Below are 57,671 nucleotides of genomic sequence, written 5' to 3'. Positions count from 1 at the left end.
TCCGCTGCATATCGCATCATCTTCCCGAAACTCTGCCCATATCGTATCATCAGATCAGGATGTCGTATTTGATACCGCATCCATTGATTTGACGTTTTATCCGGTAATTTGTGAAATGCATCTGAGCATGCGAACGGAGGCGCGCCATTCGATGAAACGTTTGTCCGACCTGAAGCCCTTTCTCGGGGACTCCATGCCTTATCTGTACGACGGCAGTTCCAACGAGGGGCTGCGCACCTGCAACGTATACGCCATCCACCTCTTTACCGACGGGCCCGGCGAAATGGAGATCGACGGCAAGCGTTATCCCATCGCGAACAAAACGCTCGTGTTCCTCCGTCCGGGGCAGCCGCACGCCTTCCATATTTCTCCGACGCACCCGCTGTCATCCTGGAATCTATATTTCGACTTATGGCCGACGGAGCAGCCTGTCTCTCTCAACCGGACGTTTTTCCGCTATCCCGAGCCTTACCAGCCCCACACTTCGACGCCGGCAGAACCATGCGAGGAGCTGGCTGCGTTTCCGAGTATCTATTCGCTGCAGTCCCATCCGATTCTGTATGACGGACTGCTGCAGATGACGAAGGTGTTCGACCAGTCTTCTTTCTACCGCCATGAAGCGCTGAACAGCCTGCTTTATGCCTGGTTCCTCAATTGGTACAACGCCCTCCATACCCGGCAGCCCAGCGATTACCGGATCGTCCGGCTGCTTGCCCAGCTCGACGCCTTCCCCGAACGCCGGGAGCCCGTAGAGACGTGGTGGAAATTCTGCGGACTGAAGCGGACGTATTTTCACGAGCTGTTCCTTCGGGAAACCGGGCTGACGCCCAAGGCGTACCAGCATAACCTGCTGATGAAGAGGGCGTCCCACCTCCTTCAGGAAAGCGACCTGAGCGTGACGGCCATCGCCGAAAAACTCGGCTATCCTTCGATCCATCCGTTCACCCGCCATTTCGGCGCCTATTACGGCGTGAGCCCGAGGCAATACCGGCTTCGGCCGTTTTCCGGGCTGTGATGCCGGACGGGGTTACCAGGATTGCCGGACGATTGCAGCAGCAGTTCGATATTGCACACTTAAATCAGCGCTCGGTATCGGGTGCAACCAAAAAAAAGACTCCCGCAAAGGAGTCTTGTCCGTACGTATCGCTATAAACGGTAAAACCGTTGCGCCGTGCCGCCCAGGATTGCCTCAACCTCCTTGGGAGTGCGTGCGGACAAGACATTGAGCGTCTCTCTCCACACCGAGGCATAATCTCCGTTCAGGTTCGCCACGGGCCAGTCGCTGCCGAACATGAGACGCTCCGCTCCGAATACCGCAAGCGCATGATCGACATAAGGCTGCCACTCTTCGGCCACTCCATGATTTGAAGCCGTATTCAAGCCGGACAGCTTCGCGAACACGCGGGGACAAGCCGCCGCTTCCGCCAATTGGCTTGCCCAGGGCTCCCAGCCCCGTTCCCGCATCGGCGGTTTGGCCAGGTGGTCGATCACCATGTTCAGCTTCGGTACCCGCTCCGCCAGCACCGGTATATGCTTCAGGTGATTCGGGAACACCGCGACGACGTCGAACGTGAGCCCGAAATCGGCCAGCACGTTCAATCCCTCCAGCACATCCGGACGAATGACCCAATCGGGATCCTTCTCCTCGTGGATCAAGTGCCGGACGCCTTTGAACTTCGGGAACTCCGCCGCGTACCGCGTAAGCAAACGCTCGGCTTCGTCCGGGCGGTCCAGCGGCACCCAGCCGACTACGCCCCCGATCCAGTCGAAGGTCGAGGCGACTTCCAGCATATACTCCGTGTCCTCGCTCGAATCCATCGCCTGCACCAGTACGGTTTGGTCGATACCCGCAGACTTAAGCAGCGGCTCTAATTCGGGAGCCTCGAATGTCCGATAGATCGGGCCATATTCGGGAACCAACCAAGGATAGCGGACCCGGTCCAGGTTCCAGAAATGCTGGTGCGCATCCACCTTCATGTCCATCGCCTCTTTTTCTCCTATCCTAGCATGGCGAAGGAACCGGGTATTTGGCATCGCGTTCAGGAAGTTGACGAATGCTCCGGTCTTATTCCTGTATTACGCACGGGCCCGGGCGATGCCCTCCCACAGCCCGTTCAAATAGACCGCGCCGAGCGCCCGGTCGTACAAGCCGTACCCCGGGCGGCCGATTTCGCCCCAGATCATGCGCCCGTGGTCGGGACGGAAGGGACCGTCAAAGCCGACCGCGTACAAGGCGGCCACGATGGCGCCCATGTCGAGCGAACCGGCAGAAGACAGGTGTGCCGTTTCCTTAAAATCCTTTTCCCCGTCGATCCGCACGTTCCGCAAATGCGCGAAATGGATCCGGCCTTGCGAGCCGAAAGTCCGCACCATCTCGGCGACGTCGTTGGCCGGATCCGCGCCGAGCGAGCCGCTGCACAAGCAGATGCCGTGGGCCGGGCTGTCGGACAAGGTGAGGAACCGCTCGAAATTGCGCGCGTTCGTCATGATCCGCGGCAGCCCGAAAATCGGCCACGGCGGATCGTCGGGATGGATCGCCATCCGCACGCCGGCTTCCTCCGCCGCGGGAATGATCCGCTCGATGAAATAGGCGAGGTTTTCCCACAGCTTCTCTTCATCGACCGACTCGTAAGCCCGGAATAGGCGGCCGATCTCGTCCTTCGAGTAGCTGGTGTCCCAACCGGGCAGTGCAAGATCACCTGAACGAGGGTTCATCCGCACGACGGATGCTTCCTCGTAGATCAAGGAAGTCGAGCCGTCCTCCCACTCGAAATCCAAGCCGGAACGGGTCCAGTCGAGGATCGGCATGAAATTGTAGCAGACGACCGGAATGCCCGCCTTACCGATATTCTTCAGCGTGCGGCAGTAGTTGTCGATATAGCGGTCACGCGTTGGCAAGCCCAGCTTGATGTCTTCGTGCACCGGCACGCTTTCGATGACGCTGAGCTTCAAGCCTTCCGCTTCCACGCGGTCGCGGAGCCCGGCGATTTTCCCGTAAGGCCATTCTTCTCCCACGGGCACGTCATAGACGGCGCTGACGATGCCGTGCATGCCGGGGATTTGCCGGATATTCTTCAGGGTTACCGGATCGTTCTCCCCGAACCAGCGGAAAGTCATGTACATGGCCGTTCCTCCTCCTAGATCGTCATGGCGCCGAAGCCGCCGTCCACCCGAAGCAGCGTCCCCGTCACGAAACCGGACGCCCGCCCGGACGCCAGAAACAAAGCCGCGCCCTGCAGCTCGGACGGCTCCCCGAACCGCTTCATCGGCGTGTGCGTCATGATCGACTGCACGCGTTCCTCCGTTAAGATCTTCCGATTCTGCTCCGCCGGGAAGAAACCCGGGATGATCGCGTTTACCCGAACGCCGGATGCGGCAAACTCCCGCGCGAGAAACTGCGTCATGCTGTTCACCGCCGCTTTCGACGCGGAGTAGGTAAATACGCGGGAAAGCGGCGGTCCCGAAGAAACGGAAGAAATATTAATGATGCTGCCGCTGCCCCGCTCCACCATGTGCCGGCCGAAAACCTGGCAGGCGAGCATGACGCTTTTGGCGTTGACGTCCATGATGGCGTCCCATTCTTCCTCCGGGATCTCGAAAAACGGGGTCGCGCTGTTGCGGCCGGGACAATTCATCAGGATGTCCACGCCGCCGCCCCATTCCGTGATTTCGGCAAGAACGCGCGCCAAGTCCTCCCGCTTCACCGCATCCGCCGCGAAAAACCGGGCGGCCCCGCCCGCGGCTTCGATCCGCCGGCAAACGGCTTCACCCGATTCCGCGTTCCGGCCGACGATCGCGACTCGGGCTCCATACGCGCCGAACGCTTCCGCCATCGCCGATCCGAGCGTCGAGTTGCCCCCGATCACGGCGGCCGTCCGCCCGGTGAGGTCGAACAGATCCAAACCGCCCTTTGCCATTACGCTTCCTCCTCTTGCAGCGCTTTCTCCGGACGGCCCAAGAACCGCCAAAAGTTGTTGCCGAACAGATCCCGGACGTCCCGGCGGATATCCGCTTCCTCCACCCGCCATCCCGTACCCGCCAGCCGTTCGTACGAGTCCGCGAGCACGCGGCCGATGATTTCCCGCGAGCGGCCCCATTTGTAGATGAGCTGGCCGAACACCCGGCAATCCGAATGCTGCGGAATGAAGCTGGTTCCCAGCAGCTCGACGCGGAACCGCGTCATTTCTTCCATCATCGATTCCACGTGCAGGAACCACCAGCAGCCGAAAATCATCAGGTTGCGGAATTTGCGGGCCAGCACCGCCAGCTCGTGCTGATTCTCCCGTGCCAGCATCGTGACGAGGAACTTTTGTTCCGGATAACGGCGGCACAACGCTTCCACCGCGCCGGTATCCGAGCGCATGCTCATGTCGCCCGCAAGCCGCAGCCCCGGATTGACGCCCCGGCGCACGCCGATCATCAAGGCGAACGGGATGCCCGCTTCGCGGCAGACCGGAATCATGACCTCGTCGATCATCCGGGAGCGGTGATCGTCGGCCGGATAGACGAAGTCTCCCGGCATGGAGACGGCCAGGTACAGCGCGTCCATCTTGCCGATCCATTCGCGCAGGAAACGGCGAACCTCCGCCTTCGTCTCCTCCGACCATTCCTCGGAAACCTGATAGCCGAGCTCGGGCAATTTCCTGGCCGCGGCCGGCCAATCGTTCAGCAGCGGATCCGTGCGGAGCGCGGCGTGAAACCGCGCGTCTTTCCGGCCTTCGCCCGCTTCCCATACCTTTCTTTCCGCATCGTCGAACGGATCGTTGGTCATCACGAGGTCGCGCACGCGGGCCGCGCCCAGCACTTGCTCCACATGCGCTCCAGCGTCCCAAGCGTCCCAGGCGGAACGATGGGTTTCCAAGTCCCGCGAGGAAGTGTCGAGTCCGAGTTCCTTCATGACCTGAAGCAAGCCGCCCGTCGCTTCGCTGATCGGCGAATGGGCGGTGAACAGCTGCTGCCAAATATGCTCCGCCTGACCGCGCTTGGACAGCGACCAGAACTGCTCATAAGGCAAATCCGACCAGCGCATCGTCTCCGCGGTCAAGTAGTGGTAAGTGAGCAGATCGTCGAGGCTATACAAATTCAACCCGCCGAACGCGGGCGCGAACAAATGCGTGTGCATGTCCGTCACCGGCGTCTCGCGAACGATGCGTTTGACGGACTCCCTCAATCTGCTCGTTCCCCCTGCCGTCGTCCCCATTTTCACGATTCCCTCCTCAGTCGGTACTTGGAATCAGCCTGCGCTGCCCTGCCGTTCCCGTATCGATTTCCGGTATTTCTCGGGCGTCACTCCGACCTGCCGTTTGAACAAGCGGCTGAAATGCGCCAGATGCTTGAATCCGGTCTGAAAGCAGACGTCCGTCACGGAACGGCCGGGATCGAGCAAGAAGATGATTTTGGCCTCGTTGATGCGCCTCTGGAAGACGTAATCGAAAATCGTCACGCCGGTTACTTCCTTGAACAAGCGGGACAAATAAAATTTGCTGACGTGAAGATCGGCTTGCAGCCGGTCCATGTCGAGATCCTCCGTATACCGCTCCTCCACGTAGGACACGACGCGCTGCACCGTCCGTTCCTTCTCGGATGGAAAGTCCGGCCTGCCCCGCATCGGTTTACCGCATAAATCGTAAATGACGTGAAGCAAATCGACGAAGACGAGCAGCATCCGGCTGTTCGCGACCGCTCCTCCTTGCCTCCGGTGGGTTTCCATGTCCGCCAGCAGCCGTTCGACCTCCGCCTTCTCCTTCGGTTCCAGCGAGATCCGGTAGTTGGATAAGGTCTGGAATGGCTGAAGGAACGGCACGCCCTGCGGCAGTTCCTGAAACGGCTTCAGCAGCGACGGCTCGAAGTGGATGACCGTACGGACGTAGGGGAACCGCGCATCCACTTTGGGGCGGTGCAGGGTCATGCCGTTCATGAGGATGAGGTCTCCCGGCTTCAAGGTGTAGATCTGGTCCCCGATCAAATAGTTGCAGACGCCTTCGTGGAAATAATAAACTTCGTACCAGGGATGCGAGTGAAAGGCTTGCTCGAGCGGCCCGTCCAACCGATAGGAGAGATCCAAATATTCCGTTTTGCCGCCCGTCATCGTGCCGTCGACCTCCCCTCTGCCGCTGCGTCCCGCGCGCCTATTTCGGATCGAGCCATTTTCTCAATGAGCCCGCGAAATTGGCGAGCATTTCTTCCGTGCCCCATTGGCCGCTGAAATCCTCGATGCCGATACAGCCCTTATACCCCACAGCGCGAAGATCGTCGATCACTTGCTTCCAATCGACTACGCCTTTCTTCAGTCCCGCCCAGACCACGCGCCATCTCGTCACGCCATCCTCCGGGTCCTCGGGCAGCTGTTCCCAAGCCGCGTTTTTGGCATGGACGTGCGCGAGGTAAGGTCCCAAAATCTCCATCCCCATCCGGTAATTCTCGTACCCTTCGTATACCATGTTGCCGGGATCGTACAAAACGCCGATATGGGCGGGATCGCACTCTTCCACCAGCCGATAGGCGGCCGACGCGGTCGGGGCGATCGTGCCGTGGTGGGTTTCGATGATTCCTTTGATCCCGTAAGCCCGGCACAGTTCCTCCGCCTGCTTCAGATAACGGCGCTGCTGCGCGAACAGCTCGGCGAACGGACGCGTGCGGTCATAGACGTGGACTCCCAGCCGGATGAAGGACGCGCCCAGGTAGCGGGCCGCCCGCAGCACCCGCTCGGTGCCGGCCATGTCCCCCGGCGTCAAATACGGCACGACCGCCGCCGACTGGATCCCGCTCCGGGCCGCGGCTTCGCGGAATACCTCCAAGTCCTTCTCTTCCCAAACCGTCGGAATGGAGCATTTGTTATTTCCCCAAAAGGATGACGGCGCGTCCTTCTGCGGCTTCGGCACGTCCTGGTAGCGCCACTCGATCCCGTCGAGTCCGGCCCGTTTGGCCGCCGCGGCCAGCTGAGCCGGCTCCAAGTCGGGCGTCGCGACCGTGAACACGGTAATTCGGATATCGGTCATTCGGTTTCCCCTCCCATGATTCGAACGGCTTGCGTTTGCGCCGACAGGCACAGTTCGGCCGCTTTGAAGATATGCTCCTGCGTCATCGCGTTCTCCGTCCGGTTCAGCACGTCGAGGATCATCTCCCCGAAAAACGGGTATCCGACCTTGCCCGCAAGCGACAGGCGCCGTTCGCCTTCTCCGTTGACCAAATACAGCTGGTCCCCTTCCGGATCCCGCGCGATGTCCACGTATTTTCGGAGTTCGATGTACCCGTCCGTGCCGAGAATGACCGTTCTACCGTCGCCCCAGGTCGACAGCCCGGCGGGCGTCAGCCAATCCACGCGAAAATAATTCGTCGCCCCGTTATCGCCCAGCAGCGTCGCATCCCCGTAATCCTCCAGCTCCGGATATTCCGGGTTGCGGTAATTGGCGACCTTACTGTGCAGCACCTTGGCGTCGCGGCAACCTGCGTAGTGGAGGAACTGCTCGATCTGATGGCTTCCGATATCGCACAGGATGCCGCCATACCGCTCCTTCTCGAAAAACCATGCCGGTCGCGACGGCGCGTTCAGCCGGTGCGGCCCGAGGCCGAGCACCTGCACGACGCGGCCGATCGCGCCGTCCTCGATCAGTTGTCCCGCATAGACGGCGCTCTCCACGTGAAGCCTCTCGCTGAAATAAACCCAATATTTGCGGCCCGTCCGCTCGCACGTCTCCTCGGCCATCTCGAGATGGGCGAATGCGGTGAACGGCGTCTTATCCGTGAAATAATCTTTGCCGTGCTCCATGACGCTTACGCCCAGCGGCCCGCGCTCGCTCGGCACCGCCGCGGCGGCCACGAGCCGGATTTCCGGGTCCTGCAGGACTTGCTCCAGAGAATCGGCCGGCGCCGCTTCCGGAAACGCCTGTAGGAAGTCCCGCACCTTCCGCGGATCGGGATCGTACACCCATTTCACGGACGCGCCCGCTTCCTTCAACCCGTTGCACATGCCGTAAATGTGGCCGTGATCCAAATGGACCGCCGCGACCGCGAACTCGCCCGGCTTCACGACCGGTCGCGGTTTGCCCTGAGGCGCGTAGTTCATTCCGTCCTGCTTGCTCATGCGCGGACCGCCCCGGAAGCTTGGATCTTCTCCTGCAGCAGGCGGTAGAACAAGTCTTCATCCAGCGGAAGCTCCGCCCATCCGTCCGTCCAAGTGGACAGGAGCATCGCGTTGGCGAGCGTCAAGCCGCGGATGCCTTCCTCGCCGGGCGCCAGCAGCGGCGACCCGGTCAGGATCGCGCGGACCCAATCGCGGGTGATGCCGATGTGCTGCTCGCCGTCGCCCGGTTCCAGCTCGATCGGGATCTCCCGTTTACCCGGCGCCGCGAAGCTCTCCTTCGCCGTCCGGTTAAACTCCGGCTCCGATACGTCCAGCTGCCAGAACCGCAGGCGGCCTTCTTCGACGACCGCTTTGCCTCGATCCCCCGTCACCTCCAAACGGTTCGTGCCCGGAGTCTCGCAGGTCGACGTAATGAAAACCGCCGTCGCCCCGTTCGCGTATTCCGCGTAGGCCGTCACTTCGTTTTCGACCTCGATGTCGCGGCGTTTGCCGAACGAGCAGAAGGCGCGGATTCGCGTCGGCATCATGCCGGCAATCCATTGCCATAGGTCCAGTTGGTGGGGCGCCTGGTTCATGAGCACGCCGCCGCCTTCCTTCGCCCACGTGGCCCGCCAGCCTCCCGAATTATAATAGTGCTGCGGCCGATACCAGTCGGTAATGATCCAGTTGAGCCGGCGGATCTCTCCGAGCTCCCCTTGCCGGATCAACTCTCTCAGCTTGCGGTACATCGGATTCGTCCGCTGGTTGTACATGATGCCGAAAATTTTGTCCGTGGCAGCCGCCGCCTCGTTCATCTCACGGACTTGCTTCGTGTAGACGCCCGCGGGTTTCTCGATCAGGACGTGCAGACCGTTGCGGAACGCTTCGATCGCCAGCGGGGGATGACTGTAGTGCGGCGTGCAAATGAGGACGCCGTCGATCAAACCTGACGACAGAAACGCCGATGCGTCGTCGAAAGCCGCAACGCCTTCGCCGCACTCGCCGGCGACCCGCTCCAGCAGCTGCCGGTCCCCGTCGCAAACCGCCGTCAGCACGGCCCCTTCTACCTCGCCCTTGCTTAAGTAACGAGCGTGTCCCGATCCCATATTGCCGAGTCCGACGATGCCGATCCGAACCTGATCCATGTGAGCGCTTCCTTTCTTGTCCGGGGCTTAGCCCTTCTTTTGCTATTCTGACCCTATTGTACACCGGGCGGAGGTTCGAAGACTTGATTTCCCCTACCGTGTTGACGATAAAATTTAACTCTCATTGCACAAAAGTTGAACACCCTCAGTCAAGAAAAGACCAAGGGTGCGCGCGTCGTTTTATTCGCTCTCCGGAAGTTTGGCTGCCAACCGTTCATAATTCAACCTCAAGAACGCCAGGGCTTGGTCCAATTCCTTCTCCGACTCGAGATAAATGGATACCCAGCCCGATTCGGGATAAATATGATGCGGCCTTGCCCGCCCCTCCTCCAATGCTTGATCCCGTTGCCTCTTCGGTAAAGTGAGGTCGACCAGAGAATCGCCATGAAGGTGCCCGATTTCCCGGCCGCGGTAAAGAAATTCGATGCCTCCGAAACGATGGGGCTGCACGGTTACGCCCGGCCATGACGACAATTGTTGCCGGATCCTTTCCTGATTTGAAACGGTCATCTGCTTACCTCTTCCTCTCTCCGTTTACTCCGCCTTCGTACGAACGTATATCGATAGATAAGCAAAATCCCGATATGGATGACGGCCAGCACGAAATAGATATTGCTGAATAATCCTCCTGCGTCGACCATGTGCAAAGGATTCCATGCCGCGCGAGCTCCTTGCGCGGCGACGATCCCGTAGACGCCGGCGGCGATACCCTGCGCGAGAAAGCCGGTCATGGAGAACAGTCCCATCCCTACTCCCACCTGTTCCTTAGGCAACGATCCCGATACGGTATTCGACATCGCGATTTGAACGAAAGACTGGCCGACATTCCCGAAAATAAGGATGAAAGAGATCCAAAGCGGAGGAACGCCCGCGAAGACGGACAACAAGGCAAAACAAGCGATGATAGAGGAAGAACCCAGGGCATACAACCGGAAATTGCCTTTCCGGTCCGCGAGTTTCCCCCCTCTCCTGCCCAGAATCGCGGCCGCTGCGGCGGCCGGAACCATGGCGAAGCCGATCATGCCCGCATTCAGCCCGTAAACCCCGGCGAAGAGAACCGGCGTCAGGATAAAAAGGGAGGTGCCGACGCCCGCGATGAGAAAAGCCAACGCCAGAGCGACGGTATATTTGGCGTTGCGGAAAATCGCCGGTTGGACGAAAGGTTCGCGTGCCGTTCGAATCCTTACGGCAAACAGGATGAACGACGCCGCGCCGGCTGCCGCGTATCCCCCGTCTCTATTCGTCACTCCGAGCAAGAGAAACGAGACGGATGCGGCAAGCAACCCCCCGCCTAACCAATCGAACGGGCGAGGAGCCCCCTTGGGCTCGAACTCCAAGTATTTGCGGAACAGCGGAATCAGCAGCAACATGCACAACGAAGGCAGGAACAGCCAGCGCCAGTTCGCGATGCTCACGATCGACGCGGAAACGACCGGAGCCAGGGCGCCTCCGAGCGCGGTCCCGACCGCCGTCATGCTCAATGCCGAGCCGCGCTTATCCGGTGCGAAGTACCGAACGGGAATGATCAAAGCCATCGCGGGCAGCGCCGCGGCGCCCGCGGACTGCAGGCATCTGCCAAGGAGAGCGGTTCCGAAGGTTTGCGAAACGAGCCCGACAAGCGAACCTGCCGCGAACAACGACAGGCCGAACGTCAGCAGGCTTTTCAATGGGAATCGGTCCGCCAGCTTCCCGTACATGACGGTACCGAACGCGTAAATCAAAGCGTAGGCCGATGACAGCCAGCTTACTTGAGCCAAGGCCAAATGAAACTCCCTGCCGATCTGGGGAAGCACTACGTTCATCATCATGGCGTTCATCGAGGAGATCATGACGGTGAACATCATTAAACGCATGAGGGCCATACCATTCGGCTTCTCTTCAAGGGGCATATTCGATCCATCCTTTCACTGTTTGAGTGCAAGTACACACTTGCATAATGTGGGTAAAAAAAGCTAGGGGGTTAAAGCCCTAGCGAACAGCTTCACGCTTTCTTGAATGAATTCTTCCAGCAAGTTTTCCTGCGCGACACCCTCGGCGTTCAAATCGCTGAAAAATGCGCCGTAGTTCATCCACATGAACGACATGGCCTGCATCTGCGGATTCGATACCGCCGCCTTGCCTTGTTCCGACATGGTGACCAGGTATTCCGTCAATAAATCCCGAAGCTGCTTCGGATGGCGCCCGGCTTCCTGATAGACAGCTTCGGGCAGGCTGCTGCTGCCTTTCCGGGCGATGTTAAGCAGCTTGCGGTTCCGGTTCATCAGCCTGTGGTAGGTTCGGCTGACCAGAAGCAGGTCCGCGTACAGATCTCCGTTCAGGGACTCGGCAAAAAGCTTCGTCATTTCTTCCGCATAGTGGTAACGGTGGAACGCGGCCTCGAGCAGCTTCTGCTTTGTGCCGAAATGGCGGAACAGCGTCACCTCGTTCACGCCGGCGGCCGCCGCGATTTCCTTGGTCGTCGTGCCGTCGTAGCCTTTCTCCGCCATGAGGTCGATCGCGGCCAGCAGGATTTTGTCGCTTGTTTTCAGATCGTCTCCCATGGCTCTTCCTTTCTTCAATGCAAGTGATCACTTACATTTGGAATTGTATACCAGATGCATCGCGGTGTCAATCACCTTAAACCCACGGTCCTAATAACTTTTTATAGGCCAGGATGGGCTTGCGGACTGCAATTCCTCCAGTCTAGCAAGCCAAGATAAGCCACCCAGCATCCGCGGACTGGAATTCCTCCAGTTCAAAGCTTCGAAACGGCAGGAATTCTCCAAGACAGCCGGAATAAACAGCACCTTTTCCAGTTCAAACACCGGAGAACCGTTAGCAGGCTGAATGGACGTGCGTTTATCCAGTTCACGTGATCGAGCCGTTTTGATTGTGACCCCGCCGTTCCTCTATAATGTGGGCAGACCGTCGCAAAGGAGATCGAGAACATGAGCCAGGATATGCCGCAGCATTTGCAGGACACGGTGACTTTGAACAACGGCGTCAAGATGCCGTGGTTCGGACTCGGAGTATTCAAAGTCCAAGAAGGCCAAGAGGTGATCGATTCCGTCAAAGCCGCTATTAAAAACGGGTACCGCAGCATCGATACCGCCGCCGTCTACCGCAATGAGGAAGGCGTGGGACAAGCCATCGCCGAGTCGATGAAGGAATACTCGGTGAAGCGCGAGGAGCTGTTCATCACCTCCAAGGTTTGGAACTCGGACCAAGGAACCCAAACGACTTTGGATGCTTTCGATCTCAGTTTGAAGAAGCTGGGTCTGGATTATCTGGACCTGTACCTCGTGCATTGGCCGGTGAAGGGTAAATACGCCGAAACGTGGAAAACGCTCGAGAAGATATATAAAACGGGGAAAGTCCGCGCCATCGGGGTGAGCAATTTCCACGTCCACCATCTGAAGGACATTCTTGCGGATGCGGAGGTCGTTCCGGCGGTCAACCAAGTGGAGTTGCATCCATACCTCTCGCAGGTGGAGCTCCGCGAATTCAACCGCAGCAAGGGCATCCAAACCGAAGCGTGGTCGCCGCTCGGCCAAGGCCTCGTGCTTCAGGATACCACGATCACTTCGATCGCCGAGAAATACGGGAAAACGCCTGCTCAAATCGTGCTGCGCTGGGACCTGCAGAGCGGAATCATCACGATTCCGAAATCGATCCGCGAACCGCGCATCGTCGAAAACGCGGCCATCTTCGATTTCGAGCTGAGCCCGGACGACATGGCGGCCATCGACGGCTTGAACAAGAACCAGCGCGTCGGCGCCGATCCGGACAATTTCAACTTTTGACCGGAAATTCCGGCTATTTAACCCGTGTAAACGCCAAAATGCGTAACGATAACCGGAATTTCCGGTCAACGTCACCGCAAAGCGCCCAAATGAGCTGAGATAACCGGAAATTCCGGTCATCTCTTAAAGAAAGGCCGCCCTCACGGCGGCCTTTCTTCGTGTTTATTCAAGCAAAACGGGACATCGCGAAAACGGCGGGAGAATTCCAGTAGGTGTCCATGACGTCCTCGAGCGTGGGCGGCCTTCCCGCCAGATGCTCCTTCGCGTAATCGTCTTGGAGCCCGTCGTTCGGACCTCCGAAGACGAGCCGATCTGATTAACCGCTAATGTTGCCGGCTGCGAGCTTGTCATGGGCCAACCGCTCCTTCGGTAAATATTTTCGCCTGAACCATCGCCGGTTGACCAAGATCGCCCGAATGGCTTCGTCCGTAATCATGGCGGCGTAGACGCCGTACACGAGCCAGCCGAACGCGATGCCGAACGTATAGGTGCCCCCGACCGCCACCGCCCACATGCTGATCATGCTCACGATCATCACGTACCGGGTATCGCCGACCGCGTTCAGCGAGTTGTTGATCGGCATGTTCGCCATTTTCAGCGGCTGTAGGATGAGATCGCACACGAGGATGCCGACGCCGATGCGGATAATGTCCGGGTTGTCCGTGAATAGAGACAGAAGCTGCTTGCCGAACGCGAACAGGACCAGCGAATTGGCGATCACGACGACTTCGCCCCAGAACAGGGCTTTGTAGGCGCTCTTGAACGCCCTCTCGTGATCTCCGGCTCCGAAGAACGCGGCCACCTGGATCTGTACCGCCATGGCGAAGGCCCACCCGGCCGTGAAACAGAACGACTCCATCGTGTTGAGATACGTCCGCGCGGCCAGCTGCTCGGTGCCCATCGTCGCGACCATGGAGTAGATCGTCACCTGGGAGACCGTCCACGATGCACTGCTGAGCGCCATCGGCAAACCTAACCGGGCGACCTCCTTCAGCAAGGGGAAGTCGAACCGCACATAATCCTGGATACGGATCGGGGCGGAGAAGGAACGCCGGTAAATCAAGTACAGCGCGATCAAAGCCAGCACCCGGCTGCTCACCGTCGAGATCGCGACGCCCGTCAAACCGAGTTTAGGGAGCCCAAGCTCTCCGAAAATGAAGCCGTAGTTGCCGGCGATATGCACGAGGTTCATGCCGATCGCGACCAGCATCGGCCCCTTCGTATTGCCCGTGCTCCGGATCACCGTACTCAGCGCCATAACCGCAGCCATCCACAACGTGCCGCCGCCCACGATGCCGATGTAGCCGGAGGCCATATCCTTCAGCTGATCCGGCGTTTGCAAGGCCGCGGCGACCCAACCGGAGCCTCCGGCCAGTACGACGCTGACCAACACGCCGAAGCCGACTGTATTCGAGAAGCACATGGCCGCGACGACCCGGGCGTCCTTCTCTTTGCCGCCGCCGAGCTTCTGCGAAATGATGATGCCGGCTCCGCCGGTCACAAGCGCGAAGAGCATGATGACTGCCTGAAAAAATTGATTGGACAGTCCCACGACCGCGACCGCGTCGTCCGAAATGCGGCTGACCATGAGCGTGTCCGCGGTTCCGATCATGAATTGAAGGAATAGCTCGATCATGATCGGCCATACCAGACGCCATAATGATAGTTTTTTGAGGTCCATGTTGCTTCCCGAATCTCCCGTCCCGATCGAATTGAGGGTAAAACAAGCCTTGAGCGACAGACCGCGAACGTTCGTAAACGCGTGTTTACGGTACAGTTTAACATGGCGCTTTCGAGACCGCAACGGTGGGGAGTAAAGAAAAACCTTTCAAAATAAAGGCAAAGCGCAAACGTCCGCACGTTTGCGCTTCAGGTCGATTCGGCAGCCGGAGCAAACTCACCCGCTAGACCGCGAACCGGTTGATCGTTCTTTTCAATTCGTTTGCCAGGGAAGCGAGCGTACCCGCTCCGGCGGCGATTTCCTGCATCGAAGCCATCTGCTCTTCGGTGGAGGCGGAGACGCTGCCGGTTTGATCGGCGGCTTGCCGGGCGATCTCCGTCATTTGTCGAACCGTCTCCGCCATGTCCGACATGTGCGATCGGATCTCCCCGATCGCGTCCGATACGCCGTCGGTCTGCTCGGAAACTTCCTGAACGGCATGGACGATTCTCCCGAACGATTGCGCCGCGGATTCGATTTTCGTCTTACCGCCGTCCACGGCCTGGAGGTTGGCGTCCATCAGCTCCTTGGCCAGTTGGATTTCACGGCGGATCTCACCGACCGTCTCCTGGATCCGCGAGCCGGAGTTGGCCGAATTCTCCGCCAAACCACGGATCTCTTCGGCGATGACCATGAATGCCTTCCCGTGCGCGCCGGCTTGAGAGGCCGCGATGCCCGCGTTCAGCGCCAAGATCCGCGTCTGGAACGAGACCCGACCGATCAGTTCCATCGTGTCGTCGATGTCGCGGGATTTTGCGTGCAGCGATTCGATGATATCCGCGGCCCGACGGACCTTGCCGTCGACGTCATGGACGTGGTCGACCGCGGCCCGAAGCGTCTCGTGGCCTTCGGCGGCCGTTCGGAGCGCGAAAGACGATACGCCGGCCATCGATTCTATGAGGCAGGAAATGTCGTCCAAGCGGCTGGACGTATCCGCCGCCTTTCCGTTCGCGGCGGACATCGCTCGCACTTGCTCGTCGCTCCCCGCCGCCACGGCCAGCACCGCTTCCGCGATTCCTTCGGCAGCCTTCGTCGTCTGCTCCGTACTTAGCGTGAGCTGTTCGGAAGTGCCTGCGACCAGTTCGGCGCTGTCGTTCATTTGCCGGATGACGGCGCCGAGCTCCCGGGTCATGCGGTTGAAATCGGCCGCCATCTCGCCGATCTCGTCCCGGGATCGGACCGCGGCGGTTTGCGTGAAGTCGCCCGCCGCCATCGCGGCGGAAAGCCGGCTGACCTGGCTGATCTGCCGTTTCGTGTATCTCGCGAATAGATAGATAACAAGCGAAACGGCCAGCAGCGTCAGCGCGATCGCAAGAATGGATTGGATCAGAAGCTGGCGAAGTGGACGGTACAATTCCCGTTCAGGTATTTGCAAGGCCAGCTTCCAGCCCGTAAGCGGAACTTCGGCATAATAGACACGGACTTTCCCTTCCTCGTCGGCATATTCCCCCAGCCCGTCCGGAGAAGCCAAGATAACTTGTCCCAGAGAAGCCAAGCCCCGGTTGGCGTCCTGCGCGATATTCACCTTCAGCAGTTTCGAGCCGTCTCGGTCCGCGATATAGTCGCCTTGTTTGTCCAGCAGGAATGCCCGGCCGGTCTCTCCGACCCGGATTGACGCCACCGCTTGCTGGAGGCTTTCGAGATCGACGTTCGCCGTCACGACGCCGCGGAATTTTTTATCGTAATGGTAAAAAGGGGCGGTCGCCGTCAGCACGTCGGATTTCGAACTTTCGTCGTAATAGGGATCGGACCACACGACGGCCCGATCCGTGTCGCGGCCGATCCGGTAGAATTGCCGGCTCGGGTAATCGTATTCCTTCGTGCTGGATTCGAGCGTGTACTGCACTTGCCCGTTAAAGCGGTAAGCATAGGGACCGAAATACTCGAGATATTGTTTGTACTGGCGCGGCTCGAACCAGACGCCCACGCCGAACGTATCCGCGTTGGCCGACAGGAACTTCATGATCATGTCGATCAAGGCTTCCTGTTCGATATGGTCGGCGGAGGCCTCGACGGCACGCGCGAGCGTCTCGGGAATTTTCGCATGCGCCGTCAATCGGGTTTGGATCGATTGGATCGTGGCGTCCAGCTGTTGCTGCATCTTGCTCTCGATTTCCCGGTTGATGAGCGTTTTCGAATTTTGATAAGTGATCGCCGACAAGGCCGCCATGGCCGCAACGACAACCGGCAGGACGATCAGCATGATGCGGGTGCGTATGCTTCGGATCGCAGGGATACGCATGGGTGAATGCCTCCTCAGCCTGAGGTCAGCCTTTGGTCCGCAGTCGATCCAGCAAGACCGCAGCCACGATGACGAAGCCTTTGACGACTTGCTGCCAGTAGAAATCGACGTTTAACAGCGTAAGGCCGTTCACGAGAACGCCGATGATCAGCACGCCGATGATCGTCCCCTGTATTTTGCCGAAGCCGCCTACGAAGCTGGTACCGCCGAGCACGACTGCGGCAATCGCGTCCAGCTCGGCGCCGACGCCGATCATCGGCTGCCCCGAGAACAGGCGGCCCGCCATGACGACTCCGGCGATGCCGGCGAGCAGCCCGCTGATGGAATAGACGTTCAGCAGGGCGCGCTTGACCTTGATTCCCGTGAGCCGCGCGGCTTCTTCATTCCCACCGATGGCGTAAACGTGCCTGCCGAACATCGTGTACTTCAGCACGAAGAACATGATGATATATACGATGGCCATGATGTAGATCATCGCGGGAATTCCGGCGATATAGCCGGATCCGACGAATTTGAACGTGGAATTCGAGAGCACGATCGGATAACCTCCGCTGATGACGTAAGCCAGTCCGCGGAGATACGTCATGCTTCCGAGCGTCACGATGAACGATGGAAGCTTGGGATACGCCGTGAAATAACCGTTTACGGCGCCAGCCGCATAGCCGATCGCCGCTCCTCCGAGCATCGCGAGGACGGGGTTCACTCCCGCGTTCGTCATCATGACGGACAACACGCCGGACAACGCCATCGTGGAACCGACCGAAAGGTCGATGCCGCCGGTCAGAATCACCATCGTCATTCCCGCCGCGAGAATCGCGGTAATGGAAATTTGCTTCAGCACCGTGATCACGTTGCTGATATCCGTGAAATGAGGAGCAAACACCGCCATAACCGCGCACAGAAGGATCAGGATCACCAGCATGCCCAATTGGTTGAAGTAAAGCATGAACTTCTGTTTCGAAATCGTACGTCCCGCCGTTTGAACGGTCGTCTCCATCTATTTCATCTCCCCGGTCGCATAATGCATGATCTTCTCCTGCGTCGCTTCCGAACGGGGCAGTTCGGCCCGGATCCTTCCCTCGTGCATGACCAGGATCCGGTCGCTTACGCCCAGGATTTCCGGCAGCTCTGAAGAGATCATGAGCACCGCCAGCCCTTGCTCGGCAAGCTTGCTGATGATTTTGTGGATTTCGGTTTTGGCGCCGATATCGACGCCCCGCGTCGGTTCGTCCAGCAGCAGCACTTTGGGCGCGATCGACAGCCATCGGGCGATGACGACCTTCTGCTGGTTGCCTCCGCTGAGCCCCATCACGTTCTGCTCCTTGGTCGCCGTCTTCACGCCGAGGTCCCGGATGTAGCCTTCGGCGTCCTCATTCATCCTGCCGTATTTCAGCAGGCCGGCTTGCCTGTATACGCGAAGCTGCGCCATCAGGATGTTTTCCTTCACCGACAGGTTCGGAAACAACCCTTGTTCCTTCCGGCTCTCGGGAACATGGGCGATCCCTTGCCGCATCGCGTCGGCAGGAGACGCGATGCGCGTCTCCACCCCGTCGATCAAGATCTTGCCCCCCACGAGCGGGCTAAGTCCGAATATTGCGCGGACCAGTTCCGTCCGTCCGGCTCCCACGAGCCCGGCGACGCCCACGATCTCCCCCGGATACAGCTTGAGGGAAACACCTTTGACCGCATTCTTGTCGGAGACGTCCCTCAGCTCCAGCACGGGAACGGCACCGGCCGAGCGGACCGTCGCTTCGCCTGGCTGACGCTGGAACAGTTCCTTGATTTCCCGGCCGACCATCAGCTTGACCAGATGATCGGGATTCGTCTCGGCGATGGGACCGCTCGCAATCCATTGCCCGTCCCGCAAGACGCTGAACCGGTCTGAAATGCGGAAGATTTCGTCCATCCGGTGCGATATATAGACAATGGCTACGCCTTTTCTTTTCAAATCCCGGATGATTTCGAACAGCTTTTCGATTTCTTTATCCGTTAAAGACGCCGTCGGCTCGTCCATGATCAGGATTTCGGAATTGAAGGACAGTGCCCGGGCAATCTCGACCATTTGCTGCTGGGCTATGCTTAACGCGGATACGCTTAAACGCGGATTCAAGTCCGATCCGATCGAACGCAGAATTGCCGCCGCCTTGTCGTGGATCTCGCTCCACTTTACGAGCCCCAGACGGTTCTTCGGGAATGTCGTGCCCATCAGAATGTTCTCGCCGATGGACAGGTTCGGTGATAAGCTGATTTCCTGGTGGATGACGCTGATCCCTTGGTCCCTGGCCTCCATGGGGCTATGCCATTGAACCGGACGGCCCTTGTAAGCGATCGTGCCGGAATCCGCCCGGTATACGCCCGCCATGATCTTCATGAGGGTCGATTTACCCGCTCCGTTCTCGCCCATGAGGGCATGAACTTCGCCTCTGTGCAGCTCGATATGCACGTTATTCAGCACCCTGACGCCGGAAAACGACTTACAGACCGCCTCCATCCGCATCACCGGATTCGGCAGTGCGGGCTGGGCCTCCTCTGGGCTCTTGGCGTTTCTTTCTCGTAAAACTTCCATTTCCGGCACCCCCCCTCGTGATCGGACAAGAGCGGCGCCCGCACCGGGACGCCGCACCTCGCCATTCAGGCCATTACCAGCCTTTGTAAGTATCCACGTTGTCTTGCGTGATCAACTGAGGAGGAATCAAGAATTGCGGTTCGACCTTCTCGCCTTTGATCACTTTCAGCGCCAGCTCGACGCCTTGGATCGCCATTTGGTTCGGGAATTGGGCGGAAGTCGCCGCGTAGCTTTTCTTCTCTTTCAACGCGTCCGCGGCGCTCGGAGCACCGTCGACGCCGACGATGAAGAACTCGTCCTGGCGGCCGGCTTGCTCTTGCGCGATTTTGACGCCTACGCCTTCCTCGTCGTTGATGCAGAACACCGCATCGATTTTCTTGTTCGCCTGCAGAATGCTTTCCATCAGGGTGAGCGCCTTTTCGCGGTTGCCTTCGCCGTTCTGGTTGGCGACGACTTTGATGTCCGGATATTTGGCCAGCACTTCGTTGAAGCCTTTGATGCGGTCCGTCACGGCGGAAACCGGCGGCCCGTCGATGACGACGATGTTGCCTTTCCCGTTCAGGCGCTTGGCCAGGTATTCGCCGACTAGGCGGCCCGCTTCCACGTTATCGGTCATCACGACGGAGTCGATGCCGCCTTCCGCGCTGCCGTCCAGAGCGACGACCGGAATGTTGGCCGCTTTCGCTTGCTGTACCGCGCCCGCGATGCCCTTGGAATCGAACGGGCTGAGCAGGATCAAGTCGACCTTCTGCGTGATGAAGTCCTCGATTTGCTGGGTTTGCTTTGCCAGATCCTGGTCCGCCGCGACCACGGTGACTTCGGCGTTGTATTTGGCGGCGACTTCCTGCGCGCCTTTGGACATCGCGACGAAGAACGGGTTCGACAGATTCGGGACGGTAAGGCCGATCTTCAGCTTTTTGGCCGGCTCTTCGCTCGGCTTAGCGGACTCGGAAGCCGCAGGTTGGCTGCTTTGGGAAGCGCTCGGGCTCGGGGAGGATTCTTCTTTTTTACCGCCGCAAGCCGATAGGACCAGCGTCAGCGCGAGCATCATGAGAACGACGAGTTTATAGGATTTCATAAAGGTTAAAGACCTCCGATTAGATAATGGTGGTGACGCATGCCTGGTAAGGGTTGAACATCGCAACCCTTTGTTGCACAATACAAATAGGCTTGCTTTTAAAATCGACAAGATTTTTGGGCAGGTTGGAATACGGGTGTGAACGACCGGGCTGCAACCATTCGCCGTGGATTAAGCCGTCGTTCGCACTCGTTCTTTATTTGTTGCCTGTATCGCTTTCCGAATGTCTGACCAACTCCCTTTGTACCTCTCATTACCTGCATGGATTTTCCCGATGGCATCACTCCTTTCGCCGAATGACCGTAATCGCTTTCATACGTACCCTGCAAAATTCCGGTCTTCAGATCGGAATCTTGCCTTTCAGCAGCGCTTCGACTTCGGCCCTTTCCGGAATGGAAGGAATGCCGCCGCGCCGGGTGGTCGCGAGCGACCCCATCGCGTTGCCGAATGCGGCGATCGCTTCCAGCTTGTCTGGGCCGAGAAGTTTGAGAGGAATGTCCTCTTCCAAAATCCTTCCCAGCACGCCGCCGAGAAAAGCGTCTCCCGCGCCGGTCGTGTCCACCGTTTCCACGCGGAAAGCCGGCACGCTTCCCGTTACCGATCCCGCCCTGTAATAACAGCCCCTCTCGCCTCGGGTGACGAAGATCAGCGTCGTCCCGTATGTCTCCGCGATTTGCCGGGTCCCCTCCTCTAGATCTTCCGTCCCGATCAGGAAAGCCAGTTCTTCCTCCGATATTTTCAGAATGTCCGCATAGGGGAAGACGCTTAAAATCGTCCGTTTGGCGGTATCAGCCTCCGGCCATAGCGGAAGCCTTAGGTTCGGATCGTAGGAAATCGCGAGCCCCCGGTTTTTGGCATGGTCCAAAGCCCGCAGCGTCGCCGCGCGGGAAGGCTCGTCGGTCAAAGAGATCGAGCCGAAATGGAACATCTTCGCGCTGCCGATCAGACCGAGATCGACTTCCTCCGGCTTCAGCATCATATCCGCGCCCGGTTTCCGATAGAAAGTGAAGGTACGGTCTCCCCGATCATTCAGTTCGACGAACGCCAAGGTTGTGTTCTCCGTTTCCGAGAAAACCATTCCTTCGGTCGAAATGCCGTTATTCCGAAGGATGCCGGCCAAATATTCGCCGAACGAGTCCCGTCCGACTTTGCCGATAAAGGCCGTCTTCCTGCCTTGCTTGGATAAGGCTGCCAGGACGTTGGCCGGCGCGCCGCCGGGATTTTTCTGGAAATAAGAATCCTTTCCTTCCGCCATCTTCTGCGGTGTGAAATCGATCAAAAGCTCCCCCAGAGCCACTACGTCGTACATGAGGCACCTCGTATTTGTCGAAATGGCTTTCTTAACGTTCAATTGGATCCGCGGCAAACGACGGCTTCGATCTTCAAACCTTTCGCCGCCAATTCTTTCAGTCCGTCTTCCGAAGCCTCGTCGTCCGTCACGAACGTATCGATTTCGGAAAGAGCGGCGTATTTGACGAGATTCACTTCCCCGATTTTGGAGGAGTCCGCGAGCAAGACCGTCTTCTTGGCGCTCGCGATCATCTTGCGTTTAATGCTGGCTTCGTCTACGTTCGGCGTGCTGAGGCCCGCTTCGGGGTGAATGGCGTTCGTGCCGACGAATGCCGTATCCACATGGATCATGCCGAGGATTTGTTCCGCGAACGGTCCGACCAGCGACCAGATTCCTTTACGGAGAGAACCGCCGATCACGATCAGCTCGATCCCGTCGAAAGCATGGAGTTCCTGCGCGACCGGGATCGCGTTCGTAACGACCGTGAGCTTGCGAAAGCGCTTAAGTTCCTTGGCCAAGTAAAGCATTGTCGTGCCGGAATCGAGCAAGATGACATCGCCCTCGCGGACGAGCTCAGCGGCTTTGGCGGCGATGGCTTTCTTGGCTTCCCCCCGGCTGATTTCTTTCTCCAGGAAGGTGGGCTCGAAATTGACGTTCTGGGGAAGGATCGCCCCGCCGTGCGTCCTCTTCAGCAAATTCGCTTCCTCGAGTTCCTTCAGATCGCGCCGGATCGTGGATTCGGACACCCCGAGCCATTGGTTCAGGCTTTGCACGTCCACGCGCAGGGTCTCGTTCAGGATTTCCATGATCTTTCTTTTGCGTTCCGCCTCGTACATATTCCCACGCTCCATCAACACGCACGCACCGATGCGTCGATTGCTGTACGCATGATCGTTTGCGATTTATATTTGAATGTTTTATATCGTTTGTGATCGTTTTTGACCGTTTATGACTTCATTATAGCCTCTCTTTTTTTCCTGTCAACGTGGTGAACACAAGAAAAAAACACATTTACTTCAACGAGAAAAACGTTTAACTTAATATCTGTGCCTTTCCGTGAAAATACAAGATTTGGATAACGGGAGTTGAGGCCGATGCCTTCTTCTGAACGAAATTGCGATTTCGTGCTCGCTGGAAACATCAATCTGGATTTCATCCCGGCGTTCATAGCTTCCCCGGGAGCCGAGGATTCCTGGTCGGCAACCCTCGTGCCCGGCAAACTGATCGAGGTCGGTCCGGCCGTCTTGTCGACCGGGGGCTCGGTGGCCAATACCGGCCTAGCTTTGCGCCGGCTCGGGCACACCGCTTCGCTGTTCGCGCGGATCGCGGACGACGATCACGGCCGCGCGATCCGCGACCTACTTGACCGTCAGGCGCCGGGCGCCTCCGACCACCTGATTCTCAGCGCTTCCGGATCGACCTCCTATACGATTGTCATGAGCCCACCAGGCATGGATCGTCTGTTCCTGCACGGTCCGGGCGTTAACGACCAGTTTACGGATGCTGACGTTCCTCTAGCCCCGCTGTCCGGCTGCAAGATATTCCATTTCGGCTATCCTCCCGTCATGCGGAGGATGTATGCCGAGCAGGGACGGGAGCTCGAGGCGCTGTTCCGCAAAGCGAAGGGCGCCGGGGCAGTCACGTCGTTGGACATGTCGAAACCCGACCCCCAATCCACCTCCGGTAAGGTGGATTGGAGGACGATTCTGGAAAGGGTTCTCCCGTTTACGGATCTGTTTCTCCCCAGCTTCGAGGAAATCCTGTTCATGCTTCGCCGTGAATGCTATGAGGATCTCGAGAGAACGCATGGCTGCGGCAACGCGGCGAAGGGGCAAACCTTGGGGATCGTTCGTGAACTGGCGGGAGAAATGATCGCTTACGGTTGCGCAGTCGCCGGGATCAAACTTGGGGACCAAGGCTTCTATTTGCGGACGGCGTCCGACACTTCGCGGCTGGCCCCCCTGAAGAGCAAACTGGGTTTGGACGACGCCGAATGGACCGGGCGCGAGCTGCTCTCTCCATGCTTCGAGACGGCGGTGGCCGGCACGACGGGCGCGGGAGACTGCACGATCGCGGGTTTCCTTGCCGGGCTTGCAAGGGGCCAATCTCCCCGGCAAGCGTTGACCTCCGCGGTCGCCGTCGGCGCCTGCAGCACCGAGCATCCGGACGCGACGAGCGGGATTCCCCCCTGGGAGTCGGTCCAGCGGCGAATCGATGCAGGCTGGCCGAGAATCGTCACCGCCTCTCCCGGCTTCGACTGGCGACGCGACGAGGAATTCGGCTTGTGGGTCGGAAGCCTGGACGGCGGGTTCGGCGCCGCTTGAAAAAAAGGACCGGAGTGAAACGGCATTACCGCCGCACTGCTCCGGTCCTTCTCCTTATCGCGCTTCCTGCCAAATGGATTTTATGACGGATACGCTCATCGATACGATTCCGATCTCTCCGCCCTTCGCGTAAAACTCCAATCCCATTGATCCGGCGCTCGGGAAAATGAGGTCCGTCATGGCGAGCTCGCCTTCGCCCGCGAAAACCTCCACGGAAGACCGGTCGACGAACAGCTGCAGGCGCAGACGCCCGTCGCGGACGGTAATGTCGGCCTCATGCCGGCAGGCGAATCCTTCGTGGAAGTCGCTTTGCCCGGAACGCGACCGGTCGACGAACACGCGGCCCGTGCTCGCGTCGTACCCGACGACCGTCTCCTCCGCGCCCGATTTCCGCACGCGGAAGCCGAGTTCCTCCGCGCCGCGCAACTCCAATTCCGCCGTGATTTCCAGACATTCCGCCTCAAGCCCCGCAAGCGGATTTTCGCCTTCCTTCACCGTCACGTCCCGCAGCTCGCGTACCGATTCGCGAAGCGTCACGATATCGTCCACGGGTTTCTGGACCAACCTCGTTCCCGCTGCGCCAGAACGAAGCTCCAGCACGCGGGGAAGCGTCAGCGCCCCCCTCCAAGCATCCGTCGGCGTCTGGTTCGCGTATTTCCAGTTGCTCATCCAGCCTATCAATAACCGGCGTCCGTCGTCGCCCGGCACGTCCGACCACGTCACCGCCGCATAATTGTCGCGTCCATGATCCAGCCATAAAACCGAATCCCCGTCGTTCTCGTTCACGAACTTGTCGCCGTCGAACGATCCGACGAAGTACTGCGTCCTCGAACCGGCCGGTTCGTCCGGATTGTCGCCGATGCTGACGATCAGCACCCACTTGCGGCGCCTCTCGTCGCCGTCGACCGGCAGCTCGAACAGGTCGGGGCATTCCCATACCCCATCGTGCGATCCTTCCGTCTGCCCGAATTCGCTGCGGAAAGTCCATTCCTTCAAATCCGGCGAAGTATAGAACGCGATGCGGTCGCCCGCCGCGATCGCCATCGCCCATCTCCCTCTCCGCTCATCCCAGAACACTTTCGGATCCCGGAAGTCCGTAAAGCGGGCGTCCGTCAACACCGGATTGCCGGCGAACATGGCCCACGTTCTTCCTTTGTCCTTGCTGTACGCCAGGCTCTGCCGCTGGCGAGACTCGCCCGTCTCGGGGTCGGAATCGTCCTGCGTGAAAATCGCGACCAATCCCGTACCGCCCCCGAAAAAGCCGCTGCTGTCCTTCCAATCGACGACGGCGCTTCCGGAAAACACGGTTCCGTTACGGTCGGGCCGCAAGGCGATGGGATGCTGTTCCCAACGGACGAGATCCTTGCTGACCGCATGCCCCCAATGCATCGGTCCCCAGACCGTGCTTCCGGGATGGTGCTGGTAAAACAGATGGTACTCCCCTTCGTAATACACCATTCCGTTCGGATCGTTCATCCATTGGGCCGGCGGAGAATAGTGGAATTGAGGCCGGTAGGTTTCGTCATATGTTAAAGTGTTCAGCAAGTCCATCTTCTCCCCTACTTCTTCTGACTTCCGGATTTTCCGGTTTCGAAGGCGGGCATCATCTCCCACACCTCGATCGACGCCTCCCGAACTTCCCCGTCCGCCCATAATCGGAGCCCCAAGGCATCCGATCGGGAAGGGTAAGCCCTCGTCGTGAGGCTTCGCACCCCGTTGGCGTAACCCTCGATCAGCGACCGGTCCACGAAAACGCGCAGCCGGAACTTTTCGCCCTTCGCCAAAACCAGCGGGCCTCCCTGAATTCCCCGGGTCCGTTCGGCCGGGTCCAGCGTCGTGCGCTCCCTGTTGACCATGAGAGCGCCGGCCTCCCGGTCGTAATACAGCACCGTCTCCTCTTCGCCGTCCGGCGTCCGCCTCAAGGAAAGTCCATATCTAACGGCGTCCGCTTGCTCGAAAGACACGCCGATTTCCAGCATGTCGCCTTGAACGCCGGACAGGCCGGCATTGATGTCCTCCATGCCGAGGCCGGACGCCTCGAACAGCTTGCGGCCCCGCAATCGGGCGATTTCCCCGATCGGCTCGATGCCGAGGCGGCCGTCGTCCCTCAGCGTCACCGACACGGGCATACCCGCGCCATGCGACCAGCCGCAATCGTAATCGATCTCCGGCGTCCGTTCGCCTTGCGCGATCGTGAACAGCAGAGACCGTCCAGTCTTCGGATCGACCATGCCGCTTGGGCCCGTAAAATGGAAATCCCCGACGTCGATGATCTCCGGCTCCTCGCGGTCCGGCACGAAACGGCAGCGATCCGGATCCCAACTTCCGATCCAGTACACGACTTCGACTTCGGCGCCCGGCCCCCAGGGGCTGATCAGCAGGACGTGCTTGCCGGACGCACGGCCGTCCGCCCGCGGCAGCGGAAGCAGCACCGGAAGCTCCCAAGCGGTCCCGAGTTCCGGGTATTCTCCGTAGTCGCTCAAGTACAGGCAGCCTTTGCACGACCATTCCTTCATGTCCGGAGAATGGTAAACTGCGGCCGTGCCGCCCTTGTCCGGAATTCCCGTGCCGACGAGCATGAACCATTCTCCCCGTTCCCGCCAGACGAACGGGTCGCGGAATTCGGGCAGCCAATTGGCTTCCGCGCTTTGCATGACGATCGGCTCCGGGTGTTTGATCCAATGCACGAGATCGTTATCCCCGTCATGCGGATACGTGCTCCGTGCCAAGCCCACCGCCTGGTTCGGCCTCCAGGCATTGTTGCCGGCCGTGAAAAACAAAGCCGGATACCCTTCCTCGTCCAGGCATGCGCTCCCCGACCATACCCCTTCGGGATCCAATATCGCGTCCGGTCTCAGCGCCGGCGGGAGGTCCCTCCAATGGACAAGGTCCTCGCTCACCCAATGCCCCCAGTGAATGTAATGCCAAAAAGGCCCCTGCGGGTTGTATTGGTAAAACAGATGGTACAGTCCGTTAAAATAGATCGGCGCGTGCGGCTCGTTCATCCAATGCGAGGGAGCACTCAGATGATACTGCGGACGGTGGCAGTCCGATGCGAATCTCTCCCGGCCCACCCCGAAATCCGCCGGTTCTACGGCCGGACGCTTACCCCCGTGCGGTTCCAGGCACCTCTCGTAATACCTCGTAATCTCTTGCGCAGAGAGTGCCCGGTCCAATATCGCGAGCTCGTCGATATAGCCGCTGAAGTGGTTCATTACGAACGGTTCGACCAGCACGGCGCCGCGGTTGTTGCGGCCCACCGTCAAATCCTCCGACGAAGGGGCGATGACGGAACCCGCCGCGACGATTTTCGAAGCCGCAAGTTCACCGTTCAAATACAGCTTCATGGCCGTTCCGTCGAACGTCGCGGCCAGGTATGACCATTCCTGCAGGGGCAGCGCGGGTTCGCGCGTGCTGAGTTCGGCCCATTCGCCGCCGAGGCCCAGCTGCAGCGACCATTCCCCGTTCCGCGTCACGCCGAAGACGTAACCTTCCGCTTTTTCCCTATCATGCCGGCTGATGATCGCAGCCAATCGTTTTTCCATGCCGTACTCGTGCGTTCTGGGAGCGACCCACGCCGAAATCGTTAAACCCTCGGAAGGCTGACGGATGTCGGCCGCGGAACGGCGGATATACGTCGAATACCCGTCGAATGACAAAGCCGATCCGGAGATGCCCTTCCCCCAAGGCGGGTCCTGAGACGGCTGGAACCTGCCCTTGCGCTGTGCGTGTTCGATTTCGTCGCGGCGGCTGCCCGCCGCGTCCCAGACGAAATGCCCGCTTCCTTCGTCGAATGACCACGCCGCGAGCAGGGACCCGTTCCAATCGGTCCATAATTCTGACAAGCGAATCCCTCCGAAAACCGCGTTCCCGATAGGTGACAAGCCAGAACGGAAAAGCCGTTCCGGCTTGTGTCCAACCCTATTATTTTTGCGCGGCCATATAACGGTCGTAACCGTCTTGGTAAATCTTCAGCAAATCGTCGAGACCCATTTTCTTCAATTTATCCACGTACTGATCCCATTCGCCGTCCGTAACGCCGTTCAACAGGAATTTCGCGCGCTGGGAGTCGGTGAACGTCTGAATGTCCGGCTTAAGCTGTTCGATCTTTTTGAGCTCGTCTTCGGTGAAGAAAATGTCCGGGAACTTCTCCTTCTGCATCTGCGGAACGAAAATGTTCTTGATGTCGTCCATCCGCTGCTGGGCGCGCGCTTCCGGAGCGACGACCTTTTGGAAATCTTCGCCGGTAATGACGCCGGCCGCGCTCGGCCCAAGCTGCACTTTCTGGCGGAATTCGCCCGGATTCTGCAGGTCGGATTTCTGCACGAGTTTGCCGCTCGCGTCCTGGTCGAACCAGACGCCGACCGGACCCCAACGGACTTCGGCCGCCGTGTGCGGCTCATACAGGTAGTCCAGCCATTGCGCCGTCAGCTCCGGATTTTTGTCGTCCTTCGTGATGACGGAACCGCCGCGTCCGACGCCCGAGCCGCCGTTGTTGAATTTGACGACCATGTCCTTGAACGGCGGCACGATCGGATAATGCTTGTCGCGGTCGGCGACGACGTCCGTATGGTCCCACCACAGGAACGAGCCGAGCGTTTCCGGATCGCTTTTGCCTTTGGCGAAATATTGCGTGACGTCCTGCGTGAGGGACTCCTTGTCGACCAAGCCTTCCTCGAACCATTGATGGAAATAGGCCAGCGCTTGCTTGAACTGGGGCTGGACGGCGGCGTACGATACTTTGCCGTTGTCCACGTTCAGGTGCTCGGCGTAGGCGTTGTTGCCCGGCTGATAGGTTTTGTCCGGCATGCCGAAGGCGCCGAACAGATAGCCGATGTCCCCCGTCCAGAACGCGTTCATGAACGTCAGCGGGATTTCGTCGGCTTTGCCGTTGCCGTTGGGGTCCTGCGTTTTGAACGCCTTGAGGACGTTGTGGTACTCTTCGATCGTCGTCGGCATGGAAAGCTTCAGCTTATCCAGCCAGTCTTGGTTGATGTACAGGAAATCCGGGTTGGAGCCGATCGTCTCTTGGCCCGTGCCGAGCTCTTCGCCGCTCGGCAATGAGTAGATGTTGCCGTCCGGGGCGGTGACGAGCGCTTTCAAGTCCGGCCGCTTGTCGAAAAGCGCCTTCAGGTTCGGCATATGTTTATCGATGAGGTCGTTAAGCGGGATGATGGTGCCGTCTTTGCCGTATTTCATCAGTTCGGCGTCGGAGAATCCCGCGCCATAGAAGAAATCCGGCAGGCTGCCGCTGGCGATCAGCAGGTTCTTTTTCTCCTGGTAATCGGTGTCGACGATCGTCTCCCACTCGATATGCACATTCGTCGCGGCTTCTATTTTTTTGGCGATCTCGAGTTCGTTGAAATCGCTGGGCGCGAGCGCCGGCCTCGGGGATACGGCTTTCAGCGTGATCTTCTGTTTCAGCGGGAAAGACGCCGCGCCGCCGTCGCCGCTCGGGGACGCCGATGCGCTGCTGCCGGCCGAAGAAGCGCCGGTGGACGGAGAAGCCGAATTTTCCTCGTTTTTGCCGCCGCTGCAGGCGCTTAGCGTGAGCGCCGTCGCGACGACGAGCGCCAGAAGAGTGGACACTTTCTTATGCATTTCCGATGAACCTCCCTTGGAATGACAAGCCTCATTGCCTTTCTTTGCATAGACTTCGATGCCAAAACCAAGCCGTCGCCGCGGCACCACCTCCTTGCAGAATGAACTCAGGCTCACGCTTACCCCTTAATCGAACCGATCATGACGCCTTTGACGAAATAGCGTTGAAGGAACGGGTACAGTACCAGCAGCGGCAGCGCCGCGACGATGATGACGCCGAACTTGATCAGCTCGGTGACCCGCTGCTTCGCCAGCAGCGTATCGATATCGTTGACCAGGTTGCCGGAAGGCTGGTTCTGGATCAGAATGTTCCGCAGCACCAGCTGCAACGGGAACTTGTGGGCGTCGCTCAAATAAATCAGCGCATCGAAAAATCCGTTCCATTGGCGCACGACCGCAAACAGCACGAGGACCGCGAGAATGGGCTTGGAGACGGGCAGCACGATGCTCCACAAGTAGCGGATGTTCCGACAGCCATCGATCGCGGCGGCTTCCCGGAGCTCATCCGGAAGTTCCTGGAAAAACGTTTTCGCGATGATGATGAGAAAGGCGTCCACCGCTCCGGGAAGCACGACGGCCCACATCGTGTCGATCAGATGCAGCTGTTTCATGAGCAGGTAGGACGGAATGATGCCGCCGTTGAAAAACAGCGTGAGGACGAAGAAGGTCATGAACGCGTTCCGGCCGAAAAAATCTTTCCTCGACAGCGGGTAGGCCGCCATGATGACGAGCGCCGCGCTGACGAAGGCGCTGACGATCGCGTAGAATACCGAGTTCCGGTAACCGGTCCAGATCGTCGGTTCGCTGAAAATCCTCCGGTAGCCGTCGAACGTGAGATCTTTGGGCCACAGCCAGACTTCGCCGTTGAAAATGCCGTTCGGGTCGCTGACCGAGGCGATGACGATGAAATAGAGCGGATACAAAATCAGCAGCGTGAAAAGGCCGAGCGTGGCGTAACTGACGAGGTCGAACGCGAGGTCCGATCCCGTTCTGCGGTTTCTCATCTGAAGCTCTCCTCTCTAGAACAGTCCGTTCCCGCTGATTTTTTTGGCCGCCTTGTTGACGAACAGGAGCAGCACGAGATTGATGACCGCGTTGAACAGGCCGATCGCCGCGGAGAAGCTGTACTCCGCCCGCTGGATGCCGATCTTGTATACGTAGGTCGGTATGATTTCGGAGACGTCGACGTTCAGGTCCGTCTGCATGAGGAACGCCTTCTCGAAACCGACGTTCATCAAGTTGCCGACCGCGAGAATGAACAGGACGACGATCGTCGGCGCGATGCCCGGCAGGTCGATGTTGCGGATCCGCTGCCATTTGCTGGCGCCGTCCACGACGGCTGCTTCGTGCAAATGGGGATCGATGCCGGTGAGAGCCGCCAGGTACACGACCGACGCGAATCCCGTTTCCTGCCAGACGGTGGAGAGAATGTACAAGGGCCGGAACCAGCCCGACTCGCCCATGAACAGGACGGGCTGGCCGCCGAACAGCCGGATGATTTGGTTCACGAGCCCGCTGGAAGGTGACAGGAACACGAACATCATGCCGACGAGGACGACCGTGGAGATGAAGTACGGCGCATAGATGGTCGTCTGGATGAACCGTTTCAGCTTCTCCCGCCTAAGCTGGTTCAGGAACACCGCGACGGCGATGGGCACCGGGAACGCGATCGCCAGGTTCAGCAGGCTCAGATACACGGTGTTGCGGATGATTTCCGTGAAGTTGTAGGAATCGAAAAACCGTTGGAAGTTGTCGAATCCGATCCAGGGGCTGCCCCAAATCCCTTGGGACGCGCTGAAGTCCTTGAACGCGATTTGGACGCCGTACATCGGCCAATATTTAAAAATCGCGAAGTAGGCGACCGGAAACAAAATCAGGAAATACAGCTCGTAATTGTTCCGGATGTTTTTGAGCCGGGCGTGCAAAGCCGGCGAGCCGCGTCGGTTCCTGGCTGTCATGGGCATGTTCTCTCCCCGGTTGATTTTTGGTTTAAACGTTTGCGTAAACGTTTTTCTGAAGGGCGGCAAAAGGGTCGCTCCCGCATCAGCAAGAGCCCCTCAAGACCAATTGCGTCGGCAGGCGGTATTCCCGGAATTCCGGGTTGTCTTGGCCCTCTTCGATCCGCTTGATCATCGCCTCCGCGGCCTTCTCGCCGATCTCGAAGGAAGGCTGCCGGATCACGGTAAGCGGCGGCGTCGTGATCTTGGTCCAATCGTAATCGTCGAACCCCACCACCGCGAGATCTTCCGGAATGCGGATCTTCTTCTCCTGCAGGCAGCCCATGACGCCCATCGTGAGCACGTTGTTCGCGATAAACAACGCGGTGATGCCGCCTTCGGCGAGCAGCCGCTCCGCGCATTCGTATCCGCTCTCGAAGCTGGGCGAAGCGACTTTCACGAGCGACGGGTCATAAGGAAGCCCTTGCTCGGCAAGAGCTTTCTTGTAGCCTTCCAGCCTCTCGTTACTCGTCGAAATCCCGAGCGTTCCGGTGACGAAGCCGATCCGCCGATGCCCTTTCTCCGCCAGCAGCTTGACGGCGTTGAAGGATCCGCCGTATCCGTCGGCCACCACGTGGTCGCCGTTGTAGCCTTCCGGCTTGCGGTCGATAAAGACGACCGGGTACCGTGAACGGACGATATCGTTCAAATATCCGACGTCTTCGGCGATCGAGGCGATGATCAGGCCGTCGATGAGTTTGGAGTTGAACAGCTTGATCTGTTCCTTCTCCTCTTCCAGCTCCTCCGTCGTGTTGTTGCTCAGCAGCATCTGGTAGCCGTGCTTCTTCAGCGTGCTTTGGATGCCCTGCGCCACGGTCATGAAGAAGAAATTGGAGGTGTCGGAAGGAAGGATCGGGACGATCAGCCCGATCGTATTCGATTTCTGGCTGCGCAAGCTTTGCGCGACCGCGTTGGGCCGGTAGTCCAGCTGTTCCATCGCGCTGTATACTTTCTGTTTGATCTCGTTGGAGACGTATCTCGTGTTGTTGATGACATGCGAGACCGTCGCGATGGAAACCTGCGCCAGTTCCGCAACCTGTTTGATTCCTGGTCTCATGGCGTAGTCTCCTCAGAAAAACGTTTACGTAACCGTTTTCTTTATTTTATTGTTCACCTTCGCCCACTGTCAATCCTTTTTTTGAGGCGCTTACAAAGATAAAAAAACCGGCCGCGGAATCTCTTCGGGGCCGGCTGTAGTGTTGCTGTGCTATCAATAAGATCCGCGAATATGCTCGTGTACCTGCGCGGCGTAAAACTCGCGCAGCCGCGCGCGCTCCGCTTCCGAAAACGACGGGACGCCAAGAGAAGCCAGATTGTCTTCGACTTGCCGGACGTTTTTGAAGCCCGGAATCGCGCACGTGATCTCGGGGAAATCGAGTATCCAGCGCAACGCGGCGTGCGTCATGCTGCCTCCCCGCTCCCGTGCGATCCAAGCCAGCTCTTGCGAAAGCTCGACGCCTTTCTCGAACGGAAGGCCAGCGAACGTTTCGCCGACGTTGAACTGCTGGCCGTCCCGGTTAAAGTTACGATGGTCGTCGGCCTCGAATGCGGATCCGGCTTTGAATTTGCCGGTCAGCAGACCGCTTGCGAGCGGAAGGCGGACGAGCAAACCCGTCTTCGTGCGCGCCGCTTCCGGAAGCAGCCGTTCGATCGGCTTCTGACGGAAAATGTTGAAAATGATTTGCAGCGCTTGAACGCCCGGCCTCTCCAGGCACAGAAGCCCTTCTTCCACCGATTCCACGCTGACTCCGTAAGCGCGGATCTTGCCTTCCCGCTGCAGCCGATCCAGAACGTCAAAAACGGAGCCGTCCTGCAGGATCGCGAGAGGCGGGCAGTGGATCTGGTACAGGTCGATCGTCTCCCGTTCCAGCCTCCGCAGGCTCGCTTCGCACCACGCGTTTACCTTCTCGTAGGAGTAGGTTTGCGGATCGTGAATGTCGCCGGCACGGCAAAATTTCGTGGCGACGTGGATTTTATCCTCCATGCCTTTCGTCGCTTTGGCGAGCAGCCGCTCGCTTCTGCCGTCCCCGTAGACGTCCGCCGTATCGAAGAAATTGACGCCTTCGTCGATCGCTTTGGCCAGCGCCCGAAGCGATTCCCCCTCGTCCGTCTGACCCCATGAGCCGCCGATGGCCCACGTTCCGAAGCTGATTTCGCTCACTTTCAAACCGGTTCTGCCGAGTTCCCGGTATTCCATTGTCCGATCTCTCCTTTACTCCTCCAGCCACAAAATGCTCGTGACGCCGCGCGGATAATATTTGCTCCCGATGATTTCTCCCGCGAGGATCTGGTCGCTCCAGCTCCAATAAGACAACTCCGGATGGGTCAGCCATTCCACGTGCGCCGCATCCGCCGCGCGGCCTGCGTCGATCCACTCCAGGCCCATGATGCGGCGGGCGATGAATTGGCACAAGTAGATTTTGCTGAGCCAGGAGTTGTTGCTCGTGGAGGACAGCTTCCAGCCGCCGTCCGCGAACAAGCACACGCCGGGCACGAGCACCGTCGCCAAGTGGGTGCTTAACGACTTCAAGTATCCGACGAACCGCCCCTCCCGGTCAAGCGCCTCCTCGCATCCCGTCGCGTAAGGGAACACGAGTCCCTCGATGGCGGGAATGATGCGGGAATCGTTGCCCTCCCCGATGACCGCCGGAATATATCCTTGGTCCGTCAGCTGGGCCGCGATCGTCGCCGCGCACCGTTCCGCCTGCTGGCCGGCTTCCCGGGCGAGTTCCGCCTTCCCGCGCTCGCCGAACAGCCGCTCCAGCGCGACGTATGCGGCCCAGCACTTGCCGCCCATGTAAATGTTATTGCGCGCTTGGCCGAGCGAGACGTCGAGACTGTCGTACGTCGTGATTTCCGCGCCGCCCATCGTACGGGAGCTGTCCAGCGCCATGAGGCCGTTGCGCTTGGCCGGATCGGGATGGTCGCGGTTCAGCATGCTTTGGAAGCATTCCTCCACGATGCCGAAATTCCGGTCGAGCCACGCCCGGTCTCCCGTTTGATGGACATACACCGCCGCGCACAACACCCAGTTCACCAGCTGCTCGTGCGTCATGTGCGAGAAGCAATCGTCGATGCCGAACATCTCGTAGGACGAGTACTCCGGTCTCGAAAACACGTTGCCGACGCCCATGTCGTGCGTAAAGCTCAGCCCGCCGGGATACTCCGTCGGATCGTTCGGGAAACGCACCGTATCCCGGTAGCTGTATCTTTCCGTAAACAGGTCGAGCTCGTTTCGGACCGTCCAAGGGTTCATTTTCAGCTCGTAAAACAGCTGGTCGACGGTCAGGTCGAACGTGTTCATCATCCGGTACTCGCCTTCGTTGACGACCCAGAGCGGATCGCCGTTCACGCGGACCAGCAGCTGGGTGCTGCCGTAGTAGCTGCGGATGGCGTGCCGGAGCATGAACTTCTGGTCGTCGCTCAGCTTCGCGCCTTCCAGCAGCTGCTCCGCCTGCATGCAAGATTCCTTCAGCTCATCAAAACGGGACAACGCGTAAGCCGCGACCTCGTCGATGTTCGCAAACTGCTTCGTGTAGTAATAACGCGTGTCGATGCCGGAAGTCGCTTCGCCGCCGCGGTAGAAGCAAACGGCGAACCGGAACGTTTTACGTTCTCCCGCGGGGACGTCCGCGATCAATGCGCCGTTCATGCCGAGCGCGAACTTCCAGTTCTCCTCCAGCTTGGCGCCGAGGATTTTGTCCAGCCCGAAGCCCAGCGCGGACCTTACTTCCGGGTCGTTGGTCGCGATCGCGGTCATGCGGCCTTGTCCGATCCCTTTCAAGGCACCGCCGGTCGTATCGTCCAGAAAACGCATGTTGGAATACGGATCGTTGCCTTGGTACCCGAAGTACGCGCGGCGGGACCTCGTTCCAATCCGGTTGTCGACCGTCAGCTCCGCCAAGACGGCGGGCACCAGCGTATCCTTCAGTTCCGCTTCCGATGCGGAGGACGGCTCGGGAACGGAACGGGCCTGGGAGTAGATCCGGAACGTCAGATCCCCGGCTTCCCAAGTATCCGTGCCGAGCAGCAGCTCCCGGCGAATGTCGGAATCGGCGAAGGGCACGATCCGCGGGGCGCCGTCCGCTTCGCCGGCCGCTTCCTTCTCCACGTCGTACCTTCTGCTCTCGTCCTCATCCGACTGGAAGAAGGGGAGCGCCTGATACACGCCGGGATGGGAAGCCGACTCCAATCCGACGTATACGTTCTGGTCCGCCGGCTTGCCGAGCTCGAGGCCGAGGCCTCCCTTGGCTCCCTTGAAACCGAGCGTGAAGCTGGCGAAGGCGCCGATCGGCGCATGGTGGGCATTGTAAAAGCGGTTGCGGCTCATGGATCATTCCTCCGTTTGTTGAAGTCGAATGGTTTCGTGCGCTTACCCTTTCACCGATCCGGCGGCGATGCCTTCCACGATCCTGTTGCTGAGCAGGATGAATACGAGCAGGATCGGCAGAATGCTCAGCATCAGCGTGGCGCGTCCTCCCTTCAAGGCTAGTAAATCTTGCGGCTCCGTTCGTCGGGAATGCCGGATTTGCGGTAGAAGTAGGTGTTGATGACGTCGCGCCATTCCCGGGCGTGCTCCTCCTGGTGGATGAGCCGCTCGCGCACTTGGCGGAAGCACCCTTCGTCGATCCGGCCTTCGAGAGAATTCCACTGGGCGAGCAGATCGGCAGCCTGTTCCGCTCCCTCGAAATGGGAGTCGTAAATATGCTGGATGACGGTTTTGCCGGACTTCAGCACATGCGTGTACGGTACATGGTGGAAGAACAGCAGCAGCTCATCCGGGCAATCGGCGAGCGATTCGTATCTGGCGGATTGGGGCGGATGGTACTGTGAGGCATATCCGGTACCGGTGCCCGCGGTGCGGTCGACGCCGATTCCCTCGTGATCCGCGAAATGGTAGGTGCCCCACTTGGAATATTCGTAGCCGTCGACGTTCGGGCCGTAATGGTGATGGGGATTGACCATCCAGCCGACGCCGAGCGGTGCCGTGTAAGATTCGTAGATTTCCAGAGAGCTGAGGAGCATGTTTTGGATGATATTGATTATCGTGAGGTCGCGGCCGAAAGTCTGCATGATCCATTCTTTGGCGATTTCATCGGCGCCTAGTGCCGGGCTCCAGGCCAGCCTGCCATACCCGTACAAATTCGCCTGAGCGAGCAGGTGACCGGTCCAGTTGGCGTCGTCCCCCACATTGGATACGGCGGCCATGCCGCCGCGGCTTCTGCCGAACAATGCTCCGCTCGCGGCTTTAGCTACGGATGAACCCTCGCCGCGGGCGAACGTATCGAAATCGAGCACTTCCTTCCACTGCGGAACGAGATAGCAGAGGTGCCTCTGCTGGCCGGTATATTCCTGCGCGATCTGCACTTCCAGTAGAGTGCTGGTTGCCTTCAACCCGCCGAATAGCGGGGATACGGGCTCCCGGACCTGGAAGTCCATCGGCCCGTTTTTGATCTGCAGCAACACGTTATCCCGGAATTGTCCGTCGAGCGGCTTAAAATGGTCATATGCGGCTTTGGCCCGATCCGTCGAGCGATCGCGCCAGTCCTGCAGGCAGTTGTAGACGAAGCAGCGCCAAATGACCTCGCCGCCGTACGGTGCTAACGCGTCCGCCAGCATATTGGCGCCGTCCGCGTGGTTTCTGCCGTAGGTGAACGGGCCCGGCCGGAACTCGGAGTCGGCTTTGACCAGAAAGCCGCCGAAGTCCGGCACGTAATCGTAGATTTCCTTTGCCTTATCCCGCCACCAAGCGGCGACGTTGGGGTCCAGCGGATCGGCCGTCTCCAGTCCTCCGATCTCGATGGGCGCAGCGAAATTGATGCTCAAATACAGCCGGATGCCGTAGCCGCGGAAGAGATCTGCGACTTTTGCAACATCGGGAAGAAGCCCAGCCGTGATCAGCTCCGTTTCCCGCGGATGAACGTTCACATTGTTAATCGTTATCGCGTTGATGCCCACGGAAGCGAGCAGCCGCGCATAGTCTTCGAGGCGATCCGTGTGCGGTATGAAGCCGTTATCGCGGTAAAAAATGCTCCGCCCCGCATATCCCCGCTCGACGGAACCGTCCATGTTGTCCCAGTGGTTGATCATGCGCAGCGCGTTTGCCGGTTTTTCGCCGATGTGGATATTGCGGACGTTGGCTCCCAGTTGGAGCAACCTCAGTAAATGAAAGACCGCGTAAAGAACACCCTTGTCGGAGGCGGCGGCCAGGTAAATCGGCCCCTCCGTCTCTGAGTGGATGACGTAGCCCTCTTCACCCAGCTCATCGAAATCATATTGAGCGGTTATTTGCCGTAGTTCGGTCGAACTGTCGATCGTTCCGGCGATAATGCCGCCTGTGTCGCTCTCCGTCGGCACTCTCCCGAGCATGGAGGATAACGCCTCGGCCAGTTGCTTCCGGGCGTTCATGAGGATGAAGGAATCTCCCAGAAGGGAGTAACACGAACAGCTTGATAAGTAACTTTCACGCAGGGAAGCGTTTTCAATGTATTCGTAACGCAGCCAACAAGCATAGCCGCTGTCCGTCGAAACCGGATTCATCGCGCTGTCAACCTCCCGTAATGCGGCTCTTCCTATTAGCCTACGGGATCGGTAAAGCGAAAAAAACAAACAAACGAAAGGCGTTACTTTGAAAAACTTATATGTTTGGCGCTGGGGAGAGTAGCGAGTCTTGGTAAAACTAAATTTGCTGTAACCGGATTTTTCCCGGTTACAGTGGCAGCGGGCCGGGTTTGCCGCGTTCTAACCGGGTTTTTCCGGGTTACAGCAACAGCGAGCCGGGTTTGAAGAGTTCTAACCGGGTTTTTCCCGGTTACAGTGGCCGTGGGCGAGGTTTGCGGCGTTCTAACCGGGTTTTTCCGGGTTACAATGACTACAATAGGAGGTTTGAAGCCTTCTAACCGGTTTTTCCCGGTTACGGCGACTGTTTAACGCTAATATCTAGCGTTACACCGAGGTTGGAGAGAGTTTAAACCGCTCTAGCGCTAATTTTTAGCGTTGCACCGAGCTTAGGCGAAGCTTCAGGCAATCCAGCGTTAGTTTATAACGTTGCAGCGAAACTCTGTTCGCTCGGTGGCTTAATAGCGCTACTTTTTAACGTTGCAGTGCCGCCACCCTTCTCATACGATCCGGAACACCGGCTCTTCCGCAATGAACTGTATGGGCGTTGCCGGGAAGGCGCGCTTCAAGCTCTCGGCCAGCAGCTGCATGCCGGGCTGCTCGCTTTCGGCGTGACCGAGCAGGATCAGCGCCTTCTTCCGGCCTTGCCGCATCGCGTCGCGGACGTATTCCGGCGTCTCCCATTCCGGTCCTTCGCCGGTGATGATCATGTCAAGATCATGCTCCCGGAACATCGGGATGCACAGCTCGCCGCCGCCCCGGTAGCCGGCCGACAGCCCGATGCGGGTGCATTTCATCGCTAAATCGCCAGCCACGCGCAAATATGGCAAACCCAGCGCCCGTTTGCAATGCTCCGCCAACTCGCCCACCGTCGTCTCCGGCATTTCCAGAATCACCGCAACCTGCAGATCCTCCCGCAAATACGCCTCCCATCCCAACCTGCGAACGAGCCCCTGAATAATCTCGTCGGGTTGCCGGTAGTGCAACGCGTCGTGGCAGCGATACAAGGCGAGTCCCGACTGCGCGATCAAACCGCGTTTCTCCAATACTACCAGGTCATCGCCTTCCAACGTCTCAACACGGTCGCGATGCGCGTAAAACTCCCCTTCGTGCGAGATCAACAGGTTAGCACCGGCTCGCAACGCGGCTTCCACCACCGATTGCGAAGCCGTAAACGCCACGGCAATTCCCGTAACGGTCATGTCCGGCCGGCCAAACTTCAACCCATCTACCGTGTTTTCCGCCAAGCCGACAGCCCCTTCAATCCACTCGATCACATGCCGGACCAACGTCGTCATCCGCCTACTTCCTCTCCTATTGAATACTAATCCGTTCATACCCGCTTCCCTCAAATCTACCACCCATGTTCAGCCACCCTCTTGAAAAAAACAAGTCCCGCAAAGCCCTTTTATCCCTGATAAATAAACTCGAAACAACCGATATAAATATATGTAAGCACTATTTCTACCAATCTCGACATTTTCAGAGCACCTTAAAAAAACAAACATGTTCCCCTAAAGAACTTCATTGTTTGCGTTTTCGCAAACGAACATAATGAGGACATCAAGTCACTATCATAACTAGGGGGATGTACCATGAAGACAAGCAAGAAAATCTTCGCGGGCGTACTTGCAGGCGTTCTCGCTGTGAGCCTCGCAGCTTGCGGCAAGTCCAACAACGACTCCGCATCCAGCTCGGACGCAAGCTCGCCGGCAGCAAGCCCTTCGGCTTCCGCTTCCGCACAAGCATCCGAACCGTCCAAAGAAAACATCACGATCACGTTCCAAAACATCTATCCGGACCCTACGGATCCGAAGTACAAAATGATCCGCAAGCTCACCGATCAATACCATAAGGATCACCCGAACATCACGATCGAGCTCGACTCCCTGAACACCGACCAACAGAAGCTGAAGCTGAAAACGCAAGCGGCTTCCAAAGAAGTTCCGGACATCACGGTCGTCAACCCGGCAGCCCAAATGCAGCCGTTCGTAGACGCCGACCTGTTCGAACCGCTGAACGACATGGTTCAGAAGAACGGCCTGAAGGACACGTTCCAAGCCGGCCTGCTCGACTTCTACACCTTCAACGGCAACCTGTACGCCCTGCCTGACGGCAACAACGTCGCTCTTATCTACTACAATAAGTCCCTGTTCCAACAAGCGGGCATCGCGAATCCGCCGGCTACGTTCGAAGAGCTCGTAGCTGACGTCAAAACGCTGAAAGCCAAAGGCATCACCCCGATCGCGATCGGCGAGAAGGACTCCTGGACCGGCTCGTTCTTCTTCATGAACATCCTGCTCCGCACGAACAACGGCCCGGGCTTCCTGAAAGACGTACTGGCCGGCACGAAGAAATTCGACGATCCGGCATTCCTCGACGCCGTCAACGCGTTCGAAGACCTGGTTCAAGCGAAAGCGTTCCAAGAAGGCGCGCCTTCCTTCGACTACAATGCAGGCGAAAACCTCTTTAAGACGGGCAAAGCCGCCATGTACTTCATGGGCTCCTGGGCAACGGGCGGGATCGAAACGTCCGATGTCAGCAAGAACGGCAACGTCGGCGTCTTCAAATTCCCGACGGTTAACGGCAAAGGCGATCCGAACCAATTCATGCTCGCTCCGGGCTCCGCTTTCGCGGTTTCCAAGAACAGCAAGCACAAGCAAGAAACGCTTGATTTCCTGAACTACTTCATGCTGAACTACCCGAAAGAGCTGTTCACGACCAAAGGCGCCGTAGGTCTCGGCCAAAACGTAGAGGGCGACTTCAAAGCCGCCGGATACTCCGACATGGCGATGGAAGTTCTGGGCATGTTCAAGCAAGTTAACGGCGGAGACCTCGCGTTCGACAACACGATGAACCCGGGTACCGCTCAAGCTCACCTGACGAGCATCCAAAACCTGTTCGTCGCCAAGAAAGACGCGAAGGAAGTCGCGAAAGAACACCAAGACGCATTCGACCAAAACAATAAAAAATAAACGTTTGCCGTCGATTGGATTGCGGATGGGGACGCTCTGCGTCCCCTTTCGCCATCGGCGGGAAAGTAAAGGAGGCGTAAGCCTTGAAGGTATTGAAGGTATCTCCTTGGACGATCGCGGCTTTCGTGTTGCCTTGCTTGCTGCTGTACGTCTGCCTCGTATTCGTGCCGATTCTCGTATCCGTCTATACCGGCATGCTCGATTGGAACGGCATCGGAGCCTCCGAATGGGTCGGCTTCGCGAATTTCAAATACATGCTGACAAGCGACAACGTATTCTGGCCTTCGGTTAACCGGACGATGCAAATGGCGATTTTGTCGCTCGTGATCCAATTGCCGGTCGCCCTGTTCGTGGCCATCCTGATCAGCCGCCACGTCCGTAAAGCCAATTTTCTCGTCACCAGCTATTTTCTGCCGGTTATTTTATCGGTCGTCGTTATCGGGCAGTTGTGGAAGACGATTTTGAATCCCGCATCCCAGGGAGGCATGATTAACCAGCTCCTTGAGAAAATGGGACTGCAGGATTGGACGCACGCTTGGCTCTCGGAGCCGAAATACGCGATGTATTCCATTATCCTCGTCGGCTTGTGGCAGTACCTGGGCTATCATATCCTGATTCAATTCACGGGAATCCAGAACATTCCGGCCGATATTTACGAAGCCGCCAGAATCGATGGCGCCGATGGCTTCAAGGCCGATCGATATATCACCATTCCGATGATCGTTCCGATTTTCAAAATCTCCGTCGTGCTTTCTTTCATCGGCTCCCTGCAGTCGTTTGACCGAATCCTCGTCATGACGGGCGGCGGACCGGCGCACGCCACGGAAGTGCTGGCCAGCCACATGTACTATCAATCGTTCTTGACGCAGAAATACGGTTACGGCAGCGCCATCGCCGTGTTCCTCGTCGTCCTTAGTCTCGTGCTGACCGTCGTAGTCAACAAATCCTTCAACTCTCTTGAAAAACGTTACTCTTAAGGAGGCGCCCCGAATGAGCCAGTCCGCGACCCTCACGGCCATGCAAGCTTCGGCTTCATCCCGGCGACGTTTCTCCATCAGCCGGTTGATCATTTATATCATCCTTGCCATCCTGTTCGTCACTCAGCTGTACCCTCTGTTGTGGCTCTTGATCTATTCGTTCAAAACGAACGAAGAAATTTTGTCGGGCAGCTTCTTCGCCTTGCCGGCCAGCTGGCAATGGGTCAACTACAAGGATGCCATCGGCGGCGGACTCTATTGGAAGTATCTGACCAACAGCGTTTTCGTGACCGCCATTACCATCGTCGCCGTCATCGTGTTGGCCGCGATGGTGGCGTTCGCGATCTCCCGCTTCCGCTGGAAGTACGGCCAGTATGTGCTGCTACTCTTCCTGCTCGGCATGATGATTCCGCTGCAGAGTACGCTGCTTCCGCTCATGATCATGTTCAAGAACATCGACATCCTGAACACGCGCTGGTCGATCATCCTGCCTTACATCGCATTCCAGACACCGATCGCCGTGTTCATCCTGTCCGGCTTCTTCCAGTCGATCCCGAACGAAATCGAAGAATCCGCCATCGTGGACGGAGCGGGCGTATGGAGCATTTTCACCCGCATCGTGCTTCCGATTTCCGTTCCTCCGGTCATGACCGTCTGCATCCTGACGTTCATCAACATCTGGAACGAATACGTGCTGGCCGCGACGTTCATTTCCTCCGAGAAAATAAAGACGCTGCCGTTCGGCGTGTACAGCTTCGTCAGCCAATACTCCGTCAACTATGGAGCGATCGGCGCATTCCTCGTGCTCGGAGCGGCGCCGGTCGTCATCATCTACTTCCTGCTTGCGGAAAAAATCACCAAAGGGATGGTAGCAGGCGCCGTTAAGGGTTAAGATGAACCTATGAAAAGCATTCACACGATCCACGGAAGATTGTTCCTCATATTCCTGTTCAGCCTGCTCGGGCTGCTCTTTATTCTCAGCTTCGTGTATTACCAAAGAGCAACCGAGCAGATCCGCGATAAGGTCGCCGTCATTGCCGAGAAAAACATCTCGCAGACGGTCGGCCTTTTCGATCTTATGTTGAAAGGTTATGACAGCGTCACCAAATCCCTCACCAGCAACAACGAATTGATGCGGCTGCTCCGGCAATCGGAGGATCCGGTCAGTTCCGACGTGGCCGTTAACCTGGAGCGGCGGATCACCGACATCATGGGCGCCATCTTCTACTCCCGCAATGATGTCGTCGGCATCCACATCCTGACGAATCAAGGCGAGGTGTACAGCTTTGACCGGTCGGTCGGAGGCGCGGTGCGCAGCTACGTGGGCAAAGATTGGTTCAACCAGCTCCAAAAGTCGACGGGCGAGATGATCTGGCTCGGCGTATTCCCGCACTCTCTCGTCAGCGAGGGCATCAACGAGCCCGGCAGCAAGGTGTTCGCTTTCGGGCGCGAGCTGTTCGAGCTCAACACGATCAAGCCGATCGGCATTGTCTTGATCGAGACGGACGCCGACGCCATCACCTCGGCGCTGTCCAACGCCAGTCTGGGACCGGGCAGCAACGTCATCATCCGCGACGCCTCGGGCAACGAAATCATGCATACAAGGCCCGCCGATCCCGATTCAGAAGAGATGACCATTCCGAAGGAATGGCCCGGTCCGCTGAAGAAAGGCCAAGTAATCGTGACCGACCGCAAGGACTATCTCGTCACGGCCGCCCCGATCAGCATGGCGGATTGGACGGTCATCGGGGAGACGCCGAAACAGGACATCCAGCTGGAGCTTCAGGAGACGCAGAAATTCCTGCTCTCCGTCGTGATCGTCCTCGTTATCGCGGCCACCTTGCTGGCGACGGTCGTCTCCCGGTCCTTCTCTTCTCCGTTCAAACGGCTGATCCAGCAAATGAAACAGGTCGAGCTCGGCAATTTCAAAGGCATCGTTCGGGTGCAATCTTACCATGAGCTTAACGTGCTCGTCGGTTCGTTTAACCGGATGGTGACCCAGATGGACGAGCTCATCGAGCGAATCAAATTGGCCTCCATCAGCGAAAAAAACGCGCAGCTGCAAGCCCTTCAGTCGCAGGTCAATCCGCATTTTCTGTTCAACACGCTGGACATGATCTACTGGATGCTGGACGAACGCGAGAACGACCGGCTCGGCAACGTCATTTTGTCGCTGTCTCACATGTTCCGGTACAGCAGCGACTGGGAGGAGGCTTCCCGCGCGACGCTGCGCAAGGAAATCGAGCAATTGCAGCACTACTTGACCATCATCGAGACACGGCTAGACACGCGGGTGAACACGACCATCGACGTCGAGGAAGAGCTGCTGGACATCGTGGTTCCGAAAATGATCCTGCAGCCGATCGTCGAAAATGCCGTCAAATACGGACTGGAGCCGCTTAACCGCCGTACGGGCTCGCTGCGCATTTATTCCCGGGAAGAGGACGGCAGAATCGACATCGTCATCGAAGACAACGGCGTCGGCATGGAAGAAGAAACGCTGCGGAGAATCGAACGGATGTTGGAGGAAACTTCCTCCACGACCGCTTCGGCGCAGGACCACGGCGGCCGTCGCGGCGTCGGCTTGCTTAACGTGCATCAGCGCATCCGCCTCCTGTACGGCGATGCCTACGGCCTGCGTATCGAAAGCGAGCGCAATCGCCATACCATCGTGACGGTTTCGTTTCCCGCACCCCACCGAGAGGAGAAATCGGCGTGAACATTCTCGTCGTGGACGACGAAAGCTTCATCCGCAGAGGCATCGAACGGACGATCCGAACCCATTTTCCCGAACACAAGGTGCTGCTGGCGGCGAACCCGGAAGAAGCGGTGCTTACGCTGCAAAACGTGCCGATGGACCTCGTGCTGACGGACGTCCTCATGCCCGGCATGACGGGACTTGAGCTGATGGAGATTTCGCGGAAACGCCACGCCCATGTCAGATGGGTCGTCATCTCCGCCCATTCCGAGTTCAAATACGCCAAGGAAGCGGTCCGTCTCGGCGCAAAGGATTATTTGCTCAAACCGATCGGCAAGGATATGCTCGTCGACATGATCCGCGAGATCGGGGACGAAATCGCCAAGGATAACGAGCGGTCCAAAGAGGCCCAGCTCCTGAAGCGGAACCTGCGGTTCCTGCGGGAAGCCGTCTTCGCCCGGTGGGCGTCCGGCCTTGATTTGGGCGGCATCGATCTGGCGGCGTTCACGGGCAAGCATCCGTATTTCCATCTGATTATGGTGCGGATGGAAAGCGAATCGGACATGAAGCTGGAGCATTTCATCGTGGAAAACGTGCTGTCGGAGCTGATCGAGACCTCGGGTCAAGGGTTCGTGACCAGTTTTGACGCGAAAAGTTTGCTTGGCCTCTTAACCCCGAAGGACGAAGGAAGCCTCACCGCCATCATCGACCAGCTTCGCAGCCACTTAAAGCGCTATTTGAAGATACCGTTCCAGATCCTGCACTCTGAACGCATGACCGACATCTCCGAGGTTCCGGCTAAAGTGCAGCAAATGCGGAAAAGCTCCGCCACCCAGGTCTACGAACACTATGCCAGCGGCGGAGAGAAAGCGATCGAGGTGGCCTTTCAATACATCGCCGCGCACTTCCAGACGGAACTTACGCTGGAGAAGGTCGCGTCGATCGTATACTTGAATCCGGTTTACTTCAGCCAGCTGTTCAAACAGAGAACCGGCGTCGGCTTCAAGGATTACCTCACGCAGCTGCGTCTCGACCGCGCGATGAACCTGCTTCGCGATTCGGAGCTGAAGATCGGCGACATTTCCGAACGCGTCGGGTATCCGGACGTGCGCCACTTCTCGCAGATCTTCCGCAAGAAAACCGGGCTGACCCCGTCGGAATACCGCCAGAGCGTAGGCGGAGGCGACACCGGAGAGCCTTAAATGAAAAGAGCCTGACGATCCGTGCATCCGGTCGTCAGGCTCTTAGGCTTTTTACGCTTGATCTCCGTCCAATACGCGGACTTCGATCGGGAGCAGGTTCTGCTCGATCAGATCCCGTTTGGGTTCAAACCACGACGGGAGCTGCAGTTTCTCTCCCAACTTTTCGAACGGCTCGTCGTTCGTGAACCCCGGCGCGTCAGTGGCGATTTCGAACAGGATGCCGCCGGCTTCCCGGAAGTAAACGGCGTTGAAGTACTGCCGGTCGACGATGCCGGTCGCCTGGAAGCCGTGGGCGATGACATTCTCGCGCCATCGCGCATGTTCCTCGTCATCGCTGGCTCTCCACGCGATATGGTGGACGGTGCCCGCTCCGCCTGCTCCCCAGCCCATCGGCGCGGCATTCATGTCGATGACATTGCCGAGATCGCCGTAGGAACGATAACGGACGAGATCTCCCTCTTGCCCGATCTTCGTCAGCCCCATGACGTTGACGAGAAGCTCTTCGGTTTTCGCGGGCGCAATGCTGTTCAAGATCGCTCCGCCGAAGCCTTTGATCGCCTTCTCCGCCGGCACTCCGCCGAACGACCATTGGCTGGGTCGCCCTTCCTCGCGCTCGACGATTTCCAGCTGCAAGCCGTCCGAATCCTTGAAGCGCAAATAGGTTTCGCCGAAACGGACGGTACGGTGGACGTCGACGTTCAGTTTGCGAAGCCGCTCCTCCCAGAACTCCAAAGTGCCGACCGGCACGGCGAACGTCGTATAGCCGACCTGCCCGCCGCCGATGCGCCCTTTTCTCGCTCCCTCCGACGGGAAGAACGTCATCGCCGTTCCCGGGCTTCCGACTTCGTTGCCGAAGTACAGGTGATAAACATCCGGCGCATCGAAGTTAATGGTTTTCTTGACCATGCGGAGGCCCAGCACTCCTGCGTAAAAATCGACATTGGCTTGCGGATTGCCGACGAAAGAAGTGATGTGGTGGATACCTGCGGTTTTTTGAGTCATTGTTTTTCAACCTCCATGATTTTAATATTTCCTTTTGTTCCCTGGTTGCAACATATCTTTAATTTAAGATATTTGACGGACGGATAGCCGCATCGGCTACTTGACCGCCAAACCGAGTTTCTTGAGCAGCTCGATCGCGTCCTTCTTCTCTTCCTTCGAAAGTCCCCTCATCATCGATTCGATGGCCTCGGCGTGGGATGGGAATAAAGAGCCGAACCACTCCCGGCCTTGCTCCGTAAGCTCCGCGAAAGTGACCCGCCGGTCTTCCGGATGAGGGACGCGCTTCAGGAGCTCCCGCTTCTCCAGCTTGTCGATGTTGTAGGTAATGCTTCCGCTCGTGATCAACACCCTGTCGCCGATCTGCTGCAGAGGAAACCTGCCTTTGTGGTACAACAGCTCCATGATCATGAACTCCGTCGTGGACAATTCGTGTTTCTTCATGTCCTTGATCGCGAGGTCCATGATGCTCTTGTAAGCTTTGGACAGCACCACGAACAATTTCAGCGACAAGTCCCTGTTCTCCGGATCCTGCATCGTGCCGTCCCTCTCCATTGCGCTCGCCCTCCCTTCGCATTTATCTTTAATTTAAGATAATAATAGCACGGTTCTTTTTCATATGCAAGGGGGTGTCGGCTGTACGGAAGCGTTCTGTTAAAATATAGGCAAGCCCAATAAAAGGAGTGACTGGAGTGAAGTTCGGTCATGTGATGATTTTCGTTACAGACAAGGAAAAAGCGAGATGGTTTTATTCAGAAGTACTTGGCATGGAAACCGTTCTGGAAGAAGAAAATAAACTTGTTTTTGATTTGGGAGGCAGTAAACTTACGGCTTTTAAGTGTGAGAAAACGACTGAAATCGGAGATTACTCCAATGAGGCCAGAACCGTTCTCGTGTTTGAGGTCGAATCGATCGAGCGCAGTTTTAAGGAAATGCAGGAAAAGGGAATTCAATTCTTGCATGAGGAGCCTACGCCAGGGAAATATGCGGCATTCGTTGATCCCTTTGGTAACGTGCATGAAATCGCTGAGTCGACGAATTAACCGAAAATGAACAGCCTTGAAAATCCGGCAGGCCGGACATCCAAGGCTGTTCCACAGGATGGTGTCAATGAGCGCCGACGCCAACCGCTTCTTCGGAAGGGGAATAAGCAGCGGCCAACTCCCGCTCCAACTCCTCTGCGTATTCCTGCGTTTGCTCGCCGCCCCAACCCAAACGCTCCGCCATGTACCGGACGGATTGATCTTTCCATCTCCGTACCCAGTCGATATCGAAAAACATCGCGCCGGTCCGACGGATGAAGAAGTCAACGGGTTTGACGGCCATTTCCTCCTCTATGGCGTATCGCAGCATCGCACGCAGTTCAGCCGGGAATCCATGTGCGTCCTCGCGTTCCCGCTCCGCACGGATCAAGTCGTAAACCGTCGCGACGTTCGAACCGTAACGCCGGACGAGCTGCTCCGCAGTAAGGGGCAAAAGCCCGTCACGCTCCCCCTCTTCGGCCATCTTCCGAACGAACGCCGGGAAGCCTGCGGAACCGCCGACATCGCCTCCGGAAATGGGCAGCGTCCGAGTCGCGCATGGGGCGTACGGTCCGCGGCCTTCCGCTTGAAGCTCCACGGCAAGGAGATCCGCCACCGTTTCGGCCATTTTCCGGTAGCCCGTCAGCTTGCCGCCCGCGATCGTAATCATGCCGGAAGGAGAGACGAAAATCTCGTCGCGCCTCGATACCTCGGACGGCGATTTGCCTTCCTCGTAAATGAGCGGCCGCAAGCCGGCCCAGCTGGATTCCACGTCGGCGGCCGTCAGCTTCAGCCCGGGAAACAAATGGTTGGCGGCGGCCAGCAAGTAATCCCGGTCCTCTTCGTTCATACGAGGGTGGGCCGTGTCCCCGGCATAGTCGGTATCCGTCGTGCCGACGTACGTCTTCCCGTCGCGGGGAATCGCGAACACCATCCGGCCGTCGGGCGTATCGAAATAAATCGCCTGCCGCAACGGAAAACGCCGGCCGTCGAACACGAGATGCACGCCTTTGGTGAGCCTGAGCGTTTTGCCTTCCTTGGATCGGTCGAGCCCGCGCAGCGTATCCACCCAGGGCCCCGTCGCGTTCACGACCTTGCGCGCGCGAATGCGGTACTCCTTTCCTCCGATAACGTCCCTAGCCACCACTCCGCCCAGCTTGCCGCCCTCGTCGTAAATGAGCTGCTCCGCTTTCGCATAATTAACCGCATGCGCTCCGGCCTCCGCCGCTTTTTTCAGCACCTCGATCGTCAGGCGCGCGTCGTCGGTCCGGTATTCCACGTAATAGCCGCCGCCTTTCAGGCCTTCCTTCCGCAGCAGCGGCTCCTTTCCGAGCGTTGCCTCCCGGCTCAGCATCCGGCGCCTCTCTTCGCGTTTCACCCCGGCCAGGAAATCATATACCCGCAGTCCGATCGAGGTGGAGAACTTCCCGAAAGTGCCCCCTTCATACAGAGGCAGCAGCATCCATTCCGGCGTCGTCACGTGGGGACCGTTCTCGTACACGACCGCCCGCTCTTTCCCGACTTCCGCGACCATCTTCACTTCGAACTGCTTCAAATATCGGAGCCCGCCGTGCACCAGCTTCGTCGATCGGCTGGAAGTTCCCGCCGCAAAATCCTGCATCTCGATGAGCGCCGTCTTCATGCCTCTCGTCCCGGCGTCCAGGGCAATGCCCGCTCCCGTAATCCCACCGCCGATGATCAGCACGTCGTAGATTTCCTGCTCCATCCGAGCAAGCTTGCTTTGGCGGTCCGCGCCCGAGAATTTCCCTGTCATGATGGATGGCCCCTTCTCTCCTTGAAAGTAAAAAAGAACCGCGAAACGTCCCGGACGCGCAGCCGCGCAGCGGGAAGGTTCGTGGTTCTCCTGGTCTCCTACCGAGATATGAACTTGTTAGGATTGATTATAGCACTTCATTCCGCCGCGCGAAAGCGACAAGTACCGATCACATCTTGAAAGCCATGGCGGCTTGCACCGCTTTGCGCCATCCCGCGTACAACCGCGCGCTATCGCCCGCGTGCATGGCCGGCTTAAACGACCGCTCCAGTTTCCAGCCTTCCGCGATGTCGTCTTTGCTCGCCCAGTAACCGACGGCCAAACCGGCCAAGTAAGCGGCGCCCAATGCGGTCGTCTCGTTGACGACGGGCCGCTCCACTTCCGTGCCGAGCAGATCGCTCTGGAACTGCATGAGGAAATCGTTGCGCACCGCGCCTCCGTCGACCCGCAAGCTTTTGAGCTTCAGGGCCGAATCGACCTGCATGACGTCCAGCACGTCCTTGCTCTGATAGGCCAGCGACTCCAGCGTTGCGCGAATGAAATGCTCCTTCGACGTCCCCCGCGTCAAACCGAATACGGCTCCCCTCACGTCGCTGTCCCAATAGGGGGTGCCCAAGCCGACGAAAGCGGGCACGACGTACACGCCTTCCGTCGAGGCGACGCGGTTCGCGTACGTCTCGCTGTCCGCCGTCGTTTTCAGCATCCGCAGGCCGTCCCGCAGCCACTGCATGGCGGAGCCCGCCACGAACACGCTCCCTTCGAGCGCGTATTCGACCTGTCCCCCGATTCCCCAGGCGATCGTCGTCAGCAGCCCATGCGCGGATTGGATCGCTTCGGTTCCCGTGTTCATCAGCATAAAGCAGCCCGTGCCGTAGGTGTTTTTGGCCATTCCCCGTTCGAAGCAGGCTTGCCCGAACAACGCGGCTTGCTGGTCTCCGGCGATGCCGGCGATCGGCACCCCTTTGCCGAAGAAATGGTGCTCCACCGTTTCGCCGTACACTTCCGAAGACGAGCGGACTTCCGGCAGCATCGACGCCGGAATGTCGAGAATCCCGAGCAGTTCCTCGTCCCAGCGAAGCTCGTGGATATTATAGAGCAGCGTCCTCGACGCGTTCGAGTAATCGGTGACGTGAGCTTTGCCTCCCGTCAGCTTCCAGACGAGCCAGGAGTCGATCGTGCCGAACAGCAAATCGCCGTTCTCCGCCCTCTCCCGCGCGCCTTCCACGTGATCCAGCAGCCATTTGATTTTGGTCCCGGAAAAATAAGCATCGATCAGCAGCCCCGTCTTGCTCCGGAACAGCGAGTCGTGCCCCTGACGCTTGAGTTCCTCGCAAATGTCGTTCGTTTGCCTGGACTGCCAGACGATCGCGTGATGGATGGGGTGGCCCGTATGCCGGTCCCAGACGACCGCGGTTTCCCGCTGGTTCGTGATGCCGATCGCCTCGATCTGCTCCGGAGCAATCTCCGCTTGGGAGAGCGCGCCGGCAATGACGCCGAGCACGGATACCCAAATCTCGTTGGCGTCGTGTTCGACCCAGCCCGGCTTCGGAAAATATTGCCTGATCTCCTGCTGCGCGGTACTCACGATATGCCCCTGCTTATCGAAAATGATCGCGCGCGAGCTTGTCGTCCCTTGGTCGATCGCGAGAATGTAAGTTTGAGCCACTCAGCGTCCCTCCTGCTTCCCGGTATTTTCGAAATGCTTCCATAACTCGGCGTTCGAAGTCGTGACTGCCGATGCGCCCGCCCGGACCGCCTGCTCCACGTCGTTCACCGTTCGGATCAGCCCGCCTGCGAAAATCGGGATTCCCGTGCGCTCCGACACTTCGGTGATGATGTGAGGGATGACGCCCGGCAGCACCTCGATGAAATCCGGCTTCGTCCGTTCGAACATGGCGTAGCTTTTCTCGAGCGCGTTCGTGTCCAGCAGGAACAACCGCTGGATGGCGAGCAGCCGGTTTTGCTTCGTCTTCGCGATTACACCGGCCCGGGTGGATACGATGCCCGCGGGCTGTACGACCTGGCACAGGTATTCCGCCGCGTATTCGTCGTTCTTCAGCCCCTCGATCAGATCCGCGTGCAGCAACGGCTTTTTGCCGTGGGACTTCGCCAGCTCGACGATCGACCGGATTTGGCTGATATGGGAGTCGAGGATCACGATGTATTCGTAGGACAATTTCATCAGCTTCTCCAGATCCTTCACCTTCCGGGCCGCCGGCAGGATGATCTGGTTATTGAAATTCACGCGTGGTCCACCTCCGTCAAAAAAAGGAGAAACACGAATTCGTCCGACTAGGACAAAATTCGCGTGTTCTCCTTTTCTCCGTCACTTGTATTAACTTGAGATCATTATAAAGCAGGCATGTAAGCGATGTCTACCATTAAACGAGATTCCAGAACAGCGCCGTGTTGGCGACCGAGATCATCGTGAACAGGAACGTGTTCAGGAAAGCGGCCAGCCAAACGTTGTTCGTTTTCTCGAATACCTTGCGGGAATAGACCGCCGCGATCGCCAGGGCCGGTACCAGCGCGAACAGCAGGATGCCGTTCAAGGCCTGCGCCGGGTACAGCGCGACGCCCGTCGCGAAGTCTTTGCCGTACTGGGCGAGCAGCCACAAGACGAGTCCGCCCACGTTCAAGAGGATGGCCAGCAGGTATCCGCCTTTCCGTCCGCGGGTGTTCGCGTTCAGCGCCACGGTGCTGACGTAATAGTAGACTAAGAAATATGGAATATAGCGCAAAGCGGTGATGAAATGTTCCATCTTAAACGTGCGCACCGCCATGACCCAAATGCGGAAGTCGGTACCGAATACGGCTTGCAGCGCGAAGAGCAGCAGATAGCCGATGACGACGGCGATGACGGCCGTGATCAGGCTCGAGACGATCGTTGCCGGATTCAGGCTGATGCCGTAGCTGCCGAAAGACGTACCCGCATCCTTCTTGGAGAAGTAATGGAATGCGACCGTCAGGAATGCCGCGATCAACGCCGACACGATAGCCCAGTACACGATTTGGTTCGTCGTGGGCTCGTTATAAATCGGTCCGAGCGGGGTGATGTGCGCGGCGTTGCGGAACACCAACCACAGGATCAAGGACAGTACGGCGAGCACTGCGCCGCCAACGCCGAACGACCTCTTTTTCATCGCGAAGCCGGCAACGGCCGCGACCACGCTCAATCCCAATAGGATGAGGGAGATCACTTCGAGCGTATGAAGTCCGCCCGCTTGTTTATCCATCAACGTCGGGAACAGGATGGCCGGGATGAGCGCGCTGAATACGATGGCCAGCCAATAAACCGCTGTCTGCCTGCCGTTCGCAGGCGCCGAGACGGTCGCGATCGCGCCGGTCACGGCTTTGTTCAGCAACGGCGCTTTCAGCAGCAGGCTGATCAGCGGCACGAACATCAGGAAGAACCCGATCAGCGCCACGCAGTTGCCCGCTTCCTTCAGCCACCAAATTTGGTTGCCGGACGAGAGGTCCGCATGGGTTTGATTCGGCGAGGTAACCCCGTTAAACGCATGCGCGTAAAAATCGATCAGATCCGCCGTAACCGTGGGAGACGTGTGGTTCCAAGGGTGAGTCTGGTTCGGCGTGAAGACGATGCGCTCGCCCGCTTGCGAGGGACGAACGGCCTTGCCTTCAACGGTCACGTCTCCGGATTGCACTTGATAGAACTTGCCTGCCTCCGCCGGCTGGTCCGCCGCCACGCCGAGGAACGACTTGCCCGAAGCGGTTTCCGTGAAATCCTTGTGCGTGACCGTTCCTTTGACTTCCTTCTCTTCGGCGGTTTTCTCCGCCTCCGATTTGTTGAAGAAGAACTCGTCGTACTTGCCTCCGATGACCCCGACCGTTCGGCTGCCGAAAGCGGCTTGGAACTGGTCCTGGGGAGCGACCGCCGCCGCGTAGGAGAAATCCGCGCCTACGGCAATGCCCGCATAGATCATGCGATAGCCGGCCTTCAAGGAATTCATCTCATCCATGTACATGGAGATCAAGGAGGAGAAGCCGCCCATCGAGTGGCCGCTTACGGCGACGTAGGCGTTGCCCTTGTCGTCCTTCTTGGTGTAAGGCTGCTGATAAATGTACTTCGCCGCGTCGAACTGGGAGTAAATCCAGAACGTCGCGAACATGTCTTTCACCGGAATGTCGCCGGTCCAGCGGGAATCGCCGTGGTCGTACATGTCGAGCGCCAGAACGATATAGCCGCGTCTCGACATTTCGATGGCGGGAGCGTCCTGCATTTCCTTCGAGTTCAGGTAGCCGTGCGTCGTGATGATGACCGGCCGCGGATCGTTCGGGCCGGCCCCGTCCGGCGTGTACAGCAGGCCGGTCAGGTTGCCGTGGTCGCCCTTAAATGAAATCTCCTTCACGTTGACCGAATAAAACGAAGTGTTGAACATGCCGGCGAAAAAGCTGCCGAGAATCATCAGGACCAAGGATAGCACCAGCAATCCTTGCGGTTTTTTCATCATTTTAAGCATAGTAGGCTCCTCTTCAACAGTTTAGTTTCTATCGAATGACAGCGCTGTCATCGCGCCGTAAGCCACCCCCTCTGAATGGACTCCTGCACCGGGCGGACACAAGAAAACACCACAACTCCTTCGACCGCGCGATTTCCGCAGCCAAGCGTTGTGGTGTCTCCCGTTCTCCGACCAACTATTAATTTATGGCTGAATTATAACACGGCAAACGACGATTGGATAGTCCCGGTTTTCAGGTCTCGGATTAACCGGCACGCCGCTGAAGCCATCGCGTAAACTTAAAGCTCCCCAGCACAAGCAGCAGGAGCACGGGATAGCACAAAGCAGAGTACCATAACTTCCATTTCAAGTAGTAAAAGAAGCCGGATTCTAAAGCCGCGACTTCATAAACAAGGCAAAATGCAGTCCACGCCAATATGTAAGCGGCTTTTCGCGAATTGGTTTTCGCGAACGGAAAATAATTTAAATAGATGGCATTTACGGGGGGATACAGAAAGATTGGCAGAAATCCGGACCATTGGTTTCCGGGCGCGATATATCCATACAGATTGAGTTTCAGGTCCAAGGCCATGTTCGAAAATGATTCCACCACGATCGAAAACAAGGCGATGCACCAGATATCCAGCCAAGTGATTCGTTTCGGCATGAAGATCGCGGCCACATGAAAAGCGATGAGCGATACGATGAGAAATACCATGTTCAATTCCACACTTTCGCCGATTCAGGCTTCACTTGGTCAGGGGCACATGAAACAAGCCTACTAACGTGAAGACGACAATGATCGAAATTCCGTATGCCCATAAAGGTCTTCGGTAATGAAGCCGTACCAAGGGGATGACTACGCCCATGAAAGCAATCGACCACCATAAATTCCATCCATTGCGATAGATAAGGATCCCTTGCCATACCTCAATCCATTCAATGACGGTATATACCAATATCCAAAACGAAATCCAGAAGAACCGTTTCATTTTACCGATCGGGTAATTCCCCAAAAACAGGATCACGACGCAAGGGTGAATGGTCAAGGCATAAAAAAGCGAACTCTCCGTGTGGGTCTTGAAATTCGATCGGGCGTATATTCCCACATCGAATACGGGTAACAGAGAAAGTTATAAAGAAAATCCGCGGCAATCACGAATAAAATGCTGGACTGATATTGCTTCCAGTTTCGCCAGTCGCCCCATTTGAGCAAAATGAGCGCCCACAAGACGGCCCTTATCAAAATGAACATGCAGTCGACCTTCTTTAGGAAGTAGTGTTACAAATATTCCCAAGGGCACCCCGCATTAGTCTGCTAAAACAAAAACGGCTGCCGCAGCAACCGTTACCCTCTACTCGATCAGCCTTTCACGCTGCCCGCGGTTAAGCCTTCGATGATTTGTTTTTGCAGGACCGCGTAAATGATCATAACCGGAACCACGCTGTACACGATCCCCGCGGACATTTGCGCATAGTTCGTATTATAGATATCGCGGAAACCGACCATCCCGACAGGCAGCGTTCTCAATTCATCCGTGGAGATGAAGAAATTCGCCATCAGGAACTCGTTCCAGTTTCCGATGAAGTTCACGATAAATACGGTGACCAACGCCGGTACGGTGATCGGCAAGATGATGCGCACGAAAATCCCCTTCGCGCTCAAACCGTCCATAACGGAGGCTTCTTCCAGCTCGCCCGGAAGCGAGCGCATAAACGCCGACAGGATAATAACGGTGAAAGGAATAGCCCCGGCGGTGTAGGGGATGATCAGCGCCAAATGCGTCCCCAATATGCCCGCGTCTTTCAACATGATGAAGATGGGCAGCAATAAAGCATTACCCGGAATCAGCATGCCGATGAGGATGAATTGGTACATTCCTTTGCTCGTTTTCCAGTAACGCATCCGCGTGATCGCAAACGAGGCCATGGAGGCAAGGATGACGGAAACGATCGAGCATAGCGTTGCGATATACAGGCTATTGAAAAAGTAAACGCTGATTTTAGCATTCACCCAGGCTTCGTAATAATTTTCGATATGGAAGGTCGAAGGGATACCGAACGGATTGCTCGCGATCTCCTGATTATCCGACTTTACGGACGAGAAAAGGACGAACAGGAACGGATACAGGATGATGATCAAATAGACCCACAAGATGATATGGCCGATGCTTTTCTTCGCCGCTCTCAACGTCGTCGTCATTCGTATTCGATCCTTTCGCTTCTTCTGGCAATCAGCCATTGGTACAACACGGTAAGTATGAGCGTGAATACGAAAATTAAGACCGCGATCGCGTTGCCGTAGCCGTATTTCACATTCGTGATCCCGTATTTAATCAGGTAGGTCGCCATGACGTCCGTGGCTCCGCCGGGACCTCCCTTGGTCATGACGATGACGATATCGGCCGCTTTCATCGCGCCGGCGATGGAGAGCATGATAACCACGGATATGATCGGCATGATGAGCGGTACCGTCACCTTGGTCGCCCGTTGAAAACCGTTCGCCCCGTCGATCACGGCGGCTTCGTCGATTTCTTTCGGAATCGACAATATCGCAGCAAGGACCATCACCACGTACCATCCGGTCCACTGCCAGGCATTCGTAATCAAGATAGAGAACATGGCCCATTTGGGTTCCGATAACCACATGACCGGCTGCATGCCCAGTTTCGTCAGGATGATATTGAGCAACCCGATATCCGGTTCGTAGATGAAGCTCCACAAAATGCCGATCACCGCGGTCGCCATGACGGATGGGATAAAAACGACCGTTTTATACAAGCCCTGAAGCTTCTTTACGTTGCTGATCAACAGAGAGAAAAAGATAATGATCGGTACTTGCACGAAAACCGAGAACAAAATGAAATAGCCGTTGTTTTTAACGGAATTCCAAAATTTATCGTCCGTGAGCGCTCTGTCGAAGTTCTTGATTCCATTGAACTGCGCGGCCCCGATGCCGTTCCATTTGGTGAATCCTTTTTCGAAGGCATCGATCATCGGATATATGAAAAACAGGACATACAGCAATAAGACGGGCAACAGGAACAATACATAGGTCCAGGGCTTCCTTAACGCCTTGTTCATCTTAACCTCCGGGTCGGTCAGACATGATTCTCTTGGTCGTCTTTATAGAAAAGC

47 protein-coding genes and 1 pseudogene are annotated in these 57,671 nt (G+C 57.8%); 9 read left to right on the top strand and 39 right to left on the bottom strand.

Annotated elements, in window-relative coordinates:
• Window positions 1–151 precede the first annotated feature (151 nt).
• Window positions 152–1,015 carry a helix-turn-helix transcriptional regulator gene (locus EAV92_RS23420; RefSeq protein WP_123043315.1) on the top strand — a complete coding sequence of 288 codons (864 nt, stop codon included), beginning with the start codon at window positions 152–154 and terminating at the stop codon, window positions 1,013–1,015.
• Between the two features lie 131 nt (window positions 1,016–1,146).
• Here the strand turns inward: EAV92_RS23420 and EAV92_RS23415 are convergent, their stop codons facing one another.
• The 11 genes from EAV92_RS23415 to EAV92_RS23365 all read right to left on the bottom strand — a co-directional run bounded on the left by EAV92_RS23415 (window position 1,147) and on the right by EAV92_RS23365 (window position 11,747).
• Complete coding sequence (locus EAV92_RS23415) at window positions 1,147–1,983, bottom strand: amidohydrolase family protein (RefSeq protein ID WP_241158370.1); 837 nt, start codon at window positions 1,981–1,983, stop codon at window positions 1,147–1,149.
• A gap of 93 nt (window positions 1,984–2,076) precedes the next feature.
• Window positions 2,077–3,123 carry a mannonate dehydratase gene (uxuA, locus tag EAV92_RS23410; protein ID WP_123043314.1) on the bottom strand — a complete coding sequence of 349 codons (1,047 nt, stop codon included), beginning with the start codon at window positions 3,121–3,123 and terminating at the stop codon, window positions 2,077–2,079.
• Between the two features lie 14 nt (window positions 3,124–3,137).
• Entirely contained in the window at window positions 3,138–3,917 is a 780-nt protein-coding gene (locus tag EAV92_RS23405; RefSeq protein WP_206424263.1) for an SDR family oxidoreductase, read from the bottom strand.
• Window positions 3,917–5,200: a glucuronate isomerase gene (locus EAV92_RS23400; RefSeq protein WP_123043313.1), complete on the bottom strand. Its 1,284-nt coding sequence runs from the start codon at window positions 5,198–5,200 to the stop codon at window positions 3,917–3,919. Before EAV92_RS23400 ends, EAV92_RS23405 begins: the two co-directional genes overlap by 1 nt.
• A gap of 33 nt (window positions 5,201–5,233) precedes the next feature.
• Window positions 5,234–6,088 (bottom strand): AraC family transcriptional regulator, encoded by an 855-nt coding sequence (locus EAV92_RS23395; protein WP_123043312.1) that lies wholly within the window; start codon window positions 6,086–6,088, stop codon window positions 5,234–5,236.
• 40 nt (window positions 6,089–6,128) lie between these two features.
• A complete protein-coding gene (locus EAV92_RS23390; protein ID WP_123043889.1) occupies window positions 6,129–6,989 on the bottom strand; it encodes a sugar phosphate isomerase/epimerase family protein in 861 nt (286 codons plus the stop codon).
• A 5-nt stretch (window positions 6,990–6,994) separates the two neighbouring features.
• The gene (locus EAV92_RS23385) at window positions 6,995–8,083 is read right to left on the bottom strand and encodes a Gfo/Idh/MocA family protein (RefSeq protein ID WP_123043311.1); all 1,089 of its coding nucleotides are present in this window, start codon (window positions 8,081–8,083) and stop codon (window positions 6,995–6,997) included.
• Window positions 8,080–9,207, bottom strand: a complete 1,128-nt coding sequence (locus tag EAV92_RS23380; RefSeq protein ID WP_123043310.1) for a Gfo/Idh/MocA family protein — start codon at window positions 9,205–9,207, stop codon at window positions 8,080–8,082. The genes EAV92_RS23385 and EAV92_RS23380 overlap by 4 nt, the downstream gene beginning before the upstream one ends.
• Window positions 9,208–9,387: 180 nt before the next feature.
• Window positions 9,388–9,717 carry a luciferase domain-containing protein gene (locus EAV92_RS23375; RefSeq protein WP_123043309.1) on the bottom strand — a complete coding sequence of 110 codons (330 nt, stop codon included), beginning with the start codon at window positions 9,715–9,717 and terminating at the stop codon, window positions 9,388–9,390.
• Window positions 9,714–11,096, bottom strand: coding sequence for an MFS transporter (locus EAV92_RS23370; protein ID WP_123043308.1), 1,383 nt, complete (start codon window positions 11,094–11,096; stop codon window positions 9,714–9,716). The genes EAV92_RS23375 and EAV92_RS23370 overlap by 4 nt, the downstream gene beginning before the upstream one ends.
• Window positions 11,097–11,159: 63 nt before the next feature.
• Entirely contained in the window at window positions 11,160–11,747 is a 588-nt protein-coding gene (locus tag EAV92_RS23365) for a TetR/AcrR family transcriptional regulator (protein WP_206424348.1), read from the bottom strand.
• 399 nt (window positions 11,748–12,146) lie between these two features.
• Between EAV92_RS23365 and EAV92_RS23360 the strand changes: the two genes are divergently transcribed.
• Complete coding sequence (locus EAV92_RS23360) at window positions 12,147–12,989, top strand: aldo/keto reductase (protein WP_123043887.1); 843 nt, start codon at window positions 12,147–12,149, stop codon at window positions 12,987–12,989.
• A 316-nt stretch (window positions 12,990–13,305) separates the two neighbouring features.
• Here the strand turns inward: EAV92_RS23360 and EAV92_RS23355 are convergent, their stop codons facing one another.
• The 7 genes from EAV92_RS23355 to EAV92_RS23325 form a co-directional block, all read right to left on the bottom strand.
• A complete protein-coding gene (locus EAV92_RS23355; RefSeq protein WP_123043307.1) occupies window positions 13,306–14,670 on the bottom strand; it encodes an MATE family efflux transporter in 1,365 nt (454 codons plus the stop codon).
• Window positions 14,671–14,893: 223 nt separating this feature from the next.
• Window positions 14,894–16,951, bottom strand: a complete 2,058-nt coding sequence (locus EAV92_RS23350; RefSeq protein ID WP_123043306.1) for a methyl-accepting chemotaxis protein — start codon at window positions 16,949–16,951, stop codon at window positions 14,894–14,896.
• A 25-nt stretch (window positions 16,952–16,976) separates the two neighbouring features.
• Window positions 16,977–17,948 (bottom strand): ABC transporter permease, encoded by a 972-nt coding sequence (locus tag EAV92_RS23345; RefSeq protein WP_123043305.1) that lies wholly within the window; start codon window positions 17,946–17,948, stop codon window positions 16,977–16,979.
• On the bottom strand, window positions 17,949–19,517 hold the full coding sequence (locus EAV92_RS23340) for a sugar ABC transporter ATP-binding protein (protein WP_123043304.1): 1,569 nt from the start codon (window positions 19,515–19,517) through the stop codon (window positions 17,949–17,951).
• A 73-nt stretch (window positions 19,518–19,590) separates the two neighbouring features.
• Window positions 19,591–20,595 (bottom strand): ABC transporter substrate-binding protein, encoded by a 1,005-nt coding sequence (locus tag EAV92_RS23335; protein WP_123043303.1) that lies wholly within the window; start codon window positions 20,593–20,595, stop codon window positions 19,591–19,593.
• Between the two features lie 340 nt (window positions 20,596–20,935).
• The gene (locus EAV92_RS23330) at window positions 20,936–21,904 is read right to left on the bottom strand and encodes a PfkB family carbohydrate kinase (protein ID WP_123043302.1); all 969 of its coding nucleotides are present in this window, start codon (window positions 21,902–21,904) and stop codon (window positions 20,936–20,938) included.
• A 38-nt stretch (window positions 21,905–21,942) separates the two neighbouring features.
• Complete coding sequence (locus EAV92_RS23325; RefSeq protein ID WP_123043301.1) at window positions 21,943–22,722, bottom strand: DeoR/GlpR family DNA-binding transcription regulator; 780 nt, start codon at window positions 22,720–22,722, stop codon at window positions 21,943–21,945.
• 258 nt (window positions 22,723–22,980) lie between these two features.
• On the opposite strand from EAV92_RS23325, the gene EAV92_RS23320 reads away from it, so the two are divergent.
• The gene (locus EAV92_RS23320) at window positions 22,981–24,210 is read left to right on the top strand and encodes a carbohydrate kinase family protein (RefSeq protein ID WP_123043300.1); all 1,230 of its coding nucleotides are present in this window, start codon (window positions 22,981–22,983) and stop codon (window positions 24,208–24,210) included.
• Between the two features lie 54 nt (window positions 24,211–24,264).
• On the opposite strand, the gene EAV92_RS23315 is transcribed toward EAV92_RS23320, so the two are convergent.
• The 11 genes and pseudogenes from EAV92_RS23315 to EAV92_RS23265 all read right to left on the bottom strand — a co-directional run bounded on the left by EAV92_RS23315 (window position 24,265) and on the right by EAV92_RS23265 (window position 39,724).
• The gene (locus tag EAV92_RS23315) at window positions 24,265–25,755 is read right to left on the bottom strand and encodes a glycoside hydrolase family 32 protein (RefSeq protein ID WP_241158369.1); all 1,491 of its coding nucleotides are present in this window, start codon (window positions 25,753–25,755) and stop codon (window positions 24,265–24,267) included.
• A gap of 14 nt (window positions 25,756–25,769) precedes the next feature.
• Window positions 25,770–28,055: a LamG-like jellyroll fold domain-containing protein gene (locus tag EAV92_RS23310; RefSeq protein ID WP_123043298.1), complete on the bottom strand. Its 2,286-nt coding sequence runs from the start codon at window positions 28,053–28,055 to the stop codon at window positions 25,770–25,772.
• A 79-nt stretch (window positions 28,056–28,134) separates the two neighbouring features.
• A complete protein-coding gene (locus tag EAV92_RS23305) occupies window positions 28,135–29,811 on the bottom strand; it encodes an extracellular solute-binding protein (protein WP_123043297.1) in 1,677 nt (558 codons plus the stop codon).
• 119 nt (window positions 29,812–29,930) lie between these two features.
• Window positions 29,931–30,815 (bottom strand): carbohydrate ABC transporter permease, encoded by an 885-nt coding sequence (locus EAV92_RS23300; protein WP_123043296.1) that lies wholly within the window; start codon window positions 30,813–30,815, stop codon window positions 29,931–29,933.
• A gap of 15 nt (window positions 30,816–30,830) precedes the next feature.
• The gene (locus tag EAV92_RS23295; RefSeq protein ID WP_241158368.1) at window positions 30,831–31,769 is read right to left on the bottom strand and encodes an ABC transporter permease; all 939 of its coding nucleotides are present in this window, start codon (window positions 31,767–31,769) and stop codon (window positions 30,831–30,833) included.
• A gap of 85 nt (window positions 31,770–31,854) precedes the next feature.
• On the bottom strand, window positions 31,855–32,865 hold the full coding sequence (locus EAV92_RS23290) for a LacI family DNA-binding transcriptional regulator (RefSeq protein WP_123043295.1): 1,011 nt from the start codon (window positions 32,863–32,865) through the stop codon (window positions 31,855–31,857).
• A 153-nt stretch (window positions 32,866–33,018) separates the two neighbouring features.
• Window positions 33,019–34,005 carry an aldo/keto reductase gene (locus tag EAV92_RS23285; RefSeq protein WP_123043294.1) on the bottom strand — a complete coding sequence of 329 codons (987 nt, stop codon included), beginning with the start codon at window positions 34,003–34,005 and terminating at the stop codon, window positions 33,019–33,021.
• Window positions 34,006–34,020: 15 nt separating this feature from the next.
• A complete protein-coding gene (locus tag EAV92_RS23280) occupies window positions 34,021–36,138 on the bottom strand; it encodes a glycoside hydrolase family 52 protein (protein ID WP_123043293.1) in 2,118 nt (705 codons plus the stop codon).
• A 42-nt stretch (window positions 36,139–36,180) separates the two neighbouring features.
• Window positions 36,181–36,279, bottom strand: a pseudogene (locus tag EAV92_RS23275) (carbohydrate ABC transporter permease); the annotation flags it as partial.
• 17 nt (window positions 36,280–36,296) lie between these two features.
• On the bottom strand, window positions 36,297–38,348 hold the full coding sequence (locus tag EAV92_RS23270; RefSeq protein WP_123043292.1) for an alpha-glucuronidase family glycosyl hydrolase: 2,052 nt from the start codon (window positions 38,346–38,348) through the stop codon (window positions 36,297–36,299).
• 578 nt (window positions 38,349–38,926) lie between these two features.
• Window positions 38,927–39,724 (bottom strand): Nif3-like dinuclear metal center hexameric protein, encoded by a 798-nt coding sequence (locus EAV92_RS23265; RefSeq protein WP_123043291.1) that lies wholly within the window; start codon window positions 39,722–39,724, stop codon window positions 38,927–38,929.
• A 297-nt stretch (window positions 39,725–40,021) separates the two neighbouring features.
• On the opposite strand from EAV92_RS23265, the gene EAV92_RS23260 reads away from it, so the two are divergent.
• From EAV92_RS23260 to EAV92_RS23240, 5 genes are all read left to right on the top strand, one after another.
• Window positions 40,022–41,401: an extracellular solute-binding protein gene (locus tag EAV92_RS23260; RefSeq protein WP_123043290.1), complete on the top strand. Its 1,380-nt coding sequence runs from the start codon at window positions 40,022–40,024 to the stop codon at window positions 41,399–41,401.
• 83 nt (window positions 41,402–41,484) lie between these two features.
• Window positions 41,485–42,378: a carbohydrate ABC transporter permease gene (locus tag EAV92_RS23255; protein WP_123043289.1), complete on the top strand. Its 894-nt coding sequence runs from the start codon at window positions 41,485–41,487 to the stop codon at window positions 42,376–42,378.
• 13 nt (window positions 42,379–42,391) lie between these two features.
• Window positions 42,392–43,270 carry a carbohydrate ABC transporter permease gene (locus EAV92_RS23250; RefSeq protein WP_123043288.1) on the top strand — a complete coding sequence of 293 codons (879 nt, stop codon included), beginning with the start codon at window positions 42,392–42,394 and terminating at the stop codon, window positions 43,268–43,270.
• Window positions 43,271–43,279: 9 nt separating this feature from the next.
• Window positions 43,280–45,097 (top strand): sensor histidine kinase, encoded by a 1,818-nt coding sequence (locus tag EAV92_RS23245; protein WP_123043287.1) that lies wholly within the window; start codon window positions 43,280–43,282, stop codon window positions 45,095–45,097.
• The gene (locus EAV92_RS23240) at window positions 45,094–46,278 is read left to right on the top strand and encodes a response regulator (protein ID WP_123043286.1); all 1,185 of its coding nucleotides are present in this window, start codon (window positions 45,094–45,096) and stop codon (window positions 46,276–46,278) included. Before EAV92_RS23245 ends, EAV92_RS23240 begins: the two co-directional genes overlap by 4 nt.
• 51 nt (window positions 46,279–46,329) lie before the next feature.
• Here the strand turns inward: EAV92_RS23240 and EAV92_RS23235 are convergent, their stop codons facing one another.
• The gene (locus tag EAV92_RS23235) at window positions 46,330–47,280 is read right to left on the bottom strand and encodes a ring-cleaving dioxygenase (protein WP_123043285.1); all 951 of its coding nucleotides are present in this window, start codon (window positions 47,278–47,280) and stop codon (window positions 46,330–46,332) included.
• Window positions 47,281–47,376: 96 nt separating this feature from the next.
• Window positions 47,377–47,832 (bottom strand): MarR family winged helix-turn-helix transcriptional regulator, encoded by a 456-nt coding sequence (locus tag EAV92_RS23230; RefSeq protein WP_123043284.1) that lies wholly within the window; start codon window positions 47,830–47,832, stop codon window positions 47,377–47,379.
• A 137-nt stretch (window positions 47,833–47,969) separates the two neighbouring features.
• Between EAV92_RS23230 and EAV92_RS23225 the strand changes: the two genes are divergently transcribed.
• A complete protein-coding gene (locus tag EAV92_RS23225; protein WP_206424262.1) occupies window positions 47,970–48,320 on the top strand; it encodes a VOC family protein in 351 nt (116 codons plus the stop codon).
• A gap of 64 nt (window positions 48,321–48,384) precedes the next feature.
• Here EAV92_RS23225 and EAV92_RS23220 read toward each other — a convergent pair whose 3' ends face one another.
• The 8 genes from EAV92_RS23220 to EAV92_RS23180 all read right to left on the bottom strand — a co-directional run bounded on the left by EAV92_RS23220 (window position 48,385) and on the right by EAV92_RS23180 (window position 57,617).
• Window positions 48,385–50,073, bottom strand: coding sequence for a glycerol-3-phosphate dehydrogenase/oxidase (locus EAV92_RS23220; RefSeq protein ID WP_123043283.1), 1,689 nt, complete (start codon window positions 50,071–50,073; stop codon window positions 48,385–48,387).
• A 169-nt stretch (window positions 50,074–50,242) separates the two neighbouring features.
• A complete protein-coding gene (gene glpK, locus EAV92_RS23215) occupies window positions 50,243–51,739 on the bottom strand; it encodes a glycerol kinase GlpK (protein WP_123043282.1) in 1,497 nt (498 codons plus the stop codon).
• Window positions 51,740–52,318: a glycerol-3-phosphate responsive antiterminator gene (locus tag EAV92_RS23210; protein WP_123043281.1), complete on the bottom strand. Its 579-nt coding sequence runs from the start codon at window positions 52,316–52,318 to the stop codon at window positions 51,740–51,742.
• A 136-nt stretch (window positions 52,319–52,454) separates the two neighbouring features.
• Window positions 52,455–54,554 carry a hypothetical protein gene (locus EAV92_RS23205; RefSeq protein WP_123043279.1) on the bottom strand — a complete coding sequence of 700 codons (2,100 nt, stop codon included), beginning with the start codon at window positions 54,552–54,554 and terminating at the stop codon, window positions 52,455–52,457.
• 244 nt (window positions 54,555–54,798) lie between these two features.
• On the bottom strand, window positions 54,799–55,251 hold the full coding sequence (locus EAV92_RS23200; protein ID WP_164472910.1) for a CBO0543 family protein: 453 nt from the start codon (window positions 55,249–55,251) through the stop codon (window positions 54,799–54,801).
• A gap of 31 nt (window positions 55,252–55,282) precedes the next feature.
• Window positions 55,283–55,642 (bottom strand): CBO0543 family protein, encoded by a 360-nt coding sequence (locus tag EAV92_RS25270; protein ID WP_420888793.1) that lies wholly within the window; start codon window positions 55,640–55,642, stop codon window positions 55,283–55,285.
• Window positions 55,643–55,896: 254 nt separating this feature from the next.
• Window positions 55,897–56,736: a carbohydrate ABC transporter permease gene (locus EAV92_RS23185; protein ID WP_241158367.1), complete on the bottom strand. Its 840-nt coding sequence runs from the start codon at window positions 56,734–56,736 to the stop codon at window positions 55,897–55,899.
• Complete coding sequence (locus tag EAV92_RS23180; protein WP_123043275.1) at window positions 56,733–57,617, bottom strand: carbohydrate ABC transporter permease; 885 nt, start codon at window positions 57,615–57,617, stop codon at window positions 56,733–56,735. Before EAV92_RS23180 ends, EAV92_RS23185 begins: the two co-directional genes overlap by 4 nt.
• Between the last annotated feature and the right edge of the window lie 54 nt (window positions 57,618–57,671).

Origin of the sequence: Cohnella candidum, from assembly GCF_003713065.1 — a bacterium.
In the GTDB taxonomy this organism is placed as follows: domain Bacteria; phylum Bacillota; class Bacilli; order Paenibacillales; family Paenibacillaceae; genus Cohnella; species Cohnella candidum.
This window is presented reverse-complemented; position numbering and strand designations above follow the sequence as displayed.

Coding starts and splice junctions, on each gene's coding strand:
- EAV92_RS23420 (WP_123043315.1), top strand. CDS start 152: ATGAAACGTTTGTCCGACCTGAAGCCCTTTCTCGGGGACTCCATGCCT.
- EAV92_RS23415 (WP_241158370.1), bottom strand. CDS start 1,983: ATGGACATGAAGGTGGATGCGCACCAGCATTTCTGGAACCTGGACCGG.
- uxuA (WP_123043314.1), bottom strand. CDS start 3,123: ATGTACATGACTTTCCGCTGGTTCGGGGAGAACGATCCGGTAACCCTG.
- EAV92_RS23405 (WP_206424263.1), bottom strand. CDS start 3,917: ATGGCAAAGGGCGGTTTGGATCTGTTCGACCTCACCGGGCGGACGGCC.
- EAV92_RS23400 (WP_123043313.1), bottom strand. CDS start 5,200: ATGGGGACGACGGCAGGGGGAACGAGCAGATTGAGGGAGTCCGTCAAA.
- EAV92_RS23395 (WP_123043312.1), bottom strand. CDS start 6,088: ATGACGGGCGGCAAAACGGAATATTTGGATCTCTCCTATCGGTTGGAC.
- EAV92_RS23385 (WP_123043311.1), bottom strand. CDS start 8,083: ATGAGCAAGCAGGACGGAATGAACTACGCGCCTCAGGGCAAACCGCGA.
- EAV92_RS23380 (WP_123043310.1), bottom strand. CDS start 9,207: ATGGATCAGGTTCGGATCGGCATCGTCGGACTCGGCAATATGGGATCG.
- EAV92_RS23375 (WP_123043309.1), bottom strand. CDS start 9,717: ATGACCGTTTCAAATCAGGAAAGGATCCGGCAACAATTGTCGTCATGG.
- EAV92_RS23370 (WP_123043308.1), bottom strand. CDS start 11,096: ATGCCCCTTGAAGAGAAGCCGAATGGTATGGCCCTCATGCGTTTAATG.
- EAV92_RS23365 (WP_206424348.1), bottom strand. CDS start 11,747: ATGGGAGACGATCTGAAAACAAGCGACAAAATCCTGCTGGCCGCGATC.
- EAV92_RS23360 (WP_123043887.1), top strand. CDS start 12,147: ATGCCGCAGCATTTGCAGGACACGGTGACTTTGAACAACGGCGTCAAG.
- EAV92_RS23355 (WP_123043307.1), bottom strand. CDS start 14,670: ATGGACCTCAAAAAACTATCATTATGGCGTCTGGTATGGCCGATCATG.
- EAV92_RS23350 (WP_123043306.1), bottom strand. CDS start 16,951: ATGCGTATCCCTGCGATCCGAAGCATACGCACCCGCATCATGCTGATC.
- EAV92_RS23345 (WP_123043305.1), bottom strand. CDS start 17,948: ATGGAGACGACCGTTCAAACGGCGGGACGTACGATTTCGAAACAGAAG.
- EAV92_RS23340 (WP_123043304.1), bottom strand. CDS start 19,517: ATGGAAGTTTTACGAGAAAGAAACGCCAAGAGCCCAGAGGAGGCCCAG.
- EAV92_RS23335 (WP_123043303.1), bottom strand. CDS start 20,595: ATGAAATCCTATAAACTCGTCGTTCTCATGATGCTCGCGCTGACGCTG.
- EAV92_RS23330 (WP_123043302.1), bottom strand. CDS start 21,904: ATGTACGACGTAGTGGCTCTGGGGGAGCTTTTGATCGATTTCACACCG.
- EAV92_RS23325 (WP_123043301.1), bottom strand. CDS start 22,722: ATGTACGAGGCGGAACGCAAAAGAAAGATCATGGAAATCCTGAACGAG.
- EAV92_RS23320 (WP_123043300.1), top strand. CDS start 22,981: ATGCCTTCTTCTGAACGAAATTGCGATTTCGTGCTCGCTGGAAACATC.
- EAV92_RS23305 (WP_123043297.1), bottom strand. CDS start 29,811: ATGCATAAGAAAGTGTCCACTCTTCTGGCGCTCGTCGTCGCGACGGCG.
- EAV92_RS23300 (WP_123043296.1), bottom strand. CDS start 30,815: ATGAGAAACCGCAGAACGGGATCGGACCTCGCGTTCGACCTCGTCAGT.
- EAV92_RS23295 (WP_241158368.1), bottom strand. CDS start 31,769: ATGACAGCCAGGAACCGACGCGGCTCGCCGGCTTTGCACGCCCGGCTC.
- EAV92_RS23290 (WP_123043295.1), bottom strand. CDS start 32,865: ATGAGACCAGGAATCAAACAGGTTGCGGAACTGGCGCAGGTTTCCATC.
- EAV92_RS23285 (WP_123043294.1), bottom strand. CDS start 34,005: ATGGAATACCGGGAACTCGGCAGAACCGGTTTGAAAGTGAGCGAAATC.
- EAV92_RS23280 (WP_123043293.1), bottom strand. CDS start 36,138: ATGAGCCGCAACCGCTTTTACAATGCCCACCATGCGCCGATCGGCGCC.
- EAV92_RS23270 (WP_123043292.1), bottom strand. CDS start 38,348: ATGAATCCGGTTTCGACGGACAGCGGCTATGCTTGTTGGCTGCGTTAC.
- EAV92_RS23265 (WP_123043291.1), bottom strand. CDS start 39,724: ATGACGACGTTGGTCCGGCATGTGATCGAGTGGATTGAAGGGGCTGTC.
- EAV92_RS23260 (WP_123043290.1), top strand. CDS start 40,022: ATGAAGACAAGCAAGAAAATCTTCGCGGGCGTACTTGCAGGCGTTCTC.
- EAV92_RS23250 (WP_123043288.1), top strand. CDS start 42,392: ATGAGCCAGTCCGCGACCCTCACGGCCATGCAAGCTTCGGCTTCATCC.
- EAV92_RS23245 (WP_123043287.1), top strand. CDS start 43,280: ATGAAAAGCATTCACACGATCCACGGAAGATTGTTCCTCATATTCCTG.
- EAV92_RS23235 (WP_123043285.1), bottom strand. CDS start 47,280: ATGACTCAAAAAACCGCAGGTATCCACCACATCACTTCTTTCGTCGGC.
- EAV92_RS23230 (WP_123043284.1), bottom strand. CDS start 47,832: ATGGAGAGGGACGGCACGATGCAGGATCCGGAGAACAGGGACTTGTCG.
- EAV92_RS23220 (WP_123043283.1), bottom strand. CDS start 50,073: ATGACAGGGAAATTCTCGGGCGCGGACCGCCAAAGCAAGCTTGCTCGG.
- EAV92_RS23205 (WP_123043279.1), bottom strand. CDS start 54,554: ATGCTTAAAATGATGAAAAAACCGCAAGGATTGCTGGTGCTATCCTTG.
- EAV92_RS23200 (WP_164472910.1), bottom strand. CDS start 55,251: ATGGTATTTCTCATCGTATCGCTCATCGCTTTTCATGTGGCCGCGATC.
- EAV92_RS23185 (WP_241158367.1), bottom strand. CDS start 56,736: ATGACGACGACGTTGAGAGCGGCGAAGAAAAGCATCGGCCATATCATC.
- EAV92_RS23180 (WP_123043275.1), bottom strand. CDS start 57,617: ATGAACAAGGCGTTAAGGAAGCCCTGGACCTATGTATTGTTCCTGTTG.